The organism is Ruegeria sp. HKCCA4008 (genome assembly GCF_013033125.1).
Lineage (GTDB): Bacteria > Pseudomonadota > Alphaproteobacteria > Rhodobacterales > Rhodobacteraceae > Ruegeria.
Map to the genome: position 1 here is coordinate 229,187 of NZ_WQDM01000004.1, position 57,548 is coordinate 286,734.

Sequence of the window (57,548 nt, forward strand, 5' to 3'; positions counted from 1 at the left end):
TCGATGCACGGACGCGCGTGATGAGAATACTCTGCCCCTCTTCCGGACAGGTCTTGCCCGGAGAAGGGAGCCATGTGCCAGGCTGAATGCAGGGGTTACTCTACCACTTCCGCCGAGGGTTCGTGTTTTTTGAATTGCTGATCGAACAGGTTGCGGAAGCTTCCGTTCTTTTTCATCAACTCGTCCAGATTGCCCTGTTCCACGATCGAGCCATCCTGAACCACGATAATCTTATCCGCTTCCAGAACAGTCGAAAGTCGGTGCGCAATGACGACGACGGTCACGTCCTTTGTCAGGGTGTCCAGAGCCTTTTTGACAAGCGATTCCGATTCAGCGTCTAGCGCGCTTGTGGCCTCGTCCAAAAGCAGGATCTCGGAATTTCTCAGTATTGCGCGTGCAATCGCAATTCGCTGTTTCTGACCACCTGACAGGAAGGTTCCGTTTTCACCGACTTGCGTTTCGTACCCTTCCGGCAGGTCCATGATGAACTCGTGCGCATGTGCGGCTTTGGCCGCGGCAATGACCTCTTCCTCGGTTGCGTCAGGGGCCGAGCAGCGCAGGTTGTCCATGATCGAGGTCGAAAACAGGAACGTATCCTGACCGACATAAGAGATTTTTTTTCGCAGGGACGCAAAGCTGACCTCGCGCAGATCCTGGCCATCAATCTCGACGCTGCCCTGATCGGGATCGTAGAACCGCATGATCAGCCCGAATATCGTAGACTTGCCACCGCCCGACTGACCGACGAGCGCGGTGGTCTTGCCGGCCTCGAACGTGATATTCATGTCTTCAATTACAGGTACGGCACCTTGATAGCCGAAAGTCACATCACGCAACGTGACCTGGCCGGGGCCTTCGATCAGGTCATGGGCTTCGGGACTTTCCACCATCGTGTCGTCCTGATCCAGCAGGCCGAACAACATGCTGATACCAACCATGCAGGTTTCGATCTGAACGCGCATTTTCGACAGCCGCTTGGCAGGTTCATAGGCCATCAGCAATGCCGTGATAAAGGACATCAACTGGCCCGCGCTGGGTTGTTCCGTGCCCGCGATTCCCATCGTGCTGACCAAAAGCACACCCGCCACGGCGAGGCCGGCCAGAAACTCCATAAGAGGGCTGGCAATGGACTGCAACTTGGCGATGTCATTCGACCGCTCTTCAACTTTGCGGATGGCGGTGTCCATGCGGTTGATCATCCGGTCTTCGAGTGAGAAGACCTTGATGACCTTGATCCCTGCCGAGGTCTCTTGCAGCACCCGAATAATTTCTGCAAGCGACTTGAATTCGGCCTGCATGATCGTACGTACGCTCTTCAGCAGATAGCGAACACCCAACAGGGCAATCGGACCCACGACGAAGAACAAGACGGATAGAACGGGCTGCTGATACACCATGACCACAATCAGCCCGACCAGAGTCAGGGTGTCGCGGACAAACCCGGTGACTAGCAAATCGATCAGGTTTCTGGCCGCCTGTGCACCATGGGTGGTGCGCATCAAAAGGTCCGACGATTCATTGGTCGAAAAGAACGAGACCCCATGTCTGAGCAGTTTACGGTAAACCTTGTCCTGCTGTTCCGCCACGATCCGATTGCCTGCGCGGGCAAGGAAGATAGCCTGAATATAGGATGCGACCGCCTTGACCAGAAACAGGAGGACAACCCCCAGCGCAATCAAATGTACCCAACCCTGCAAGTCGGGGCTGGTCATGGCATCGACAATGAATTCCATCATATATGCGGAGCCGGCCGTGGTGACCGCCACGGCAATCATTGCCAGAACCGCTATGCCATAAAGCTTGCCTTGCGCGTAAAAGCTTTCACCTACAAGGCGGCCCATATAGCCTGATCGCCACTTGTTCCAGGCGCGCTTTATCATTGCGTTCTCCAAATCGTGAAACTGTGCGCACGCTCAGTTAACCTATATTTTGTCGGGACTAAAGGACAGATGCCAAGCTGCGGCAGAGCGGCCCACCCCGACCGTTTGAGCTGTACGCCCGCTAAATAATGGCTGGTTGACGATCGGACAAGAGTTGGAAAGCGCAAGGACAACCGCGATCTGCCCCTTTGTACGCGCGCAGACAGGGTTGGTGGCGCGACAGGATCCGCAAAAAAAACGCCCTACAACGCAGCCTGTTTTGCCACAAACGAGTCGTGTGTCCAGCATAGATCCGCTGACAGGAGGCTGTAATTCCTGACTTTGGACACGTGTTGATCCGAAACCAGACAGGGGACGAGCACGAGCATCGTATCCGATCCCTGGGGCCGGTTGCGTGAAATCGAAATTCAGCGCTGCAGCCAGGTCTCTCGGGTGTTGCCGTCACCCCTCTTCCTGCAAATACGCGAGAAGGTTAACAATTTCCTCGTCCTTTTTCAGACCGCGAAACTGCATTCGATTGCCCTGAAGATACCCTTTGGGATCCGACAGGAACGCGCTCAGGGTTTCATGGGTCCAGACGATGTCGGAACTTTCCAGCGCTGTCGAATACTTGAATCCCTCTGCCTGACCGGCCTTTGTGCCGAGAATGCCGTGCAGGGATGGGCCAACACCATGGCTGCCTTCTTTCAATTTGTGGCAGGCACTGCATTTGCGAAACACCTTTTTGCCGGCCGTCACGTCCCCCTGAACAGCTGCGGCAGCAACAACCTCTGTGGCTTTCGATGCCGTCGCGGCCTGTTCTTCATCCGCGTAAAAGATTAGCCGGGCGGTAATCGGTACCGTTCGGGTGATGCCGGGCAGGCTTGCCAATTCCATAAGCTTGTCCACGCCGGCGTTGACCCCGGCGTCTTCCGTGCTGAGAAACACCATGTCGTTTGTTGAAACAAGCACTGAGGTCTCGGACAAGCGTGCGACGAACAATTCCGCGTCAAATTCAACTTCCGTGCCGGCCAGCGAAAGCACGGAAGCAGCTTCCAGAGTGGTGGTTTCACCCACGGCCAGCCCTGAAACCTTCGCCATGTCGAATTCGGCCGTCAGGCGCGCAGTGGGTTCTTGGCGGAATACAAATTCGATCATCCGTTCGTTGCGAATATCTATGTTGGTCTCGACCGAGGACAGGTCGATCTCTATTTCGGCCATGCCCTCCTGCGTCACGTGTCCGCTCAGGCTGGTGAAACTGTTGACCTCGCCCACCGCGTTTTTCTTGATCGATCCATAGGCCAGATGCGAGCGATCGGACTCCAGTGTCCAACCCGCTGCCCAAATGGGTGTTGCAACAATTGCCGACGCAAACGTGACTGCCTTCAACAGAAGTTTCATTTCTTTCCTCCGCGGTTTATGTCAGTTTTGGCCCTGCGGGCCGGGTCCGTTTCTGACAAACACACACAGGTCGCGTTTTATTCGATGAGTGCCGAGATGACTTCCGAACAGGCCGTTCGTGACGCCGTACAGATGCACTCAAGACGCGTCTGGCGGTTTGCTCTGGCGTTGTCGGGGGCATCAGATGTGGCGGACGATCTGGTGCAGGCCACATGCCTGCGTGCGCTCGAGCGGCATCATCAGGTAACGTCGCATGATCGTCTGGACAGTTGGCTGATGACGATCTGCCGGTCAATCTGGTTGAACGAAGTGCGGTCTCGTTCCGTCCGGCGGGCACAGGCGCTGTCCGTGACCCCGGAATCGGAACTGGTCGCAACTTTGCCGGATTCAGAAACGAATATTTTTGCGGCTGAAGTGTTTACTCAAGTGATGCAGCTGCCAGAAGCGCAGCGGGAAACGGTCATGCTTGTGTTCGTCGAAGGGTACAGCTACCGCGAAACCGCTGCATTGCTGGACGTTCCCATCGGCACAATCATGAGCCGGCTATCGAATGCCCGGCGGAAACTGAAAACCGTGATGCAGTTTGAGGCGGCAGACGCCGCGCGACGGAGTGGCAAATGACGTTTTCCGACGAGACGCTGTTGGCGTATCTGGAAGGCACGCTGGATGAGGCTCAGAGCCGCGCCATCGAGGCCGCGGTTGAGGATGATGTCGAGCTTGAACGCCGCCTGATGGCGCTGGATCCGTTCGCGCCTGTCGTTCGGCAGGTCTTTGAGACACTGCCCACCGCGGCGCCGAAGGTCGATTTGCCGGAACCCGTGGCCCAAAACACCAATGGCGGGTTTCTGCGCCTTCTGGCCGTGGCCTCGGGCGTCGGGATTGCAGCCGTTGCCCTGACATTCTGGGCAACGCGTCCGGCGGAACTGGGCTGGGCGCAGCAAGCGGCGATCTATCAGTCACTTTATGTGCCCGAGACGATTGTCTCGCTGGACAGTTCCGAGGCATCGCTGGACAAGCAGTTCGCGATGGCCGAGGCAGCACTTGGCAGGTCTCTGAACCGTGAAACGCTGGACTCCCTGCCAGGGCTGGAGTTGAAGCGAGCACAGGTTCTTTCGTTCAAGGGAAAGCCCTTGGTTCAGGTCGTTTTCGCCGATGAGCAGGGTCAACCCTTTGCCTTCTGTGTTATCCGTCAGGGGCCGAACGCCCCGAAGGCAGAGGTCAAACAGGCCGTTCTGAGCGGTTTGGCAACAGCGACCTGGGCGCAGGATGGCTATGGTTACATGCTGTTGGGCAGCTCTCCGCAGACCGATTTGAGTAGCGAACTGGATGTTCTGACCCGAACCTTTGCGGGCTGACGGAATACCCCTTGTGAACCAACGGGAATGCCCGAAGAATGCGGGGTATGACGTCGAAGAAACCCTTGCCCCTTCCTGAAGACGAGGCCGAAAATCTTGGCCCCGCCAGCATCTATGACGGCGATCCGTCCGAAGAGGACGACCTGTGGTTCTTGCCACCGGATGAAGTCGAGGAAGACGAGGGTTTCTTCCTGCCCGGGCCGCGACGCGAACAGCGCCTGCTGTTCGATCCGCGTGATTGGCGGGCTGCGCAGTCCGACCTTTCTGCGGAACTTGCAGATCTGGCCCTGACTTTTGGCGCGCTGGATGAAAGGTTGCGAGCGGGCCCCGAAGGCTGGACGCATCGCTTGGCATTGATGGAGACGTCCGATCTGGGGTGGTGGACCGGAGACCGGATCAGCGTGGATCGATTGGCTTTGTGGACTGGTTTGCGGATCGGCGCGACTCATGATGACGTGCAGGCCCTGTTCCGGGCCGGATGGGCCGTGCGACGCCTGAGTTCGGGCGCGCCGCCTGCTGCCGGCGGTTGGGAACGGGGGCTGACCGCGTTTCTTGACCGACTGGCTCAGGGGGCCGACGCGACCCCGGAATCCATCATTGATCTGGCCGAGGTCATGCAAAATGCCGAAGGGTTGCATCCTGTGACGCAGTCGGCAATTGCGTTTCACGCGTGGCGGGCGTTGTCACAAGGCATCGGACAGGACACGGAAGCAGCCGTCATAGCTGCGCGGCATGCGGCCTCCATGGGGCGCGGCGGTGCGCAGTTCATGCCCTTGGCCTTGTCCGGGCCGCGCGCGCTGCGCGGCTCGGGGGATCCGTCGGAAAAACTGAGCGCATGGATCGGCGGCGCAGGTCAGGCTGCCCTTGCAGCGTTATTGCACCTGGACCGGATCAGCGCGTGGGAGGCGAAAGCCAAAGAGGTCACGCAGGATCTAAGCGGCCGCACCCCACCGCGCCTGATCAATGCATTGACGGCCTGGCCCATGGTATCCGCGCCTTTGGCCGAAGACCTGACCAAGGCTTCCCGCGCCGCGGTACAGCGCAATTTCGACCTGTTCGCGCAGCGGGGTCTGGTTCGCGAGGTCACCGGGCAGGGGCGTTACCGCGTCTGGACGGCGGCGCTGTAATCCATCAGCCAATCGCGAAACATACGCGCTGCCGGGCGCAGCGCCGTGCGGGAGGGATAGACCAGATGATAGGCTTCCTGCCCCGGGCAGGAGAAGTCCGGCAGGCAGGGGACCAAACCGGAAAGCTTCATAATGCGATCTGACGCGGGCGCGCGCGCCAAGGCAATGCCGCATCCTCTGGCGCAGAGCTCGGCCGCCATCACCGAATTGTCGGAAAAAAAATACCGTGCCTGGCCTGCTGGCAGCCGCTGGTGTTCGAACCAATGCGGCCAGCTTGCCCGATGGGTCGAAACTTCGATCAAGGTGAAGTCGAACAAGTCCCTTGCCGTCTCGATCCGGGCAGCAACCTCGGGTGGGGCGATGGGATAGAGATGTTCGCGCATCAACTCGTCACTTTCCGAGCCGAACAGCGCGGGGTTTCCGAACACGATCTGAAGGTCAGTGAACCGATTGGCAAAATCCGACATGACATTGCCGGTCGAAAGCGAAAGGTTGATCTGAGGATGCGCCGCCTGAAAATCGGGAACACCCCCGGCCAGAATGCCATGTGCAAACAGCAGCACCGACTGCACGTAAAGCCTTTGCTCGCGGGTTTCGCCGAACAGACCGGCGGTTGCCGTTTCCAGCATGAGCAAGGATTGCTGTACCGACGGCAGATAGGCGCGCCCGGTCTCGGTCAAAGTGACCGCATGCGCGTGACGGTGAAACAAGGGTGTGCCCAGTCTTGTCTCCAGCGCCTTGACCTGCTGGCTGACGGCGGCAGGCGTCATGTTCAACTGGGTCGCGGCGCGGGCAAAGCTTTCGGTTCGGGCCGCAGCCTCGAATACGCGCAGCCAGTTGAGGGAAGGGACGCGGGTGTTCATTCCGACAGGCTAAGCAGAACTTAGCCTCTCCGGCAAGACAATTAGGTCTGAGCTTTTGATCCCACGCCTTAGGCTTGTGATCAGTGAACAGATGAAATGAGCCTTCTATGTCAGACCCCGCCCTGCCGCCACGAGCCAAGCGCAAGATCTGGAATTACACGCCTCAGCTGCCGATTCAGACCGCGCCCTATTGGGATTGGCCGATGAAACCCCTGGCCGCATTGAAATACCTGCTGCAAAGCTGGAATCCGCTTGCATTGCGAGCGCTGTTGCTGGTCTTTGCGGTCATCACCTGGACCTATCTGACGCCTTCTTTGAGCAGGATCGAGACCTTCGGCTGGGATTGGGTTGCGGAAATCTGGTTCCGCAATTTCTGTATCCTTATGGTGGTTGCAGGCGGCTTGCACCTGGCTCTTTGGAGGTTCCGCACGCAGCAGGACGAATACCGTTATGACATGCGCCCGATGATGAAGGGCGCCAAGGTGTTCACATTCAAAAATCAGGTCTGGGACAACATGTTCTGGACCTTGGGCCCGGCGTTGACGTTCTGGACGTTCTGGGAATGTCTGATCCTGTATTCCTATGCCAATGGCTGGATCACGATGATCACGTTAGACGGCAACCCGATCTGGTTCATCGCCATGACCGTCTTTGTGCCGATCTGGGCCGGGTTCCATTTCTACTGGCTGCACAGGCTGCTGCATGTGGGTGTGCTTTATAAAAAAGTCCACGCTTGGCATCACCGCAACATCAATACCGGTCCTTGGTCGGGGCTTGCGATGCATCCGGTCGAAAGTTTCTTTCTGATGTTCGATACGATGATCTTCTTCCTGCTGCCGTCCCATCCGATCCACGCCATTTTCCTGCTGTTCCATCACGGCATCGGCGCTCCGACCTCTCATGCCGGGTTCGAGCATGTGAAGTTCGGCGACAAGGCCAAGTTTCAGGTCGGGGATTTCTTTCACCAGCTGCATCATCGGTTTTTTGACTGCAACTACGGCACTTGGGAAACGCCTTGGGATGAATGGTTCAAGACGTTCCACGACGGCACCGATGAAGGCAATGACATGGTCAAGGAACGCCGCCGCAAGATCTGGGCCACCGAATAGCCCGTGAAGGCAGATCCCTGCCGGACCCAAGCGGGTCCGGTGGGCGCGTTTGATCCAACAGGTGGTGTGCGTTCAGCGTCCAACGCCGACATAGGTTTCAAAGCCGGATTTCAGCGCCTGTGACTTTGAATAGATATTGCGCAGATCCACCATTCGGGCAGAGTTCATGGAACCGGCCAGCTCGGTCAGGTTCAACGCGCGGAACTCGTTCCACTCTGTCAGCAACACCACAACGTCAGCCCCTTGAACCGCTGCATAGGGATCGTCAAACCATTCGACCCCGGGCAATAATGCATCGCCTTCCGCTTTGCCCTGCGGATCGACGACGCGCACTTTGGCCCCTCCGCCGATCAAAGCGGGAATGATGGACAGTGATGGCGCGTCGCGCATGTCGTCCGTGTTGGGTTTGAAAGTGACACCCAGAACCGCCACCGTCTTGCCGTTAAGGCGGTCGTCGCAGGCGTCGCGGATTTTCTCGATCATCCGCTTCTTGACCTCGTCATTCACCCGAATGACGGTTTCCGTGATCTGCATCGGATATGCATGATCCTGCCCGATCCGCGCCAGCGCGGCGGTATCCTTCGGAAAACAAGAGCCACCATAGCCCGGCCCCGCGTGCAGGAATTTGTTGCCAATTCGTCCGTCCAGACCGATGCCGCGTGAAACTTCCTTGACATCCGCACCGACCTTTTCACACAGGCCCGCGATTTCATTGATGAAGGTGATCTTGGTCGCCAGAAACGCGTTGGCGGCGTATTTGATCATCTCGGCGCTCTCCAGATCGGTGGTCAAGATCGGAAAGTCACGCAGATAAAGCGGACGGTAAATCTCGGCCATCACTTCGGCGGCGCGATCGTTTTCCACACCCACCACGACGCGATCGGGGCGCATGAAGTCATCGATTGCAGCGCCTTCGCGCAGAAATTCAGGGTTCGAGGCCACGTCGAATTCGGCTGCGGGGTTGGCGGCCGCAACGACCTCCTGAACTTTTCTGTTTGTTCCCACCGGCACGGTCGATTTGGTGACGATGACTGTGTAACCGGTAACCGCTTGGGCGATCTCTTCTGCCGCGGCCATCACATAGGTCAAATCCGCGTGGCCGTCCCCTCGTCGGGTCGGAGTTCCGACCGCGATGAAAACCGCATCGGCGCCATCAACTGCCGTCTTCAGATCGGTTGAAAAACTCAGGCGACCGGCAGCAACGTTTTTTGCCATCAGCACATCCAGGCCCGGTTCATAGATCGGCACTTCTCCGGCCTTGAGCATGTCGATCTTTTGCTCAGCCTTGTCGACGCAAATCACGTCATGACCAAAGTCCGAAAAGCATACACCGGACACTAAGCCAACATAACCGGTGCCGATCATTGCAATACGCATCCAAAAATCCTTTTTACCAATTACCACGGACGGCGTGGGCACAATCAAAGAAACTGACGCCGGTTTCAATGGCCGTCAGCACTTGCGTGACGCATCCCATAGATTCTTGCGGATATTGAGGCAATAGAAGCGCAGATGGTGCAAAGCCCTCCGAAATCGCGATCATGTCGGCTTTGTTCAGCGGAACCGACGATCAGGAAGAACTGGTTGGTGTCGAAACTCGGTTGCGCAGAGGGTGCTGTTGAGGGCTGGAATAGCCCCTGCCTTGGGTATTGATGACGCGCGGAAGTGATTGCGCGTTCTCGCCACCAACAAGCTGGCTGGCAAGGGAAAATAGGGGCCGCGTGACATGCCCCGGCAAATGACCGGTCGATCAGCTGTCCATTTCAGCGGCGGCTTGCAACAGCCAGTTCTGAAACAGCCGGACCGGTGGTGAAACGGGTTTTTCCTTGAGACGCATGAAATAGGTCCAGGGACTGTTCAGATCAAACCGGAAAGGCTCGATCAGCAGCCCCCGCTCGACATAGGACCGGGCCAGCGACCGGGGCAGGGCGACGCATCCCAGTGACTTGGCGGCCATTTCCATCGCCAAATTCGAGACATTCGTCCGCAACCCGCCCTTCTGGCTCAGATCGGACAACCCGAAATGCCGCGCCGCGTGCTCCCAATAGGAGGGGCGGCCCAGGATGTGGATCAGCGGTGCATTCTGCAATTGCTTGGGGTCGGTCAGCGGCGCGCCATCGACCAGAAAGCCGGGCGCACAGACCAAGGCCAGCTTTTCGACCCACAAACGTTGGGCGTCCGGCGACACATCGTCGACATGATTGATTGTCAGCGAGATGTCCGAAACATTTGGTTCGACATCAGTCCAGACAGTGCCATGAACCGTCAGATCAATATCGGGATGCACCGCGTTGAAACCACGGATCACATCCGGCAACCAGTTCTCGGCCAGACTGACCGGGCAAGAAACCACCACTTTGCGGGTATGCGACCGCACGATGACCGATTGCGTGGCCGCGTTGATTTCCTGGAGGGCATGGCGCACCGACGGCAGATAGGCCTCGCCCACATCTGTCAGCGACAGGGAACGGGGATGGCGCACGAACAGGGGGCGCTGCAAAAACTCTTCCAACGAGCGGACATGATTGCTGACGGCAGATTGGGTGCAGTTCAGCTCTTCGGCAGCAGCGGTAAAGCTCAGGTGCCTTGCCGCCGCTTCGAACGAGCGAAGAAAGGTCAGGTGTGGAAGATTCATCATGACGGACGTTTCTCAGGCAAGGCACATCGCAAAGAATTAATAAGCCCAGGGCTTGCTGTCTTGCCCATGAGCGACTCACACGTATGGTTCTGCCTCGAAATGTGATCTGGTCCTAGTCACAAATAATCCGGGGCCATTGCCCCATGATTGTTTTCGTGCCGCTATGCGCAAACTCACATAGGCTTTTTCTTGTAACCGGAACCCGAAAGAAAAACCTCGACTGGACACCGTGACAGATACCTTTCAGACCGTTGCAGATTTTGCGCTGAATCGTGCCGCGCAGGATTTTCCCGACACCGCACGCAAGGCAGCAGCGTTGATGCTGCTGGATACGCTGGGGATCACAATAGGATCGGGGCCGATGGAGGCCGGACAGATTGCACGCGAGAGTGCGGTAGCGCTGTTTGGCGCGGGCGATCCGGGGCTGAGCGCGCGCATGCTTTTCGACGGTCGTCGCGTCAGCGTCGCGGGTGCGGCCTATGCAGCGGCCACACAGACCGACAATCTGGACGGCCATGATGGATACAATCCGACCAAAGGCCACATCGGGGTTGTCGTCGTTCCCGCACTGGCGGCACTGGCTGAAACCATTCAAGATTTTTCAGGCCCCGAAGCGCTGGCGGCGGTGATCGTTGGATACGAGGTCGCGGGACGCGCGGGCATTTCGTTGCATGACACCGTCAGCGATTATCACACATCCGGAGCTTGGAACGCGCTTGGCGTGGTGGCCGTGGCGGCGCGCTTGCGCGGTTTGACGGCCGAACAGATGCGGCAGGCCATGGGGATTGCCGAATATCATGGCCCGCGCAGCCAGATGATGCGCGAGATCGCCAATCCCACCATGCTGCATGACGGTTCGGGCTGGGGTGCGTTGGTTGGCATTTCTTCAGCGGTATTGGCCGAGAAAGGCTTTACCGGGGCGCCGGCCATCACCATCGAAGCGGCAGACGTTGCCCCCCATTGGCAAGATCTGGGCGATTTCTGGCAAATGGAGCATCAATATGTCAAACCCTACCCGATCTGCCGTTGGGCCCACGCCGCAATTGATGCCACCCGTGCACTCATGCGTGAAAACGACCTGACTTACCGCGATATTGCCGCGATTCATGTAAACACGTTTCGGGAAAGCGCCTGCCTTTTCCAGGGTATGCCGGATGATACGTCCAAGGCGCAGTATTCGCTGCCATTTGCCGTCGCAACAATGGTTGCGCATGGCCGGATCGGAGTTGAGAACATCACCGGTGCGGGCCTGGCCGACCCGCTGGTCGCCTCGATCGTCGAGCGTATCTCGGTTTCAGAGGCCGCACGCCATTCCGACCGTTTCCCCGAAAGCCGGTTCGCCGATGTCAGCATCACTCTGACCGACGGGCGCATACTCGAATCGGGCGACGTACATGCACGCGGCGGACCCGAGGCACCAATGGATGAGGCAGAAGTGATCGACAAATTCATGGAATTTGCGACACCATCACTGGGTGCATCCCGTGCCGCCGCCATTCGTGATGCGGTTCTGGGGCTGGGCGCGCCAGGTTCGAAATTCTCAGACCTTGGCGCGTTGATCTACGCCCCCGCCGACCAGACGTAAAATCTGCCGAAGCTGCCGTTGAAACGCGTTCCGACCGGCACATCCGCACCCTTGATCCTGATGGCGGCGATGATGCAGGCCCTGCCGCCCGCTGCACAGGTTGAATTGGAGCTGGGAGCAAGTCTGGGTGATCCAAGACCCGCTCGAGGTGAGCTTGCTTTTTTACATTGTCGCCTTGCGCCCTGATCCGGTCAGAGCAGGTCGAACAATCGCCCTGGCAGCGCGTCATGACGCGGCAGGTTCAGCGCCCGCATAAGGCAGAACATCATCGCCTGATTTGAGGTGACGACCGGCTTGCCCAGCGTTGCTTCAATCCGGTCGACCGCCTCGACCGAACGCATGTCGGTGCAGCTGAGAATTATGGCCTGTGCCTGCGGGTGATCGGCCTGACAGGCCAGTTCATAGACCTCGTCCGGGGTCAGCTCTCCCTGACCGTAATTGCCCAGCTTTCGGCCCACATCGGCGCATCGAACGGTCTCGATTCCGTTTTGGGCCATGAAATCCATCGCCTGAGCGTTTATTTCGCCCAGATAGGGTGAGGAAAAGCCGACCTTCGTGGCCCCCAGTGCCTTGATTGCGGCGATCAATGATCCGGCCGCGGTCAGCGACAGCGCACCGGATTCCGATTTGATCTGTTGCGCCAGCTCAGCGTCGAAAGACGGCCCATGGGTCAGGGTGGCCGAGGTGCAGCCGTATAGCACCACATCGGGCCGCACCCCCGAGATCATCCGCAGATCGTGGCTGATATCCGAAGCGCCCAAACCTGCCATTTGATCCGAGCCGGGAATTTCATCCACGTCATAGCCGCCCATGCGCTGGAAATGGATGGTGGTGTTTGGTGGTCGCAGCATCTCCATATCCGGTTCCAGATTGGTGTTGGTGAAGGGCACCAGAACACCGATCTTGGCGGCTGTGCGGGTCTCGGTCATGTCAGCGCTCCTTTCAAGATGTCGCGGGCCTTGTCCATCACCTCGGGTGCACAGATCGTGGCGCGCAAACAGTCCGACAAACCATAGCCGTCCATGCCGCGCATCATCAGGCGCTCCGCCCGCAGGGCCGTGTCGGCGCGCTGTGCCTGCGCGGTCGAGGCAAAGCGGATCAGCACGAAATTGGTGTGGCTTTCCGGTACGCTCAGGCCCAGTTCGCGGCATTCCTGCGCAAACCGGTCCCGAATTTCGGCTGTCCGTGCGACCACGTTGCGCATATGGGCCTGATCGCGCATCGCCGCCGCCGCCGCTGCCTGCGAGGCAATCGCGATATTGTTGGGATTCAAAAGCTTGCGGACCTCGCCCGAGATTTCGCTTGGGAAACAGCCCCAGCCGGCCCGCGCCCCCGCCAGCCCGTAGGCCTTGGAACATGTACGCGTGATCACGGTGTCGCCCCGATCCACCAGCGCAAAGATCTGCGCAGGATCGTTCGTGGCATCGGCAAATTCCGCATAGGCCTGGTCCACCACCAGCAGTGTATCGCCAGGCAGATCCGATCGCAGGCGGAGAATTTCGTCATTCGGGATCAGCGTGCCGGTGGGGTTGCCCGGATTGCAGACGAACACGATGCGGGTGGCAGGTGTGACAGCGGCCAGAAGCGCGTCCACCGATACGGTCAAATCGACCTCGGGCGCTGCCACATATTCGGCCTGTGCCTGTGCTGTGGCCGAGGCGACAAAGGCATAGCCATATTGTGTGCCCAGCACCTGATCGCCCGGCCCGGCAAAGGCGCGGATCAGACAGCCAATCAGTTCCATCGAGCCCGCCCCACATAAAATGCGCGCGGGGTCGAGCCCGTGCACCTCGGCAATGGCTGCGCGCATTTCGGCCCATTCCGGATCGGGATAAAGGGCCAGATCCGCCAGCGCTGCCTGCCCGGCCGCAACGGCGGCGGGGCTTGCGGGAAAGGCGCTTTCGTTCTGCGCCAGTGAAATCGTGCCTGCGCCGTTCGGATCAGCCAGCGCATAAGCGGCCATGGCGCCAACGTAAGGAACCGGTCGGATCATGCGTCACCCCCGTAAATCCTGGCGCCTTGCGCAGTTACCAACCCGCGTTTGATGTCCAGCGCCAGCGCATCCGGGTCGCGTTCGGCGGGGTCGCCAAAGCCGCCGCCGCCCGGTGTATCGAAGATCAGGTAATCACCGTGCTCCACCCGCAATTCTCCTTTACCCGGAATATCGTTTGCACCGTCCCTGAAACGGATGCGACCGGGGGCACCGGGTCTGCCGCCCATACGGCCAAGCGCCGGGTATTTCAGCCGTTCGACCGACAGGAACACGATAAAGGGCGCCCCGTTGGACGAGGTCATCTCGATCCGTTGCCCCAGCCCGCCGCGATACTTGCCCGCGCCGCCGGAATCCGGGCGCAGTTCGCGCCGCCAGATCGTCACGGGTGCGACGCTTTCGGTGATCTCGACCTGACTGCCGTACACGCCGGACGGATAGGCTGTGGCCGATAGACCATCGGCATGAGGTCGCGCGCCGGTTCCGCCATTGTGCACGGGTTCCACCGCGAATTCGCGACCGCCGTCACGGGCCACTTCGGGTGCGTGGCGCATGGGCAGGTCGAACATGCAACTTGCGCCTTCGGCCGGGACCGCATCGGGCAGGGCCTGATGCAGGCAGCCCAGAACCAGATCGGGCGTGACCTGACCCAGGGTATGCCGCATCGCAACCGGCACCGGGCGCTGCGCGTTCAGGATGCAGCCCTTTGGCCCGTCAACGGTAAACGGCTCCAGCGATCCCGCATTGTTGGGAATGTCCGCGCCGACAATGCAGCGCAAGGCAAACGCCGTATAGGCGGTGGCATAGTTCAGCGGCACATTGATGCCCTTGCGCGAACAGCCCGAGGTGCCCGAGAAATCCACATGCATGCCGTCCTTCCTTACGGTCAGGGTGGCGTGCAGTTCCAGCTCATTCTCATAGCCGTCCATCTTCAGAACATTCTTGTAGACACCTTCGGGCACGTCGGCGATGGCCTCCAGCGTGCCGCGGCGCGACGTGTCGATGATGTACGAGCCGAGCGTCCCCAGATCGTCGAGGCCAAATTCCTCCATCATCGACAGCAGCCTTGCAACCCCGGCTTCGCAGCAGGCGATCAGTGCATAGATGTCGCCATCATTGGCGATGGGTTCGCGGCTGTTGGCGCGGATGATGTCCAGCAGCAAAACGTTGGGGGTGCCCTGTTCAACCAGCTTGCAGGGCGGGATCAGCAGGCCTTCGTCATAGATGTCGGAACCTTCGGGGCCCATGCCCAACCCACCCAGATCAACAAGATGCGAGGTGCAGGAGGTAAAGCCCACCACCTTGCCATCCTTGAATGCGGGCATCATCAGCAGAAAATCGTTCAGGTGCCCCGAGGCAAGCCATGGGTCGTTCGTCATGTAGATGTCGCCCGGCTTCATGGTCTGAACCGGGAAAGCCCGGCGCAGGTGCTGCACCGCCTCGGCCATGGTGTTGATGTGCCCCGGCGTGCCGGTCACGGCCTGCGCCAGCATCCGGCCATCGGCGTCAAATATCCCGGCAGAGATGTCGCCGCATTCGCGAACAATCGGGCTGAAGGCGGCGCGGATCAGGGTTTGGCCCTGTTCTTCGACCACGGCCAGCAGACGATTCCACATCACCTGCAATCGGGCAGGCGAAAGATCGTGTGAAAGATCGGACGACATCATGCGCCTCCTTTCTGGTCCTGTACAAGGACGAGGTTTCCCATGGCATCCACATGCGCCGAGAAGTCGGCGGACACGAGCGTGGTTGTCTGCGGCTCGGTGATCAATGCGGGGCCGTGAAGGTGGTCGCCGGGCTTCAGATCCGCTCGGGCAACGAAGGCCGCTGGTTTCGATACACCGTCCACGTCGCAGGTGATCGGACGGGTTTCCGGCGCCGAGATCGTCTTCAACCGGGGCGTTTCAGGAATCGCCGGCACGCCGCTGTCACAGGTCGCGACCCGCACCGCCCAATTGAGAATCTCGATCTGCATCCCCGGCACCGGGCGCGAGAATTGCTTGCGGTATTCCTGTTCGAATGCAGCGGTCAGCGGCTGGATATCTTCGGCGGTCAGGGGGCGGTCGGGAAGGGTGATCTCGATCTCGTGTCCTTGTCCGTGGTAGCGCATGAAAGCAGTGCGCAGCGTCTGGGTCGGGACATCGCCGGCCCCTTGGAAGACGACCTCTCTGGCCTCGGAAATCATGGCCTCGAACAGCGTGTTGATCCCGTTCAGGTCCATGCTGCCCAGCAACGTATAACGCGAGCGGACGATCTCGAAAGACACCGGAGCGAACAGGAAGCCGACAGCCGATCCGACACCGGGATCGGGCGGGATCACGATGCGGCTGACCCCGGCGGAACGCGCGACCCGGCTGGCGTGCAATGGCCCGTTGCCCCCAAACGCTATCATTGTTCGTGGGCCAAGGTCCTTGCCGGATTCCACCGCATGCATCCGACCCGCGCTGGCCATGCTTTCGTCGACGATACGGCTGACGCCATCGGCGGCGCCTACGGCATCCAGATCCAGCTTTGACCCGATCACCCGGTTCAGCGCCCGTTTCGAAGCTTCGGGATCAAGCTGAATATGCCCCTCGGCAAACGTGTCCGGTACGATATATCCCAGTGCAATATCACTGTCCGTCACCGTGGGTTCGGTTCCACCGCGCATGAAGGCGACGGGGCCGGGCTCGGATCCCGCTGATTTTGGCCCCACGGTCAGCCGCCCCAACCGGTCAACCCCGGCAATCGAACCGCCGCCGGCGCCGATCTCGATCATTTCGATGACCGGTATACGTACCGGCATTCCGGACCCTTTGATAAACCGTGCAGCGCGGGCAATCTCGAACTGGCGCGAGGTCTGGGGACGGGCGTTGTCGATCAGGCACAGTTTGGCGGTGGTGCCGCCCACGTCAAAGGACAGAACCTGATCCAGACCGGCGCGGGCGGCGACGCGGGCGGCCAGAATGGCACCACCCGCAGGGCCGGATTCCACCAGCCGGATCGGAAACCGCGCGGCGGTTCGCATGGTGCACATTCCACCACCCGCTGTCATCATCAGGATCGGACAGGTGACGCCCTGAGCCTCGAATTGCCGGACAAACCGGGCCAGATACGTTGCCATCAGTGGCTGGATATAGGCGTTGGCGACTGTCGTGCACAGCCGGTCGAATTCGCGCGCTTCGGGGCTGACATCCGACGAAATCGAGACGGTCAGATCGGGGCGCCTGTCCGCCAGCATATCGCGCAGCCTGCGCTCGTGCTCGGGGTTTGCATATGCGTGCATCAGGCAGATGGCGATGGCTTCCGCTCCGCTGGCGTCGATGTCCTTCAACAGCGCGTCGATGGCTGTGTCTTCCAGCGGTATCAATACCTTGCCATCCGCCGAAACGCGCTCGCGGACCGTCAGCGCTCGCTCACGCGGCACCAGCAGATCAGGTTTTTCCAGATTGATGTCATATTGCGAATAGCGCCGCTCGTAGGCGATTTCCAGAATGTCCCTGAACCCTTCGGTGGTCACGGTTGCCACGACCGCGCCGCGTTTTTCGATCAGCGCGTTGGTGGCCAGCGTGGTGCCGTGAATGAAACCGGTGACTTCGCTCAGACGGTGCCCTGTCTGTTGCATTACGCGCGCTGCGCCTTGTATGGCTCCGTCGGCGGGGTTGTGATGTGTGGTCAGGGTTTTGGTCGAGGCAAGTATCGTCTCTTCGCCAGAGACAAGAACCGTATCCGTGAACGTGCCGCCAATATCGATGGCCAGGCGCAGCGCTTGAGTTGTCATGAGGTTATCCGAAAAATCCGTAGTCACAGCGTGATGCATATGGGCCAGAGGCCCTGAGATCAGGCTGGGATCACAAGGTCACAGCCGGTGGCACGGCGGTCCATGGGACTTGGAAAACAACTCTTCATAAGCAGGTATTCTTGTTCACACCAGCTTGCCGCAACAAGCCGGAAAGCGACACAAAAGCCTGCAAACGACAAAAATCGTCACGCCTGGCCGATTGCGGCGCTTGCGGGTGAGGGTCTTGCCCCCGCGCACATCACCTGTGGTCGTCTGTTGTGTGCGACCCAGCCGATGCGGCGCCCGTGTTCGTGTTGGAAGATGCCCAGGCGGCGCAGATGCGTGGTTCACAAGGGCGATCCTCTGCAAGACCTGTGCGAACCAAATGCCCTGCCCGGAGATAGGCGAGAGAAAGATCAGCGAGCGACCGCAGGGCAAACTCTGCCTCTTGAACGGCCACGATTGAACGGGAAGGGATGGGTTTGGGGCAGCCATGCGACTGCCCCGTTGCCGATCAGGCCTGTTGAGCGGGTGAGTCGTCATCGATGAGGTCGGGCTCGTCCGGTACGATGATACGATGCTCAAGATCCTCTTTGGGGGCGAACACCGGGTAGACGTACAGGAACGCGCCGATGATCAGATAGCCGATGGTTATCCCGTCGAACTGAGGCATCTGTAGCGTGTAGGAATGGATGATGCCGATCGAAGACATCAGCCCACCTGCGACAGCAAACGTGCCGGCCATCCGGAAGCGCCCGTCAATCACATCGGCCACGATGGCACCCCAGACCAGACCGGTGATGATCGCCCCCTGGCTCAGGGCAAGGTGCCCCTCGTAATGGGCCCCTTCCATCAGAAGGGCCGAGGTCAGATCAGGATCTCCCAAGGATGGCAGCCCTTCGACACCGCTGCTGCGCAGCGCGTTCATCAACGATCCCCATTTGACCATCAGGAAGGCCGAGATATGGGGCAGGATCGCGAAGGATACCGCAGCCATGTGCATCGGTTTTACAGCCCAGGCTGTGTTGGTGATCAGGCTGACTGATACAAAGACCAGTACTGGTGCGGCTGCGGCGATCGGGATCAGCCCCGCAAGGAAGGACAGGAACCCCAGAAAGGCGGCGGCGGCAATTACAACGGCCACACCGACAATATACCCCGCATGGGCATCCAGCCGTTTATAGGCCGGATGGCCGATGTAAACGGTTGTCGGGAATGGCGAACCAAACAGAGCGCCCAGCATCGTGCCCGCGCCGTCTGTCACCTGGCAGAGCCCGACAGGGTAATGGTCGCCTGCCGCTTCGGCGGATTCCACGTTGTTCATCGTTTCGATGAAGTTGTAGATCTGCACGGGGATCAGCACCAGGAACAGCTCGGGGTTGGCGAACAGGTATTGCACACCGGCGATCAGATCACCGAAATACGGGATCGGCGGGTAGAACCCGATGCCGCTGACATCAATTTTGGACTCGCCAAGTAAAAGGGCGATCACGGTACCGGCAGCAATCGCGACAAGGCCGGCCGGAACATTGCCCGGCAGGCGGAAACGGCCGATCAACCCCCAGAGGATGAACAGCAGCGACGTGAACCCGATGATGGGGTTCTCGAACACTTCGGCCAGCGGCACAGAACCGATGAAGACCAGGGCAATGCCGCACAGCGTCCCCAGCATTCCCGCACGTGGCGTGATCCTCTTGAGATACGGTCCAACCACCGCTCCCAGAGCCGCGACGATGCCGCCCATGAACCCGGCGCCGATGCCCACTTGCCAGGCTAGCATTGGATCATTTGTCGCCCAATAGATGGGTCCGATCACCCCGAACAGGTAGACGAACATAACTGGCGTCGAGATGCCGTAGGGCAACGCGGTTACGTCTTTGCCCTGCGCGTTTGCCGCCCATTTGGCGAGGTAAGTGTAGACAGCGACACCGGCCAAAATCGCAATGGCGGCGCCGGGAACGATGCGGCCAAAGACGATGTCCGCAGGCATTTGAAACACGAACTGGCAGACCCCGGACAGGATCAGCAAGTTGACGAGGTTGTCGGTAAACAGCGCCCAGAAAGCGCTGAAATCGCTGCGGGTAAACAGCTTGTATTCATAGGTCCTCCCGTCCATGACGGTCTCCTCCTCTGATGTGACCGGTTTGGCCCGACTGGTGTCAGGCCGATCTCCCTTTCCGGTCGTGATGATGGCCCCGCAGGGGTGCCTGGTTTGCCCCGGTCAGGGCGGTCGCGGCAGTTTCAGAGGTCAATTCAGCCATCACTTCGGCCGCCACGAAGGCGGCGATGACGCTGGGCCGCTTGTCGCGGCTACCGCTAGCCCCCATGGGGCATTTCAAATGTTCGATGGACTGTCCGTCACAGTGTTTCTGCGCCCAGTTCCTGAGCTTTATCCGCTTTGTGGCGGAACCGATCATCCCCACATAAGCGGCGTCATTTCGTTCCAGCGCGGCGGTCGTCAGCAGAAAATCCAGCCCGTGATCATGGGTCAGAACGACAAAGGCGCTGCCTGCGGGCGCGCGCCAGATTTCGGCTTCGGGAATCGCGCTGACCCGGGTTTCGACATCTGCGGCGCAAAACGCGATCTCTTCGGGTCTGGTATCGACGAGGATGCAGCGCACCGGCAGATGCTGAAACTGATTGGCCAGGGCACGCCCCACGTGGCCCGCGCCCATGACATAGACATGAGGCAAAGCATCTTCGTTCCGGGCCGCGCGTTCCGTCGCGGCCCATTTGTCGGACGCACGCATGCGGGACAGGTTCAGTTCGACCCGTCCGCCGCAGCATTGCCCGATCTCGGGGCCAAGTGGAACGTCCAGATCCTGATGCAACGCACCGTCACGCAGCATGTCCCGCGCGGTGTTGATGGCGAGGAATTCCAATTGTCCACCGCCTATGGTTCCCCACAACGCCCCGGGCGCGACGAACATTTCTGTCCCCTCATTGCGCGGCGAAGACCCGCGGACTCGGGTCAACGCAACGCGGATCACGCTATGCTGCGCGGACAGAAATTCGTTCAGAGAACCCGGGGCAACCATGGCTCAGGACCCGGCTTGCAGCCGCGCGACGGCCATGAGCACACGTTCGGGCGTGGCCGGCGCGTCAAGGCGGGGGCATTCCCGGTAATCAGCGACCGAGGCAACGGCCATCGACAGGGCCTCGAACACCGAAATTCCCAGCATGAACGGCGGCTCACCGACGGCCTTGGAGCGTTTGATGGTCAGCTCGCGGTTTTCCGACCAATCGGTAAGGTTCACGTTGAAGATGCGCGGGCGGTCTGACGCGAGCGGGATCTTGTATGTCGACGGAGCATGGGTGCGCAGGCGGCCGGCATCGTCCCACCAAAGCTCTTCAGTGGTCAGCCATCCCATACCTTGAATGAATGCGCCTTCGACCTGACCTTTGTCCAGCATAGGGTTCAGCGAACGTCCGACGTCGTGCAGCAGATCCGTCCGATCCACGCGGTATTCACCGGTCAGTGTGTCAATCGCGACCTCTGAACAGGACGCACCATAGGCGAAGTAATAGAACGGGCGGCCTTGTCCTTTGGCCCGGTCCCAGTGGATTTTTGGCGTCTTGTAGAACCCGGCCGCCGACAGTTGCACGCGCGCCAGATAGGCCTGTTTGATGAATGCATCGAAGGCCAGAACGTCTTGGCCGATATGCACCTGATTGGCGTGGAAGACCACTTCCTCTGGCGAGACGTTCCAGGTCTCGGATGCGAACTTCACCAGACGTTCCTTGACCTGTTCGACTGCGTTCAACGCTGCCATGCCATTCAGGTCGGTCCCGCTGGACGCCGCAGTGGCCGAGGTGTTGGGAACTTTTTCAGTCGTCGTCTTGGTGATTTTGATCCGGTTGAAATCGACCTGAAAGGCCTCGGCCACGACCTGAGCAACCTTGGTGTTCAGACCCTGGCCCATTTCGGTGCCACCGTGGTTCAGGTGGATAGACCCGTCGTTGTAGACATGCACCAGCGCACCGGCCTGATTGTACCAGGTCGCGGTAAAGGAAATGCCGAACTTGACCGGTGTCAGCGCGATGCCTTTTTTCAGAACCGGCGATGTCTTGTTGAACGCGATGATGTCCTGACGGCGCTGGCGGTATTCCGAGGTCTCTTCCAGCTCTCCGACCAGCCGGTCGAGAATGCAGTCTTCGACCTCTTGGTGATACGGTGTCACGTTGCGGTCCGTGGTGCCATAGAAATTGGCCTTGCGCACATCCAACGGATCCTGCCCCGTGGCATAGGCGATTTCTTCGATCATCCGTTCCGCCGCGATCACGCCCTGCGGGCCGCCAAACCCACGAAACGCGGTATTCGACACGGTGTTGGTTTTCATCGGGTGACTGTTCAGGCGCACATTCGGATAGAAATAGGCGTTGTCCGCGTGGAAAAGCGCCCGGTCGGTCACAGGGCCGGACAGGTCTGCCGAAAAGCCACAGCGCGCGGCAAAGCTGCCTTCGACCGCCTGAATGCGGCCTTCATCGTCAAAGGCGACATCATAGTCGATCACGAAGTCGTGGCGTTTGCCGGTTGCGGTCATGTCCTGATCCCGGTCGGGGCGGATTTTGACGGCGCGGTTCCACTTTTTGGCAGCCATGGCCGCCACTGCGCAGAACAGGTTCATCTGGCTTTCCTTGCCGCCAAACCCCCCACCCATGCGACGGACGTTGACCACGACCGCATTGGACGGCACCCCAAGGACATGCGCCACCATGTGCTGCGCCTCGGACGGGTGCTGGGTCGAGCAATGCACCACCACGTCGTCGTCTTCGCCGGGAATCGCAAAGGCGATGTGACCTTCAAGGTACATGTGATCCTGACCGCCAACGCTCATGCGGCCTTTGATCCGGTTGGGCGCGGCCGCCTGAGCCGGTGCCACGTCTCCCCGCTCCAGCTTGAGGGGCGCTGTGACATGCGGGTATCCTGCTTTCTGCGCGGTGATCGGGTCCAACGCGTGGGGCAGGGTTTCGTATTCGATATTTGCCCGTTCCGCAGCGCGGCGCGCGATGTCGCGGGTCTCGGCAATCACGGCAAACAACGGCTGGCCGTGGAATTGTATGGCGTCGGTCGGGAAAACCGGTTCGTCGTTCAGGTGGGTCGGGCTGATATCATTGGCCCCCGGCACGTCATCAGCGGTCAGCACACCGACCACGCCGGGCGTTGCCAGAACGTCGCTGAAATCGATACCCAGAAGCTTGGCGTGCGCGACGTCTGAAACGCCGAGATACGCGTGCAGCGCGCCTTGTGGCAGCGCAATGTCGTCCGTGTAGTCGGCCTGCCCTGTGACGTGCTTGACCGCGCTGTCATGGTTTACACTGGTGTGAGCCGATCCAATGATGGAAACGTTGTCTTTCATGGTTTCGTCTCCTGATCAGGCACAAGCCAGTTGAACGGGTGTTTCGGTTTCGCCGTCGTTTTCAAGGAAGAACCGGCGCAGCAGGTTTTGGGCGGTCAGCATCCGATAGTCCGACGATGCGCGCCAATCTGTGAGAGGCGCGAAATCCTCGGCCAGCGCTTCAGCGGCGGCTTCGAAACTTTCGCGTGCCCAGGGTTGGCCGTTCAGCGCCGCCTCAGCTGTCGATGCGCGTTTGGGCGTGGCGGCCATGCCCCCGAATGCGATGCGCACATTGCTGATGATCCCATCTGTGACGCTCATGTGCAGTCCGGCGGCCACGGAAGAAATATCCTCGTCTCGGCGCTTGGAAATCTTGTAAGCCGCGTCCAGATCATTGGGTCGGGGCAGGGGCACGCGGATGCTTTCGACGAATTCGTCGGGCCGGCGGTCCTGCTTGCCATAGTCGATGAAGAAGTCAGCCAGAGGCAGGGTCCGGCGTTCGGAACCGCGCCGCAGAGTGATTTCCGCGCCAAGCGCGATGAGAACCGGGGGCGTGTCCCCGATGGGTGAGCCGTTGGCGATGTTTCCACCGACGGTTCCCATATTCCGCACCTGCCACCCTGCGATGCGATCCCAGTAGGAGGACAGGTGTGGCAGGTGTTCAGACAGAAGGTCCTGGCAATCGGTGTAGCTGGCGCCGGCACCGATCAGGAGGAGGGACCCCTGTCTTTCGACTGTTTTCAGGTCTTCGAGATGACCGGTAAAGATGGCGGGGCCTATGTCGCGCAGGAACTTGGTCACCCACAGGCCCACATCGGTGGCTCCGGCCACGATCATGGCGTTTGGATAAGCTTGCAGGCATTCGGCAAGATCATCGACGCTGGATGGCAGAATGCTCAGGTTGTTTTCGGGTCCGGAGACCACGCGCCGCCCGTCCTTCAGGGCCGCCAGACGCGCGGTCATGGTTTCGCGTTCGGTGTTCAGATGATCAGAGGCCGGGGTGCCGTAGCGGCTGACGGCAATGGCCGCTCGGATGATCGGCTCATAACCGGTGCAGCGGCACAGGTTGCCCTGCAATGCGGTTTCAACCTGCACTTCGGTCGGTTCCGGAGTTTGCATCCAAAGCGCATAGAGGGCCATGACGAAGCCCGGTGTGCAGAACCCGCACTGGCTGCCGTGATGATCGACCATGGCTTGTTGAACCGGGTGCAGCCGACCTTGAGGCCCGGACAAATGTTCAACCGTCACGATATGACAGCCGTCGACAGAGGCAAGAAACCGGATACAGGCATTGACCGGAGCATAGCGCAGGCCCGTGCGCCCAAGCCGTCCGACAAGCACGGTGCACGCGCCGCAGTCGCCTTCGGCGCAGCCTTCCTTCGTTCCTGTCAGTCGGCGTTCCAGGCGCAGGAAATCAAGAAGTGTCTGGCCTGCCGACACGTCTGGGACGGAGACATCCTTGCCATTGAGGACAAATTGGATGTGGGTGCGATGCGTCATGGAATTCTCCCTCTGCCCCTGCCTTCCGGAGGGTGGTCAGAGGAACCATAGGAGCAAAGATTGAGGTGGAAAATCGCCGCAAACGGCAAATACTTTCAACAGATCGTTGAAAAAGATGAGGCCATGCCGCATCCTTTCGCTGCTGGGAGGTTCCAATGTCTTACATCGAAAGTCTGCGTGTTTTTGTCCGAGTGATGGAGCTGGGCAGCATCACCTCTGGCGGGCGTGATCTTCGGCTGACCCCGGCGGTGGCCAGCAAACGGTTGAAAGAGCTTGAAAACCATCTGGGTGTGCGGCTGTTCAACCGAACCACCCGGTCGATGACACCAACCGAAGTGGGGACGGTTTTCTACGATGAAGCCAAGGCGGTCCTGCTGGCGCTTGATCACGCCGAAGCGCGTGTCGCCAGCTTTTCCGACGCGCCTCGGGGGGCGATCCGCATCACCGCGCCTTTGGGTGTCGGGCGCAGAATCGTTGCGCCTCTGGTGCCGGAATTCTCTGACCGCTACCCGGAAACAGAGATTCGCATGCGTCTGTCCGACCGCAAGGTGGACATTCTGGCCGACGGTCTGGATATCGCCTTTTTCATTGGTGAACCCGGCGATTCAACCATGAAACTGCGGAAGTTCGCGGATTGTGATCGTGTTCTGTGCGCTTCGCCCGATTACCTGTCGCAGTTTGGGACGCCCAAAACACCGGATGATTTGCTGCACATGCCCCATAACTGCCTGTTGCTGCGTTATCCAAGGTCTCCGGAATACTATTGGACCCTTCGCACTGACATGGGACCGCGAAAGCTTGAAGTTGGCGGTAAATATGACGCGGATGATGGTGATGTCCTGACCGACTGGGCCTTGGCCGGTCGTGGGATCGTCAACAAGCCGCGCTTTGACGTGCGGGAGTTTCTCGAGGATGGGCGGTTGGTCGAGGTCCTGCCCGAGACGCCCCCCTTGCCAACGATTTTCGGGTGTCTTTATCCGCACAAAAAGCTGCAAGATCCCAAGGTGCGCCTGTTTGTCGAACATATCGCGCAACACAGCAAACGCTTTTTCGCGTAAAGAAAACCGGGCATCACGGCCCGGTTCGCTGTCATGGTTTTGCACGCAGGCGACTATTGGTTTCTGACTTCACGCACCCATGCGATGATGGTTTGGCGTGCCTCTTCATCCATTTGCACTGCCGATGGCGGTGGCATTGCGTGGCTGATCCCGGCTTGCAAATAGATTTGATCGGCGTTGCGGGCGACATCGCCGGGTGTTTCAAGGTAAACTTTCTTCGGGGCCCATTTCATGGTGCCGTACACCGGCTCGCGGGCGTGGCACATCGAGCAATTGCCCAAGACCGTGTCATAGGCATCTTCGAAGCCCGCGGCGGACGCATATTTCTGCTCGTATGGTGTCAGCTCGCGCGCTTCGGCGTCTTCCCATGTCTCGGTGTTTCTCACCGAAGACAGCCAGGCGATCACGACCATTAGCAGAACCGTCACGCCCCAGGTCCAGTGCGGGCCTTTCCCAGTTGCGTGCATCGTGTTGAAATAGTGACGGATGGTGACGCCCGTCAGAAAGATCAGACTGGCGATTATCCAGGAATACTCGGTGCCGAAAGCAAGCGGATAGTGGTTCGACAACATCAGGAACACGACCGGCAAAGTCAGATAGTTGTTGTGCGTGGATCGTACCTTGGCGATCTTGCCGTATTTGGCATCAGGTGTCCGACCGGCCTTGAGGTCTTCGACCACGATCCGTTGGTTCGGCATGATCTGAAAGAACACGTTGGCCGTCATGATCGTCGCAGTGAAGGCGCCAAGATGCAAAAGCGCGGCACGACCGGTGAAGATCTGGTTGTAACCCCAGGACATGATCACCAGGATCACGAACAAAAGCAGCATCAGAACGGTCGGGTGATCGCTCAGCTTGGATTTGCACATCTGGTCGTAGAGCAGCCAACCAATGGTCAGTGATCCGCCGGAAATCAGAATCCCCTGCCACAGCGCCAGGTCCACTTTGGTCGGATCAAGCAGGAACAGCTCGCCACCAACCCAGTATATGATCATGAGCAACGCCGCACCTGACAGCCAGGTCGTGTAACTCTGCCATTTGTGCCAGGTCAGGTGCTCGGGCATGCGCGAGGGCGCAACCAGGTATTTGACGGTGTGGTAGAAGCCGCCGCCATGTACTTCCCATTCTTCGCCGTAGGCCCCGTCCGGCAGGGCTGGGTTCGGCTTGAGCATGAGGTCCAGCGCGATAAAGTAGAATGACGCCCCAATCCACGCCATCGCGGTGATCACATGCAGCCAGCGGACGGAAAAGGCGATCCACTCCCACATCACGGCCAAGTCATACATGGCTTTGCTCCTAAGATTCTTTGCTTCCGGTTACTCTATGCGAGTGTGTTTTGTTCTGGTATTGCTGGTAAAGACCAAGCAGTATCAAAAAATGCAAAAAAATGTCCTACCTTGATAACATCAGAACCTTTGTCCGGGTCTATGAATTGGGCAGCATGTCCGCCGCGGGCCGTGATCTGAGGGTTTCGCCAGCCGTCACGTCGGCGCGTATATCGCAATTGGAAGAGCATCTTGGCGTGCGTTTGTTCCAACGCACGACACGCAGCCTGACCCCCACCGAGCAGGGAAAATCTTTCTATCGTGGCGCGGCAGAGATCCTAGAAGCAGTCGAAAGTGCCGAAGCCCAGATCGTCAATCTTACCGAAAACCTGAAAGGGTCACTCTATGTCGCGGCGCCTTTGGGGGTCGGGCGTCGGTTGATTGCGCCGCAGGTCCCGAAGTTTCTTGCCGAGTACCCCGAGGTGAACGTCCGGCTAAGGCTTACCGACCGAAAGGTTGATCTGACAACCGAAGGTCTGGACCTGGCATTTTTTCTTGGTCAGCCAGAGGACAGCAACCTGCGTATTCGCAAGATCGCGGATGTCGAAAGAGTGCTTTGTGCATCCCCGAAATACATCAAAAAGCGCGGGATGCCCGAAAGCGGGGACGCGTTGATCGCAGATGAGCACGAATGTCTCAATTTGCGGTTCCCGGGCGCGACCGAGTTTCAATGGCTTTTGAGGACCGATGCGGGGCCCAAACGGTTCCGGGTTTCCGGGCGCTACGAGTCAGACGATGGCGATGTGCTGACAGACTGGGCGCTTGGCGGACATGGTATCGCGTTGAAGCCGATTTTTGAGATCGCTCAACATCTCAAGGCCGGGACACTGGTTCCGGTGGCGGAAAAGACGCCGCCAGAACCGATTCAGATGGCATGTCTGTTTACGCACCGCCGTATGCAGGACCCCAAAACGCGGCTTTTCATGGAATTCATAATCGAACGCATCGGATCGTCGATCGCGGCGGCAAATACGGCCCGGTAGGTCGCTCAGCTGCCGCGATAGGTCGAGTACCCGAAGGGCGAAAGCAGCAGAGGCACGTGGTAATGCGAATGTTCGGACATTCCAAACCGGATCGGGATGACGTTCAGAAAGCGCGGGTTTTCAGGTGGTGTGCCGCGGGCATCAAGGTAATCCCCGGCATGGAAGACAAGTTCGTAGTCACCTGTTGAAAACTCTGCTTCGGGCAGAATTTGTTCGTCGGTCCGGCCGTCGTCATTGGTGACCAGAGTTTTCAGCAACTGCCGGTCTGCACCTTCAATGCGGAACAGTTCGATTTTCAATCCTTCGGCGGGGCACCCCCGTGCCGTATCCAGAACATGTGTTGTAAGGTAACCGGTCATTTGCGCTACTCCTCAAGTTATACAGTTACTAGTCTGTTTTCGCATCCAGGAGCAAAGGCAGTCTGTGGGAAGCTGCTTTCTGCATTTTTTGAAAAACATCTTTGATTATCTGGGGTATTGATCAATTCGAGAAGAAGGAAACCGATGTGAAGCCTTATCCACGAGACATGACCGGTTACGGTGGGCAAGTTCCCAAAGCAAACTGGCCGAACGACGCCAAAATCGCCATTCAGATCGTGCTGAATTACGAAGAGGGCGGTGAAAACAACGTTCTGCACGGCGATGCCGCATCCGAAGCGTTTCTGTCCGAGATCACCGGAGCCGCCCCTTGGCCGGGGCAACGGCACTGGAACATGGAATCGATCTATGAATACGGCAGCCGCGCGGGGTTCTGGCGCGTGCATCGCCTTTTGCAGGATCTGCCTGTTACCGTCTACGGCGTTGCAACCGCTTTGGCGCGTGCACCTGCACAGGTTGCGGCGATGAAGCATGCCGGGTGGGAGATCGCCAGCCACGGTTTGAAGTGGATTGAACACAAGGACATGGGCGCAGAAGAAGAACGTTCCCAGATCCGCGAAGCAATCCGCCTGCACACAGAGGTTACAGGTCAGCCGCCCCGTGGTTGGTATACGGGCCGCTGTTCGATGAATACGGTCGAACTGGCCGCCAGGGAAGGCGACTTTGCCTATATCGCCGACAGCTACGCCGACGATCTGCCATATTGGATCAAGGCAGGGGGCAAGGATCAACTGATCATGCCTTATACACTGGACTGCAACGATATGCGCTTTGCAATCCAGGCTGGGTTCACCAATGGGGAACAATTCGAAAGCTATCTGAAAGACAGCTTTGATATACTCTATGCCGAGGGTGAGGCGGGCGCGCCCAAGATGCTCTCGATTGGGTTGCACTGCCGTCTGATCGGTCGCCCGGGTCGTGCCATGGCGCTGAAACGCGCACTTGATTATTTCAGAAACCACGACGGTGTCTGGTTCGCAACGCGCGAGCAGATTGCCGACCACTGGGCCAGGAAACACCCACCGGTGCAACGGCTGACCCCGTCCGAAATGGATCGACCAACCTTCGTGTCGGAATTCGGCGGCGTGTTCGAGCATAGCCCGTGGATTGCCGAAGGTGCGTATGAACTGGAACTGGGCCCGACGCATGACAATGCCGCTGGTGTCCACAACGCGCTGGCGCGTGTGTTCCGTTCCGCCTCGCCCGAGCAGCGCCTTGGCGTTCTGACAGCCCACCCGGACCTGGCGGGCAAGCTGGCCGCCGCCGGCCGCCTGACCAAGGAAAGCACCGCGGAACAGGCCGGTGCGGGTCTGGACATGCTGACCGATGAAGAACGCGCAACGTTCACGGCGTTGAACGAAGCCTACACGACCAAGTTCGGCTTTCCTTTCATCATTGCCGTCAAAGACAACACCAAAGCCAGCATTCTGGAAGCCTTTCGCCGTCGCATCGACAATGACCGCGACAGCGAATTTGCCGAAGCCTGCCGTCAGGTCGAGCGCATTGCCGAATTGCGCCTGATCGAGAAGTTCGCGCAATGACGGCTGCCTTGAAACTCCGCCCCTTGACGTCAGAGGCATTTGCACCTTTCGGCGATGTCATCGAAGCGGCTGGCCAGGTGGACAAGCTTATTAATCAGGGTAAATGCGCCCGCTATCACGACCGGGCCGTGTTGGATTTCCACGATGGGCGCGCGGGTATCAGCGTGTTTCAGTCCGAAGCCTTCAGCCTGCCGATCAAGTTGGAAATGGTTGAACGCCATCCGGATGGCAGCCAAGCTTTTTTGCCTTTGTCGGTCAAGCCATTTGTCGTGGTTGTGGCCCCGGATGAAAACGGAACACCCGGGCGGCCCATCGCCTTCAAAACAGCGCCCGGACAGGGAGTGAATTATCATCGCAACACCTGGCATGGCGTTCTGACCCCGCTTCATGCGCCCGGACTTTTTGCGGTGGTCGACCGAATTGGAGCCGGGCCCAACCTCGAAGAGCATTGGTTCGAGGAGGCGTTTGAAATCACAGAATGAGGCGCGTTGCCGGAAGAGGAGCCGGCTGCGAACCTCAAGGGAGGAAAGACCAAATGTCAGATGCATCCATCGGAACGCCGGAACAACTCCGCGATCCGAATTATACTCCGCCGCTGTTGAAGGCGGTGCCGCTTGGAATTCAGCATGTGCTGGCGATGTTCGTGTCCAACGTCACGCCAGCCATTATCGTTTGCGGCGCGGCCGGTTTCGGCTTTGGCTCGAACAGCCCCGATTTTCCACAGATGATCTACATGATCCAGATGTCGATGTTCTTCGCGGGCGTCGCCACGTTGTTTCAGTCCATTGGTGTGGGTCCTGTTGGTGCCCGGTTGCCCATCGTGCAGGGGACTTCGTTTGCCTTCATCCCGATCATGATCCCGCTGGTGGTTGGAAAGGGCGTCGACGCCATTGCCGTTCTGATGGGCGGTATCGTTGTTGGTGGATTGTTCCACGCATTCCTCGGGTTGTTCATTGGACGTATTCGCTTTGCTCTTCCGCCGCTGGTTACGGGCCTTGTGGTGACCATGATCGGCCTGGCCCTTGTCAAAGTCGGCATCCAATATGCCGCCGGCGGTGTGCCCGCCATAGGTACCGAGGAATATGGCTCGGGTCTGAACTGGTTCATGGCCGGAACCGTAATCGTGGTCACGCTTGGCCTGAAATTCTTTGCCCGGGGCATGTTGTCGGTGTCGGCGGTTCTGATCGGACTGCTGGTCGGATACGCCGTGGCCTTCCTGCTTGGCCAGGTGAATCTGGGCAACGTCGGCAACGTGGCATCCTTTGCTCTGCCGAACCCCTTGCATTTTGGTCTTGAATTCTCGGTCGCGGCCATCATCGGTTTCTGTGCAATGTCCTTTGTTTCTGCCGTTGAAACCGTTGGGGACGTATCCGGTATCACCAAAGGGGGCGCTGGCCGCGAAGCCACCGACAGGGAAATACAGGGCGCGACCTATGCCGATGGTCTTGGTACTGCGATCTCTGGCCTGTTTGGGGCGCTGCCGAACACGTCTTTCAGCCAGAATGTCGGGTTGATTGCCATGACCGGAGTCATGAGCCGCATGGTCGTGACCATCGGCGCGGTTTTCCTGATCGTTTGTGGGCTTATCCCAAAGATCGGGGCGATAATCTCGTCCATTCCGATCGAGGTTCTTGGCGGCGGCGTGATCGTGATGTTTGGCATGGTTGTTGCCGCAGGGGTTTCGATGCTGTCGGACGTGAACTGGAACCGGCGCAACATGGTGATTTTTGCAATCGCCCTGAGCCTTGGGCTGGGTTTGCAGCTGGAACCCGACGCGTTGCAATACTTGCCCGGCACATTGAAGGTTCTGGCGACATCAGGAATCCTGCCCGCCGCCGTCATCGCCATTGTATTGAATCTGGTGCTTCCCGAAGAACTTTCCGACGAAGCGACGGAAGAGGTCTCGGGCGGTATGGCCGGACATGGTCTTGGGTCCATCGAGCAAGACGACCACGTCTGATGCGTTCGACCTGATACACTGATCGCCCTGGAAAAAACATGAAGCGGCGCGCCTTGGCGCGCCGCGTTTCATTTTTTGGTCACCATTTAATGGAGATCTGCTGTCAAAAGCTCTCCGCCCAAAAGGACCGCCGAGACAATGCCCAAGAAGGTGTCGCCGTCTTGCTTCAGAAATCGACCTCGATCGCGACCCCTTTCCGAACGGCAAGGTCAACCACGGACGCGGCGACCGCAAGATCTTGAAGGCCCACCCCCGTGCCATCGAACAGCGTGATCTGATTGTCCGATATCCGGCCCGGATCGGTGCCGTTGATGACCGCGCCAAGCTGCGCCACGTCGCTTTCCTGGATCAGGCCTTCGGCCACCGCGTGCTGCGCTTCGCCGATGCTGACGGATTGCGCGACTTCGTCCGTGAACACGCTTGCCCTGGCCAGAAGGGCGGCTTCGACTTCCTGTTTTCCTTTTGTGTCCGTGCCCATGCAGGCGACATGAGTTCCGGGGCTGACATGGTTCGCCATCAGCGAGGGCGCAAAGGCCGAAGTGATCGAAATGATCACATCCGCCTCAGTCATTTCGTCAAGCTCGACCGCCTGGAACGGAACACCGGCTTCATTCGCGACTTTCTCGATATTCGGCAGCATTTCAGGGTGGTAGTTCCAGCCAATGACTTTTTCAAAGGCGCGCTGCTCCAGTGCCGCGCGCAGCTGAAAGGCTGCCTGGTGGCCCGCGCCTATCATGCCTATGACCTTGGCGTCCCTGCGTGCGAGATGCTTGATCGATACCGATGATGCTGCCGCCGTTCGAAGGGCCGTCAGAAGGTTTCCGCCAACCATCGCAGATGGCTTGCCCGTGTCGGGGTCGAAAAGAAACACGGTGGACTGGTGGTTGATCAGCCCGCGTTTTTCCAGATTGTTCGGCCAATAGCCGCCCGCCTTCAGTCCCAACGTCAGGCCGGCGCGGTCAAACCCCCCTTTGAAGCCGTACAGTGCATCTTCGTGCCCGATGGCTTCACGCACGACAGGGAAGTTGTAGGCGTCGCCGGACGCCATTGCGGCAAAGACCTGTTCGACCGCGTCAAAAGCCGCTTGTCGGGTCATAAGGTCAGCGATCTCACGCTCGGGTACGATCAGCATTTCATTCTCCAATCAAACATTCGTGCGCCCGCGTGCCACCGCCGGAAGGAGAGCATACACGCGGGCGGTTGTCTGGCTGCTTCCGAGCCAGCCCTCCCAAACATAGCAAGTTCGGATCAATAAGCGCGTCCGCGGGCGGATACGGGCCAGACGGTCTCGACCTTGCCGTTGCGAACGCCGACATACCAATCATGTACATTTGCGGTTGGGTCGCAGTGCCCCGGAACCAGCCTGAGCTTGTCGTTGACCTTCAGCACGCCGTTCGGGTCCATGACGACGCCGTGTTCGTCTGAACATTTGATGTACTCGACATCATCTCGGCCGAAGATAACGGGCAGGCCGCTGTCCACCGATTGCGCCTTGAGGCCCGCATCGACGATCGCCTTGTCCGCCTTGGCGTGGCTCATGACGCTGGTCAGGATGAAGAATGCGTTTTCCCACTCGCCTTGATCGATCCGGTTGCCGTCCTTGTCCAGGATCCGGCCATAATCGGCGTCCATGAAGGCGTAGGACCCGCATTGCAGTTCGTTGTACACGCCCGAGTTGGATTCGAAGTAATATGAGCCGGTGCCGCCGCCCGAGACCAATTCGCATTCGATGCCTTCGGCTTTGAGGCCTTTAACCGCGTCTTTTACCATCGAAATTGCGGTGTCGAGCTTTTCCTTGCGCGCCTCATAGCTGTCGAGGTGCTGCATGGCCCCCTGATAGGCCTGAATGCCGGTGAATTTCAGGTTCTCGGCTGCTTCGACCGCTTTGGCGATTTCGATCACGTCGGATGTTGTCGTCACACCGCACCGGCCAGCGCCGCAGTCGATTTCGACGAAGACCTCCAACTGTGTTCCGTGATCCACCGCTGCGCCTGAAAGATCCGCGACATTGTCCAGATCATCGACACAGACGATGATGCGGCTGCCCAGCTTTGGCAGGCTGGCAAGACGGTCGATCTTGGCGGGGTCACGCACCTGGTTCGACACCAGAACGTCCTTGATGCCGCCGCGCACGAACACTTCGGCCTCTGAAACTTTCTGGCAGCAGACGCCCACGGCGCCTCCGATCTTCTCCTGCAACTTGGCCACGTCTACCGATTTGTGCATTTTTCCATGCACGCGGTGGCGCATGCCGTGCGCCTTGGCATAGTCGCCCATCTTCTTGATGTTGCGTTCAAGCGCGTCGAGATCGAGCACAAGAGAGGGGGTCTGGATATCTGCTTCATCCATTCCGGGCTTGGCCGGAATGTCAAAACCTACTTCGAAATTGTCGAGATTGGTCATATCTTTCATTTCCGTATTCCTATGTCGGGATTGATGTTACGCGTTCAGCCAGGGCAGCCTGTCCAGATCGACATTGCCCCCGGTTATGATCACGCCGACCCGCTTGCCTTTGAAAGCGTCCGGGTTTTTCAGGATCGTAGCCAGCGGGACGGCCGAAGATGGTTCCATCACGATCCGAAGGTGTTTCCACGTCAGTTTCATCGCTTCGATGATCTCTTGCTCTGAGGCCGTGTAGATTTCAGAGACATGGTTCGACACGAAATGCCAGGTCAGCTCCTTCAGCGGAACCAGCAGCCCGTCGGCAATCGTCTTGGGTGCGTCATCCGCTATGATGTGGCCGGCCTTGAAGCTGCGATAGGCATCGTCGGCCTGTTCCGGTTCCGCCGCGATGATCGCGGTTTCCGGGGCGAGCGTCGACAGGGTCAGACAGGTGCCGGACACCATGCCGCCGCCGCCGATAGGTGCGACCACCGCGTCCAGACCGTCGGTCTGCTCGATGAACTCGCGCGAGCAGGTGCCTTGCCCGGCAATCACGCGCGGATCATTGTAGGGGTGGACAAAATCCCCGCCCGTGGCGACCTGAACCTCGGCAAAGGTCGCTTCGCGCGACGAGGTGGAGGGCTCACATTCCGTGATCTTCCCACCATAGCGCCGCACCGTGTCTTTCTTGGCCTGCGGCGCTGTGCGTGGCATGACGACGTTGCACGGTATGCCCCGCTTCATCGCCGCATAGGACAGGCACGAGGCGTGGTTGCCCGAAGAATGGGTTGCAACGCCTCTCTTGGCCTGATCGTCATCAAGGCCAAACACGGCGTTTGCAGCGCCGCGAACCTTGAAGGCGCCCGGTTCCTGAAAGTTTTCACATTTGAAGAACAGCTGTGCACCGCTCAGCTCGTTCAGAAAGTCCGAAGTACGTATCGATGTGCGGCGGATGAAAGGTTCAATCCGATCATGTGCCGCCAGCACGTCCTCGTAGGTCGGGATATACATGTTGCAGTCCTTCATCATGCGGCGTCCTTTTGAACGGCGCCCGAATGACCGCGATAATATTCCTGCGCAGCCGCCACGCCCGAGCCCAACTGGATGTTCAGGCCCAGGTCGACCATGCACATTTCAGCGGTGGCAATCCCGGACAGGGCCATGACATCCGTCAGGCTTCCCAGATGCCCGATGCGGAATACCTTGCCCGCGACTTCGCCAAGGCCGACACCGAAGGCAACGCCGTATTTTTCGGCCGCGTGCGTTACAATATCGGTGGCGTTGAAACCGTTTGGCGTACGGATCGCGCTGACGGTGTCAGAATATACCGAAGGGTTCGCCGCGCACAGGTCCAGCCCCCAGGCGCCCACGGCGGCACGTACGCCTTCGGCAATACGGTGATGCCGGCCAAAGACGTTTTCCAAACCTTCACCCAGCAGCATGTCACAAGCCTGATTGAGGCCATTCATCAAGCCAACCGCAGGTGTGTAGGGGTATGCGCTGTTGGCATAGCCTTTCGCCATGTCGTGCACGTCAAAGAAGGTGCGGGGCAGGGTCCCTGTGCTGGTCGCGTCCATTGCCCGCTGGCTGAACCCGACGATGGCAAGGCCCGCAGGCAACATGAATCCTTTCTGCGAGCCCGTGACGGCCACATCAACGCCCCATTCGTCAAAACGGAAATCCATGGATCCGATGGATGAAACACCATCGACGAACAGCATTGCGGGGTGCCCGGCAACATTCAGAGCCTTGCGTACAGCGGCAATATCCGATTTCACACCGGTCGCCGTTTCGTTGTGCGTGGCAAGAACAGCCTTGATTTCGTGGCTTGTGTCGGCGGTCAGGATCTCTTCGTAACGATCGGCTGGCAGACCTTCGCCCCAAGGGGTTTCGACGATCTCGACGTTCAGACCGTGGCGCTGGCACATATCGATCCAGCGATGGCTGAACATGCCGTTGCGCGCCGCCAGAACCTTGTCACCGGCCGACAGGGTGTTGGTCAGCGCGGTCTCCCAGCCTCCTGTTCCGGTCGACGGGAAGATGAAGACTTCGGCGCTGTTGCTTTTCAGGACTTTCTGAACACCCGCGCGCGCTGGATGTAGGATTTGCCCGAACAGTGGCGAACGGTGGTCGATCGTAGGCATGTCGCAGGCCTTGCGCAGGCTTTCCGGGATGTTGGTCGGGCCCGGAATGAAAACGGGATTTTGAAAGCTCATGGGTGGTCTCCTTCCGTCGTTGACCACACAATAAGTTCTAGCCGCTCTGCCCGATATATTTTTGAAAAAGACTTTCAAAACACCACGTTTTGAATTTAATTTATAATTGTCAGTGTGTTATATTTTTCATATCATGAATTAGTCTTTCACGAATGATCAAAGGGTTTTTATGGATTCTCAAGACAATACTCGCGAAGTCCGCAGAAAAGCCCGTGGAAGACCACGGGGGTGGGACGACAAGACAGCGCAAAACACGATCAAATCTCTGGACCGTGCGATGGAAGTTTTGGAGTATTTGAGTGAAGCGCAGGGCAAGGCGTTGACCGCGCTGTCCGACGAAATGGGCCAGTCGCCCGCCACAGTTTACCGAATTCTCGTTACGCTTGAGGGCAGGGGACTTGTCGAGTTCGATCATGACGAGCAGGTCTGGCACATCGGTCCTCGTGCGTTCGTAATCGGCTCGCGCTTCCTGCGTCGCACCAGCCTTGTGGACCGGGCCCGACCCGTGATGCGAAAGCTGATGGAGGCCACTGGCGAGACCGCAAACCTGGGGGTCGAAAAAGAAGGAATGGTGCTGTTCCTGAGCCAAGTGGAAACCCATGCCAGCATCCGGGCGTTTTTCCCTCCGGGCACGCTGTCTCCGATGCATGCATCGGGCATCGGGAAAGCTCTGTTGGCATATATGGATGAAGATCGGCTGGATCGGCTGTTGGCCAAGACGGAACTGCGGGCCTTTACGGACCGGTCGATTACCAGCCCGGCCGCGCTGAAAGAAGATCTTGCCAAGGTCAGGGCACAGGGCTTCTCGATAGACAACGAAGAAAAAAACGCGGGTATGCGATGTATCGCTGCGCCGGTTTTCGACATCAACCGAGAGGCTGTAGCCGGGATCTCGGTATCCGGACCGACAAGCCGCGTCAGCGAAGCCGAAATCGCGCGCCTAAGCCGCCCGGTCATCAAGGCGGCGCGTCAGTTAACTCTGGCCATCGGCGGGACTATTTCTGCGCCGCTGTCCTGAGGCGCCGGTGCTGCGGATAAGCCGCTGGCCCCGGCCGCAATGCCATATGACGGTTCACGTCTTTGTACAGCAGGTAACGGAACTTACCCGGCCCGCCTGCATAGCAGGCCTGCGGGCAGAACGCTCGCAACCACATGTAATCGCCGGCCTCGACCTCTACCCAATCATTGTTCAGCCTGTAGACGGCCTTTCCCTCGAGAACATACAGACCATGTTCCATCACATGTGTTTCAAGGAAAGGAATGACGGCGCCGGGCTCGAAAGTCACAAGGGTCACGTGCATATCGTGCCGCAGGTCACTTGGATCGACAAAGCGCGTCGTGGCCCATTTGCCGTCGGTTCCGGGCATCGGCGTCGGCGTGATCTCATTTTCGTTGAGAACCAGAACGTCCGGGCGGTCAAGCCCTTCCACCGCTTCATAAGCCTTTCGAATCCAATGGAAGCGCAGGGTCTCACCACCTCGGTTTCGTAAGGTCCAGTTGCATTCAGCGGGCAGGTAGGCATAGCCGCCGGGAGTCAGCTCGTAGGTCGTGCCGTCGGCCGTCAAGGTCGCTGTGCCTTCGACCACGAACAAAACGCCTTCGGCTTCGGGATCGGTCTCGGGCCGGTCAGAGCCACCGCCGGGCTGAACCTCCATGATGTATTGCGAAAAGGTTTCAGCAAAGCCGCTTAGCGGGCGTGATATCACCCATAAGCGGGTGTCGTCCCAAAACGGCAGAAAACTGGTCACGATATCCCGCATCGTTCCCTTTGGGATCACTGCATACGCGTCAGTAAATACGGCGCGGTCAGTCAGCAATTGCTCCTGACCAGGATGCCCACCGTGTGGCGAATAATACTTGGCGGTCATGCATGCTCCTGAAAAATGTCATATGCCTGAAATATGCGCCGAAGGATCGGGGCGGACCACCCGCAAAAAGTTGACAGCTCTATTCGTGAAGATTTGAAAAATCAGTATTTGGCCGTCGGTAAGCGCGCGCAGCATTGGCATCATGCGCGCGCTGCGCAGCCGGTCGGATCAACGAGGATTGGGTCAGCGTTGCACCGGTCCGACCCCGGACAGATCCGGGGCAATCCGTATCATCTGCGACAGGTCAGGTTTCAGTCCTGCGCTTTTACCGGAAATCATCCCAAGCGGAACGCTTGTCGCTGCGGCGAGTGCATCCTGAACGGGGATCTCTGCTTGTTCCGTCAGAACCCGCACCGCTTTTGTCAGGCACAAGTCGGCCCCGGCCAGAGTGCCGTCCTCCAAAGTCAGCCTGCCGTTTTCCCGCCGGATGCGGCGTCCTTCCAACTGAAACTCGGTCAGTGACGTTCCGGCGACCGCCATTGCATCGCTGACAAGGAAAATCCGCCCTGGTCCGCGCTTGGCGGCCCAGGCAATCCGCATCGTATCGGGATGAACATGGATGCCATCCGCGATCAAGCCCGCCGATAACGATCCGCAGGATAGCGCCGCGCCGACCAGCCCCGGTTCACGACTGCCAAGCTGGCTCATCGCATTGAACAGATGCGTTGCGCACTGCGCCCCGGCCCTTGAAAACGCCTGGCAGGTTTCAAAAGGCGCGTCCGTATGCCCCAGAGAAACGATGACCCCCGCGCGCTTCAATGCTTCAACCTGTTGCAGAGTTGTGCTTTCGGGCGCCAGCGTGACCATCAATGCAGGCAGGTGTTTTGCAGCGTCGATCAGAATTTCCAGATCGGTTTGCTGCATCGGGCGGATCAGGGCGGCATCATGTGCACCCTTGCGTCGCACAGACAGGTGCGGACCTTCCAGATGCAGGCCCGCAATGCCGGGAACACCCGTCTGAACGGCCTGGATGGCGGCATCAATCGCGGCCCGGGTTTTCTCGGCCGTGTCCGTGATCAGGGTTGGCAGGATGCGAGTGGCACCCAGCGCGCGATGAGCGCTGGCGATTTGGGTCAGCGTGTGAACCGATGGATCGTCGTTGAACATCACGCCCCCGCCGCCGTTCACCTGCAAGTCCGCATAGCCGGGGCTGAGGATGTCGCCATGCAGATCCTCGATCTGGTCATCCTGTGCGATCTGGGCCGCAGGCAGCAACGCATCCAGCACACCGTTTCTGAACCGTGCGGCGTATCCTTCACGCAATTCAGTGCCATCGAAGATCGGGCCGCCCGCAAAGGTAACAGTAGAGCTGGTCATACCGTTTCCGTCACTTTTTTCAGATGGCGTGGTGTGTCCGGGTCGATCCCGCGTTGTGTGGCCACCTTTTCCACCATTCCGTAAAACGCAGCGATTGTCGGTATCGGGTCCGTCATCCAATGCGACGTCCGGACATGGGGCAGTTCCGTGGCGTGTTTCACGCGGCCGGTTGTGGCGAAAACCACAGCGCCTTTGGACGCTAGTGCGTCCGCAACTTCGGCCAGATTGTCCTCTGCTGCATCCCCGGACGACAGGGCAAGCACGGGAAAGCCCTGATCCACGATGGAAACCGGGCCGTGCAGAACCTCGGCCGCCGAATAGCTTTCTGCGTGGATCTGGCAAGTTTCCTTGAATTTCAACGCGGCTTCGTTGGAGATTGCCAAAGACAGGCCCCGGCCCAAGGTAAACAAAGAACGCCCATCCACCGCGTCCGCCACGGCGCTCCAGTCGCAGGCGATTGCCGTCGACAAACTGTCCGGCAGCCCATGGATTGCGCGTAACAGGTGATCATCGCGCTTCACCTGCGCAATCAGCCACAGCCCGGCGACCAGAGACGTCACGAATGTCTTTGTCGCCGCGACGCTCAGTTCGGGGCCCGCGTGAATGGGCAGCGTTGCCGCAGCCGCCTCGGCCAGGGCAGAGGCAGGGTTGTTCGTGATCGCAACCGAGTAAGCCCCGCCGGATGTGAGCGACTGCGTGAGCTGCACGATATCCGGGCTCTGACCGGATTGTGAGACTGAGATGCAGATTGCATCCTCGCAACGCATGTCGACCCCGTAGATGGATTTCACCGACGGTCCGACCGAAGCCATCGGCAAACCAAGCAACAGTTCCGAGGCATATTTCAGAAAGCTGCACGCATGATCCGAGGATCCGCGCGCCACCGAGATCAGGAATCGCGGGTCGCGGGCCCGGATCTCGTCGGCGGTTTGCGCGATCAAATCTGCACCTTCGGTCAGAAGGCGGTCTACGGCGTCGGGAATCTCATCGATCTCGCGCCGCATCTGAGTGGTTGTGTCAGGCATTTTCCCAGGCTTTCAGTTTGACAGGCGCAGCTCGGCCACAAAGTCATAGGCGTCACCGCGGTAGATCGAGCGGGTCAATTCAGCGACCCGCCCGCTTTGCAGATATGAGGTGCGTTGAATCCGAAGCCCGGCCGTACCTTCCGCAACATCCAGAAGCTCTGCTTCGGGCGGTTCAAGGTTGATGGCCGAGATTTTCTGGATCGCGCGCACTGGTCGCAGACCAGATTGTTCAAGAACAGAGTAAAGCGACCCCGTCACTTCGGTGGGGTTCGGCAGGATATCGAGCGGAAGGGCCGCTTTTTCCAACGCCATCGGGCGTCCTCCTGCCTCTCGCAGGCGGTAGATACGCGCGACCTGTTCATTTGTCGACAAGCCCAATGCCATCATTTCTTCCGGGGATGGCAGGAAAATCCCACGCTCCAGCCATGTCGAGGTCGTCTTGAGCCCGCGCCGCTCCATGTCTTCGGTAAACGATGTCAGATGGGACAGCGATTGTTCAACCTTCGCTACGGGTTCGCGAACAAAAGACCCAGACCCCTGCCGTTGCTCGATTGCACCTTTGCGCACCAGTTCATGAATGGCCTTGCGCACGGTCACACGGGACAGGTCGGTGATCTCGGCAATTTCTCTTTCAGGGGGCAGCGAACTGTTGGGGGGCAGGATGCCGTCCTTGATCCCTTGTTCAAGGCGTTGACGGAGCTGTACATAGCGCGGGCCCGAGCTGTGCCCCAACCATCCTTCGGGCCGCAGGAAATCAGCTATGTTCATGTTCGATTTCCTCCAGATACGCCTGTGCCAATGCAAGTGCGCCGGACAGTGGATCGCCCGCGGGCTGGACCAGAGCAGATTGCATGTCCGCAGGCAGGTACGGCGCGTAAAGGGGGCCGATTCCGCCGGTCAGACAAACGGGCAGGCCAACGTTCCAGCCCATTTTCTTCATCACGTCGATCAGATAGCCCGCACCGTCCCGCAGGATGGATACGGCCAAGTCGTCCCCGCGATTGGAAAGCTCGGTAACAAGCGGGGCGAGGGCGCCAAAGTCCGATGGCGTCATGTCAGCGGCGGCCCGTACAATTCCTGCGGCATCGCCAAATCGAGACAGCAGATCCTGCGCCAATGCCGAAGGGCCGGTCGTGCCGTCCGTTTGCTCCAGCGTCTTGGCCAGCGCCCGTTTGCCAACCCATTGCGCGGAAGCCTGATCGCCCAGAACAGGGCCCCACCCGCCGGCAAACTTCATCGTGCCACCCCTTTGCATGGCGACAAAAGAACCGGTACCGCAATGTGCAACAAACCCGTCCATCGCCCCCAATGCGCCACGCAAAGCTGCTGCGCGATCATCTTCGATCCGGACGTGCCGAAATGGCAATGCCGTCGCAAGTTTCCGGGCAATCGCGTCATCTGTTATCCCGGCCAGGCCCAGATAGGCGGCGGCTTGCGCAAGTTCCTCGGGCGAACGGCCCGTCTGAACGGCCAGAGCTTCCAGACCGCGCCGCAGCTCGATGCAGGCGGCCTCGAAATTCGTGGACACGTTTGCCGCGCCGACTTCGACCCTGTGTGTCTCGCCATCAACAAAAGCGGCGACGCGGCAGCGCGTTCCACCTCCGTCGGCGGCCAGGAGCATGGGTTTTGATGACTTTACCATATAAAGACCTTTATAATACCTTTTGCGTGTTTTGAAGTCCTAATTGTGACCAAAGCGGCGAATTTCATGCTATTTTGGCCAAAAATATAGAAAAAAATAAATGGTAGACTAATGGTATTTAAAAGGTATGATATCGAGAGTTCTTGGGGGAGAATCACTTGATTACGCCTGCAACAGAGCAATTGCATCAGGATGCGCATGGGCTTGATACCCGTCCGCTGGCCGAAGTGGCCGGCCTGCTGGCGCGGTCGCAGGTGTCAGCGGCGACGGCAGTGCTTGATGCGCTTGGCCCGATTTGCAGCGGGGCGACCGCCATGGCCCAGACGATCCGGTCGGGCGGCAAGCTTCGATATCTTGCGGCGGGGTCTTCCGGCCTCATGGCGGCCTCGGACGCGCTGGAGCTTGGCGGAACCTTCTCCATCCCGTTGCAGCAGATCCGCATTCATATGGCGGGTGGAATGCCGACCACGGCAGACATGCCGGGGGATGTAGAGGACGCTGTTGATGGGCTGGCGCAAGAGCTGTCGGATATGGTTGCCAATGATACGCTCATCGCGGTCTCGGCCAGCGGCACCACGCCTTATACCGTCGCCGCCGCAAAACTGGCGCGCGACCGGGGGACGCCCGTGATCGGGATTGCAAACAACGCGGGTTCGCAATTGTTGCAACTGGCGGACCATGCGGTTCTGCTTGCGACCCCTCCGGAATTGATCTCGGGCTCAACCCGGATGGGGGCCGGTACTGCGCAGAAAATAGCCCTCAACACGTTGTCGACGCTGATGGCCATCGAGCTTGGGCATATTCAGGATGGCATGATGATCAATCTGCGGGCGGACAATGACAAACTGCGCGCACGCGCCAACGGAATCGTGTGCCAGCTTACCGGCGTATCACCTGAACGTGCTGATGATGCCCTGAGGGCCGCGAATGGGAACCTGAAATGCGCGGCACTTGTCGCCGCAGGTGCCGTATCGGCAGAGGATGCACAAAAGCGACTGGCTGAAACGAATGGCCGTCTGCGTCATGCGATGAACCGGCTGAATGAAGATAACGAACATAGCAACCTGGGAGAAACCAAATGAAACGCAAAGTTCTGAGCCTGGCTCTGATGAGCACGGCGCTGGTCACAAGCGCCTATGCGCAAGACGCCACGCTGACGATCGAAAGCTGGCGCAACGATGACCTCGCTCTCTGGCAGGAAAAGATCATCCCTGCATTCGAGGCGGCCAATCCAGGTATCAAAGTTGTTTTCTCGCCTTCAGCCCCGGCGGAGTACAACGCGGTTCTGAACTCGAAGCTGGAAGCCGGATCCGCCGGTGATCTGATCACCTGCCGCCCGTTCGATGCTTCTCTGGCGCTGTACGAAGCGGGCCATCTGACCGACCTGTCCGATCTGGATGCGATGGACAATTTCTCGGACGTAGCCAAATCGGCGTGGCAGACAGACGATGGGTCGGCCAGCTTTTGTGTTCCGATGGCATCGGTGATCCACGGTTTCATCTACAACAAGGATGCGTTCAACGAACTGGGTCTGGAGGTTCCGACCACCGAGGCAGAATTCTTTGAAGTGTTGGACAAGATCAAGGAAGACGGCACCTATATTCCGATGGCAATGGGCACCAATGACCAGTGGGAAGCCGCAACGATGGGCTATAACAATATCGGCCCGAACTATTGGAAAGGTGAAGAAGGCCGTCTGGCATTGATCCGGGGCGAGCAGAAACTGACCGACCCTCAGTGGGTCGCGCCCTTTGCCACTTTGGCGAAATGGGCCGACTATCTGGGTGACGGATATGAGGCGCAGACCTATCCCGACAGCCAGAACCTGTTCACTTTGGGCCGCGCTGCAATTTACCCGGCGGGCAGCTGGGAGATTGCAGGTTTCAACACGCAGGCAGATTTTGAGATGGGCGCCTTCAAGCCGCCGGTCCAAAATGCCAGTGACACCTGCTATATCTCGGACCATACAGATATCGGCATCGGTCTGAACGCTGCCAGTGAAAACCAGGAGGCTGCCCGCACGTTCCTGGCTTGGGTCGCAAGCCCGGAATTCGCCAGCATTTTCGGCAATGCGGTTCCCGGTTTCTTCCCTTTGTCCAATACTCCGGTTGAACTGGAAGATCCCCTTGCCAAGGAAATCGTCGGATGGCGGGATGAGTGCGAGAGCACCATCCGTTCGACCTATCAGATCCTGTCACGTGGCACGCCCAACCTCGAAAACGAGACCTGGGGTGCATCCGTTGCAGCCATCAAGGGCACCGAAAGCCCCGAGGCTTTGGGCAAGAAACTGCAAGACGGGCTGGCCAGCTGGTACGCACCGCATCAGTAAGACCTGAACCACTCTCACCGGACGCGGCCCGTCGCGTCCGGCACCTTTTCCCCGGAGATCCCCATGCAGACCCGCCGCATACGCTGGCACATCGCCGTTTTTCTTGCACCTGCGGTGCTGGTTTACACGGCGGTGATGATCCTGCCCTTGTTCAACACGCTCCGCCTTGCGCTGTTTACCGAAGTCGATCAGGCGCGTGTGTATGTGGGGTTGGAGAATTTCCGAACCTTGTTCCTTGATCCGCTCTGGTCCGCGCAATTCTGGAATGCGCTGGGCAACAACTTCTGGTTCTTCCTGATCCACATGCTAGTGCAGAACCCCATCGGCATCGCTTTGGCCGCGATCCTGTCACACCCGAGGCTGCGCTTTGCCGCACTCTACCGGTCGGCCATTTTCATTCCGACGATCCTGAGCTTCGTGATCGTGGGTTTTGCCTGGAAACTGATCCTGTCTCCGCTTTGGGGGATTGCGCCCTCGATGTTGGACGCGGTTGGCTTGAAATCCCTGTTCGCGCCTTGGCTGGGCAAGGAAGAATACGCGCTGACAACTCTGGCGCTTGTCTCGGTCTGGCAATTTGTCGGCATCCCGATGATGCTGATCTATGCGGCCCTTCTGTCGATCCCCGAAGAAATTCTTGAAGCCGGAGAGATCGACGGGATCACAGGAGCTTCGGCTTTCTGGAAAATAAAACTGCCGCTGATCCTGCCCTCGATCGGGATCATCTCGATCCTCACATTCGTGGGCAATTTCAACGCGTTTGACCTGATCTATGTCTCTCAAGGCGCGCTGGCGGGGCCGGATTTTTCCACCGACATCCTGGGCACTTTCATGTACCGCACGTTCTTTGGCTTCCAGCTGCAACTGGGTGATCCGTATATGGGGTCCGCCATTGCCGGCGCCATGTTCGCCATCATCCTTGTGGGTGTCTGCGTTTACCTTTTCGGCATCCAGACCCGGATGCGCCGGTATCAGTTGTGAGGGCTCTGCAATGAACAAGGCACGCTCGAATCCACTGAATACCGCCGCAATGCATGGTGCGCTAATCCTTTACACTCTGATCGCCCTGTTCCCGGTTTTCGTGATCATCATCAACAGCTTCAAAACGCGCCGTGCCATCTTTCGCGAGCCGCTTGCCTTGCCTGATGCCGAAAGCTTTTCCTTGATCGGCTACCAGACGGTGATGAAGCAGGGGGATTTCTTTCTCTACTTTCAGAACTCGCTGATCGTCACCGTGGTTTCACTGGCCTTTATCCTTCTGTTCGGCGCCATGGCCGCCTTTGCCCTCAGCGAATACCGGTTCAAGGGCAACATGTTGATGGGGCTCTATCTGGCGCTTGGGATCATGATTCCGATCCGCATCGGCACCGTGGCAATCCTGGAGATGATGGTCGCCACAGGGCTTGTGAACACGCTCTGGGCCCTGATCTTCGTCTATACGGCACAGGGTTTGCCGCTGGCGGTGTTCATCCTGTCCGAGTTCATGCGCCAGGTCAGTGATGACCTGAAGAATGCAGGGCGCATCGATGGGCTTTCGGAATACACGATCTTTTTCCGGTTGGTGCTGCCTCTGGTCCGGCCTGCCATGGCAACCGTCGCCGTGTTCAACATGATCCCGATCTGGAACGATCTCTGGTTCCCCTTGATCCTGGCACCCGCTGAAGAGACCAAAACCCTGACGTTGGGCAGCCAGGTCTTCATTGGCCAGTTCGTGACCGACTGGAACGCGGTTCTGTCCGCGCTCAGCATGGCGATCCTGCCGGTTCTGGTGCTCTACGTCATCTTCTCGCGCCAGCTGATCCGCGGTATCACTTCAGGAGCTGTCAAATGACCCGGGTTCTGATCGCTGGTCTTGGCAACATGGGCCTGAGTCATGCCTTGGCCCATCATCGCCACCCCGACGCACGGATCGTGGGGCTGGTCAACCGCACAGGTCAAGTAGACCATCCAGACCTGTCAGGCTATCCGGCCTATTCGGATTTTCAGGCGGCACTGGCCGAGACAAACCCCGATCTGGTCGTCGTCGCAACCTATTCCGACAGCCACGCAGATTTTGCCTGCGCCGCAATGGAAGCAGGTGCGCATGTCTTTGTTGAAAAACCACTGGCCACGACGGTTGCGGACGCCAGACGCGTGGTCGCAAAAGCAGTGGAAACCGGCCGGAAACTGGTGATCGGATATATTCTGCGGCACCACCCGTCATGGATGCGACTGATCTCGGAGGCGCGCGATCTCGGCGGGCCCTATGTCTTCCGTCTGAACCTGAACCAACAAAGCAGCGGGGCCGAATGGGAAACCCACAAGGCCTTGATGCAGACGACATCGCCTATCGTCGATTGCGGCGTGCATTACGTCGATGTGATGTGCCAGATCACCGATTCCGATCCCGTCCGCGTGCATGGCATGGGCCTGCGCCTGAGTGATGAGATTGCCGAAGACATGTATAATTACGGCCAGTTTCAGGTGATTTTCGAAGACGGCTCGGTCGGGTGGTACGAGGCCGGCTGGGGCCCGATGATGTCCGAGACCGCCTTTTTCGTGAAAGATATCGTGTCACCCAATGGATCGGTTTCAATCACGGATGGCAACAAGGGCGCATCCGCGGATATCGACGGCCACACCAAGGTTGGCGGCCTTCTGGTCCACCGCCCTGACGGCGACCGGATAATCGAGATGCCGGATGAGCCCGGCCATCAGCAACTCTGCGATGCCGAGCAAGCCTATATGCTGCGCGCCATCGCCGAAGATATCGATCTGACCCGCCACATGAACGATGCCGTGCAATCGCTGGCCATCTGCCTGGCCGCTGATGAAAGCATCCGTACCGGCCAACCCATATCGCTGAAAGAGGCACGCACATGACCGCCCTGACGCTGCAAAACGTGAATAAATCCTTCGGCACCGTCGAGGTCTTAAAGGATATCAACATCGACGTTGACGAGGGTGAATTCGTCGTCTTCGTCGGCCCCTCGGGCTGTGGCAAATCCACCCTTCTTCGTGTCATCGCGGGGCTCGAGGATGTGACGTCGGGCGAAGTGCGCATCGGCGGAGAACTCATGAATCTCACCCCGCCTTCGAAACGCGGTATCGCGATGGTGTTCCAGAGTTACGCTCTCTATCCCCACTTGAACGTGCGCAAGAACATGTCATTGGCGCTGAAACAGGAGGGCCAGAGCAGGCAGGTCATTGACGAGCGTGTCGAAAGGGCAAGCAAGATGCTGAACCTTGAACCTTACCTTGACCGGTACCCTTCCGAACTGTCCGGTGGTCAGCGCCAGCGCGTCGCCATCGGTCGTGCCATCGTCCGGGAACCAAAGCTGTTTCTGTTCGACGAGCCTCTGTCCAATCTCGATGCGGCTCTGCGTATGAATACACGGTTGGAAATTGCGAACCTGCACCGTCAGCTTGACGCTTCGATGATCTACGTGACCCATGACCAGACCGAGGCAATGACTCTTGCCGATAAAATCGTCGTTCTGCGCGACGGGCGTGTGGAACAGGTCGGCAGCCCGATGGAGCTTTACAACAATCCTGCCAACCAGTTCGTGGCCGGTTTTCTTGGGGCGCCGTCGATGAATTTCTTTCCTGCCAGCATGATCGGCGAAAGCGCAGACATTACAACGGGTATCCGGCCGGAAGACCTGTTTTTGTCTGACGACGGTCCGGTGGTCGCAAACGTCACCCATGTCGAGCATTTGGGCGGTGACACCAACGTGATTGCCATGATGCAGGATCACCAGATCACCGCGCGCCTGTTCGGGCAGCATCAGGTTGAAGCCGGTCAGAGCATCCGATTTGGATATTCTCCGGGCAGGGTCTATCGCTTCGACGCACAGGGTGCGCGTCTCGCGTGACACTCACTGACGCAGGGCTCTGGGGGCCGAAGTCAGCCGAGTTTTCGATGCAGCGCCGCCTAAACACCACCGGCTATTCTGGTGTTTCGGGTGAACATGACAGGCCCAGATGATGCGACCGCGCGGAAATCGGCCGCGCGACCTGCCAAAGCGCGATAGAACTGGCGCAATCCGGGTTCGATATCTGCGGCAAGTTCTTCGCAATGCTGACACATGCGCAGGATGTCGCCCTGAGGCTTTCGGGTTCTCAATGCTGCGATCAACTTACCGTGCCGTGCAACGAGTTCCTGGAATGCGTCGGTCTTCCGCAAAACGGAATCTCCAACCAGAACAAAAACGGGCTCTGGGTTGGCTTTGCCTTTCAGGTCAACATGGCCTGCCTGCAAAAATGCCAGGTCATCTCGACCGGCTTGATACACCGCGTCTGAAACGACAATGTCATACTCGACCGTTCGACAGCATTGTTCGATCCGTGCCGAAACATTCACGACATCTCCGATAACCGTATAGTTGAACCGTTTTTGCGATCCGATGTTGCCGACGCAGGCCTGTCCCGTGGCGATTCCGGTTGCCAGCGCTATCGGCTTTCGGTTCCGCATGATCTCGGATGCATTGAACTGTGCCAGGGCACGCCGCATCCTGAGCGCGGCAAGCCCTGCGCGGCATGGATGGTCCGCGACGGGTAAAGGCGCGTTCCAGAAGGCCATGATGGCGTCACCGATGAACTTGTCGATCGTGCCACGCTCATGCAGGATCTGATCTCCAAGCTTGGAAAACAGCGCGTTCAGCAAGGATACAAGTTCCGTTGCCGACGCCGACTCGGACAGAGCGGTAAATCCCCGGATATCCGAAAACATCACGGTGATTTCCTGACTTTCTCCGCCCAATTGCAGCTGGTGGCCCGAATTCTCCATTTCATCAAGGATTTCCGGGGCCACGTAATGTGAAAAGACTTTTCGAATTTGGCGCTTTTCGCGCTCGGTCGAAACAAACAGATACCCCGCCAGCAGACCGAAATTTGCGATGCCTCCAATCAGGGGAAAAGTGGCATCGAACAGGATGGATTGGTTCTGAAAAACCAGCCAGCTGATGGCCAGAACGGCTGCGGCGGCTATGCCACCGGCGATGAAGGATGCGATGGCACCAAAACTGGACATGACGGCAATCACCACAAGCCCCAGAAACGCAAAGGCAAGCAGTTCCTGTGCTGCGGTCACGTCAGACCGGCTGAGCATATCACCGGTCAGAATCTGTTCGATCATCTGGGCATGAATAGAAACACCGGGGACGCTTTCGCCAAGTGCTGTCTGGTGAATATCGAACAAACCGGCAGCGGAGGTTCCGATCAGGATAATTCTTCCTTCGATTTCGGATCGCAGCCCGGGGTCTTCAGTACCTTCCAGGACATCCCTGGCTGAAATGTAAAGGTCGGGGCTGTCCCGCCGGTACTTCAGCCAAAGCTCGCCATTCTCGGTTGTCGGTAAACGGTATCCGGCGATTTCGACGGCCAGCATGATGCCAGCCTCGTCAGGCGCGCCTTCCACGAAAATGCTGGTCTCACCCAGGGCGACCCTGAGGGCTTCGACGGCAAGGCTTGGCAGCGGACCGTCCGGACCGTTCCAGAGAACCGGCGCCCGTCTTACGATGCCGGTTCCTCCGATGGGCGAGACATTGACCCCGCCGACACCCGCCGCCGCCCGATCCAATGGTGGCGCGATCGGCGTCCAATGCGGAACCGAGATCAGCCCCTCGGCGGGGCTTTCCCCGAATTCAATGATTCCGGCCTTGGCCGCAATGGGCTCACCTTTGGCCGACAATCGCGCGGCCACGCCCAGCACCACGGGCCAGTAGGCCATTTCCATCCCAAGCAAGACATCGTTGTCCAGCTTTTCGGCATGGCGTTCCACAGTCAGTACGCCCGCCAGCGATGGATCATTCAGAAGGCGGGACGGCGAATACCGGTCAGGTTCAGCAAACAGCATGTCGAACGCAATCGTCGCGGCGCCGTAGTCACCCAGATTTTGAACCAACTGCGCAACCAAAGTGCGGGGCCAGGGCCATTGTCCAAAGCTGGCGAGCGAGGCCTCATCGATATCCACGACGCGAACGGGGAGTTCGGGATTGAACTCCCGCGGCGACAGTCTTTGCAAAACGTCGAAATAGATCAGGCGCGTCATTCGAACCGGGTACGGATCCCACGCCCGGATGAAGCAACCCAAAAGGATCAGCCCCAGCCCCACGAGGCGGAAGGCCCATCGCCCGTTCCTGGATTTCCGCAGCTTGTCGCTCACACCATCCTCCAGACAAATGGAACTGGAACTGCGTATTCAACGGCAATTCCCGAGCAATTACGGATCAGTTTCTTCCCGCTCTGGGTCGTTCCGTTCGGGCTCGTCAGGTTCCGGTTCTTCCCGTTCGGGCTCGTCAGGTTCCGGTTCTTCCCGTTCGGGTTCCTCATGATCCGGTTCTTCCCGTTCAGGTTCTTCCTGCTCTGGTTCTTCGCGTTCGGGTTCCGCATGGTCCGGCTCTTCTCTTTCCGGTTCATTGTTCGCGGAAGGCGAAGGCCCAGGGCCCGTATTCTGCGCTTCACGTTGCTGAGGAGGGTCCCTACGGGCTTCCGACCGGTCTGTCTCGATGCGCCGTATGGGCGCTCCATCACCTGAACACCCTTCAACCCGTACCTGCAAAGGGGGCAGCAGCCCTTCCTGGGACTGAACGAATGGAAACCCGCTCTTCAGCGCTTGTTCGTATTGTGCCTGATCGGCAGGCCGTCCAACTCCTCCGTCTCCGCTTGTTGCGAACATGCTGCATTGACGTCCCGAAGACCTGCACGCGCCCTGACTGCCGCACATGCGGACCGTACCTTGCAGGACAAGCATCGCGCTTTGTTTTTCCGACACGATCCACATGTCGAAGGTGGTGCCGCGCACGGCCATTGTCGCCGACGGAGTCCTGATAGAGTAGGCTCTCTTTCGGCTTTTCCCGGAAATAAACCGAAAACTGCCACCCAAGGCCTGAACGGCAAAGCTCTTGGCTTTGCGGTTATTTCGCAGCATGGACACATCCAGCACCATGCGTGCATTGGGGCCGATGGCAATCTTGGTGTCATCCACAAAAACGATTTGGATTACGCCAGTCTGATCAGTGCTGAGCGCGTCGCCGGACGCAACCTCCATTCCTGAATAAACGGGTTGTGCTTTTCCCGCGCGAACGACTTGGGCGCCTTGTTTGACGCTGATGATTTTTCCAATGTTGGCGATCGTCTGCGACGGTATGGTCACGAAGACGCAAAGAACCAGTATAATCTTTAACAACGACAAACTCGAACCCCTTCCCCCAACGGGTTTTGACGCACGGAAACCGCGCTGCGCTCGACGCTTGCCCCTCAAAAAACACGTTATTATCATTCATATGCATTAAAAACATAGACAAATATGCATTGTTTTACGTGCTCTTAGCAAGAATTATGTGAAAACGACGTTCCAAATCCGCTTTGGGGGCGCTTCCGCAAAGCCTTGATCGGGCGCAGTTTCGAACCTTTTGTTGCGGGCCAAGCACCTGTTTGGAAAAAGGGTGATTTTTTGAATTTGACGCGACATCAGCTTGCTGGTTGTCCAGATGCGCGGAACAGCTTTGGGCACAGTTGAAATTCTGATTGCGCACCGTATGTCTTGCCGTGAAAATACGTATATCAACACGCGCTGACGACCCTTTTACTTTGCTACCCTTCGCGGCACTTTAATGTGACATGTCCCTCGGGTAGAAACGCAGATGGGCAAGCTGACGGTCGCTGCCCGATTGTTCCAGCGCTGCAACACGGAGTCTGCTCATGCTGTTTCGTCGCATTATCGTCGCGGCCATGTTTTCTGGCTGTTTGCTGTCCACAGCGTCTGCGCAATCCGATTCCGCTGCACGGCTTTTTGTGGAACTGAACTCGGCCGAGGATGTCGCCAGCGCGTGCAGGTTGACGTTTCTGGTCAAGAATGAAACCGGGCAGCCGATCGACGGTGCCGTGTTCGAAACCGTCATTTTCGACACCGAAGGTGGTGTGTTGAACCTTTCACTTTTCGATTTTCGCGATTTGCCCGCCGACCGGCCCCGGGTGCGCCAGTTCGACCTTCCCAACAGAACATGTGACACAGTTGGACAAGCCTTGATCAACGGCGCGAACTCCTGCGTCGTGGATGGATCCGAAAGTGACATATGCGACAGCACCCTTACGCTGAGCAGCAGGGTGGAAATGGAGTTGTTGGGATGAGTCCTGTAACCGCACTTCGTGAGATTTTTGACCTCGGTGGGCCGGTCGTTGCGATATTGATCGCCATGTCGGTTTTGACGCTGGCGGTCACCCTCTACAAACTCTGGCAATTTGCAGCCTGCGGTGTCGGGCGGCACAAGGTTCTGTCTGAAGCTCTGGCAGCCTGGGACGCAGGAGATCACAGTGCCGCGCGCGCAAGGCTGGCGGACAGCAGCAGCTATCTTGCCCCTATTGTGGGCGCGGCGATGAACGCATCTGGTGTTCCAGGGGCCGATGACCGGCTGGATGCCGAAGCGGGTCTGGCGCTTGCCGGGCTGGAACGTGGGTTTCGCTTGCTGGACACCGTGGCGCAGTTGGCGCCTTTGCTGGGTCTTTTTGGTACGGTTCTGGGTATGATCAGTGCTTTCCAAAGCTTGCAAACCGCTGGATCATCGGTTGATCCGTCACTTTTGGCAGGCGGGATCTGGGTGGCCCTGATCACCACGGCTGTGGGTCTGGCCGTTGCGATGCCGACGTCGATGGTTTTGTCCTGGCTTGAAAGCCGAACCGCACGCGAGCGTGTTTTTGCGGACAAGGCTTTGCGTACGGTTCTGGTTCCCGGTCATTCCATCCAAAGCACGGAAGCGGCGGCACAGGTCCTGGTCGCCCCAGAACATGCGTAACACTGCACCTTTTGTGCGGCGGCGCATGTCGATGACGCCCCTTATCGACGTGATCTTTCTGCTTTTGCTGTTTTTCATGCTGTCCTCAACGTTTTCGCGGTTCAGCGAGATCGAGTTGAGCAGCGCCGCCACAGGCGGGAATGCCGACGCTGCACCGCCCGAGCGCCTTTTCGTGCAACTTGGCCCCACACGTGTTGTCCTGAACGGTCAACCCCTGTCGCTCGAGGAATTGTTCGATCAGGTCCAAACCGGTCAGGTGCTGGTAAGCCTTGATCCCGGGACAACGGCGCAACGTCTTGTGGACCTGCTTGTCCCATTGCGCGGGCGCGAAGGTTTGACGGTCAGGGTGTTGGAGTGAGGCAATGATCCGTTACATCCGACCCGGTCGAAATCGTGATTCCACCATTCCGCTGATCAACGTCGTCTTTCTGATCCTGATCTTTTTTCTGATTACGGGTACGATTGCACCGCCATTGGATCCCGATCTGGATCTGGTGAATACTGCGGATCTTGACGGCCGCGAGCCGCCGGATGCGCTTGTTCTTCATCGGGACGGGACATTGAGTTTTCGGGGCAATCCGATCGAGGCTGAAGCTTTCATGGCCGCGCATGAATCGGGTCCCGTGCGGATCGTTCCGGACAGGAATGCGCCGGCCTCTCGATTGATGGAGATCACCAGCAGTTTGCGCCGGTTGGGTGCGCCAACGGTTTTTCTGGTGACCGAACAGGCCCTCGAATGATCAGGCGGTCCGTTTTTGTTGCAATCATTGCAATTTCAATTTCCGTACTGGTGCATCTGATCGGCCTGATTGTCACGGTGCCAGAGTTGTCAGAACCGGCTTCCGGGGAAAGTGGTACCGACACGATCGAACTCAGCAACGCGTTCGAAGAGCTGGCCGATACCAGGATCGAACCCGTACCGCCCGCGCCGGATGAACCGCCAACCCCTCCGGTGGAACCGCCAACCCAGCCGCAGGAGGCGGAAATTCCGACAAGTGATGCCCGCGTGGCCTCGCCGAATCCGCAAGAGACGTTCACGCCCGACACCGGGAAATCAACGATAATCCAGCCGAGGGCGCCGGATGAGGTTGTCGTGGACCCTGTAGACCAGAACCTGGAGGACGAAGGCGAAGCCGCTGAAGCTGAAGGCGCTGCGTCGGCAAGGCCCGAAGCGTTGGCCGAAACACCCGAGGTGCCGAAGGAAGAGGCGGTTGCTCCGGTTGAGCCTTCTTCTGCCGAAGAACCGGTGTCCGAGGAACAACAACAGATCGCCGCGTTACCGGTCGAGGTGGCTCCGGTTGTTCCGGAAAACACGTCCCCACTTGAACCTGTAATACCAGAAGAAGCGTCGGAACCTCTGGATGACGACGCCGAACTGACCGTACCCGATGCAAGCGTGGACGGATCCGAACAGGCCGTGGCCACGTCATTGCGGCCTCGCCTTCCAGACCGACGCCCGCAACCCACTCTGCGGGGTGCGTTGGATCCGTCAAGTAACTTTGACGCTTTGAGATTTCCGGAACAGACGATTGAATCACCTCTGGCGACGTATCAAAGAGAGGGTGTCGACGCCTTCCGACAAAACCGGGGCGGCACCCGTTCAGGCGGGCGGGGGCCGGGAAACTCGGACACCACGAACTATGCGGGTCAGGTTCTTGTTCATCTGAACAGGGCGCCAATCGTTTACGTTGCCGGTCGTGGCTATGCGCGGGTGTTTTTCCAGATTGACCCGGATGGTTCATTAGCTTGGGTTGATGTCGTCGAAAGCTCTGGCTCGCCGGAAATAGAGCGCGCAGCCAAAGAACAGGTTCGAACCGCCGCACCTTTCCCACGCCCGCCTGGGGGCGTCAGCCGGAAGCTTTCATTTTACTATCAGATAAGATGATCCGACGGGTCTTGTCAGGTGAACACGATTAGCGGTCTCCCTAAGGGCTTTCGCCGAATTCCCTGATTGCGCGGGTTTGCAGCTCTCAGATTAAAAAAACCCTTTGGCCAATAGAATGTGATATAAGAAAATGGGAATATAATAATGGCGCGATGAAATTCGCCCTCACAGCTGAGTATTCCTGAACTGGGAGGTCACTTTGTTTCGGAAATCTGCTTGCATAATCTCACTCGTATTGGTCCCTGCTGTTGTTGGTGCCGACGCCGTACCCAGCGAAGATGCTGCCGAGGGATTGTTTTCTGATCAGCCCTATTCCCCTTACGCCCAACGCACATTTCCTGAACGCCCATTATGGGGGGACACTCACCTTCACACCGGGCTTTCGCTGGATGCGGGTGCTTTCGGGAACACCTTGCTGCCGGATGAGGCATGGCGTTTCGCCAAGGGTGAGCAGGTCATTTCTTCAACAGGTCAGCCTGTAAGACTGTCACGACCATTGGATTGGATGGTTCTCACGGATCACACGGACCTGATGGGGTTCGCGCCGGATTTGCAGGCTGGCAAGCCGGGCGTTCTTTCTGATCCGAAAGGACTGGAGTGGTACGAGGGGTACAAGGCCGGCGGGGAAGAAGCCGGTAAAGCGGCTTTCGACATCATCACCAATTTTTCGCAAATGACACTGCCGGAAATCCTGTTGGAATCCTACAGCCCCGGCGCCGATGCATTTGCCTTTACCTGGGAAAGCATCGTTCTGGCGGCAGAGCGGCACAATGACCCCGGCACCTTTACCGCTTTCATCGGTTTTGAATGGACCTCGGTACCGAAAGGGTTCAACTTGCACCGCAATGTCATGCTGCGCGATGGGCCAATCAGGGCGCTTCAAATGGTGCCGCCGGTCACGCAGCCGCCTTACGGTGATACGGATCCAAAGGCGCTTTACGCCTGGCTTGAAGAGTATCAGGAAAAAACGGGGGGGCGTGCAGTTGCCTTTGCCCATAACGGGAACCTGTCGAATGGGTGGATGTTCCCAACCGAAGACACGTATCACGGCGGCAAGGTTGACGAGGAATATGTCGCGGCCCGCGCAAAATGGGAGCCCCATTACGAAGTCACCCAGATAAAGGGCGACGGTGAAGCGCATCCTTTCCTGAGCCCGGATGACGAATTTGCCGATTACGAGAACTGGGACGTCGGCAATCTGGACATAACCGAGTTGAAAACCGATGACATGCTGGCCGGAGAATACGCCCGAGAGGCATTGAAACGCGGACTGATGCTGGAAGAAAAGTTTGGCGTGAACCCCTATAAATTCGGCATGGGGGGTGCGACGGACAGCCATACCTCTCTGGCCACGGCCGAAGAAGACAATTTCTTTGGAAAATCCGTCAGCGTCGAGCCCTCAGCCTCGCGTATCAAACATCCGTTCATAGCCAATGACCTTGGTGAAATTCCCGGCGATTTGCTTGTCGCCTCCGGATACACGGCCGTCTGGGCCACCGAGAATACGCGCGCGGCGATCTTTGACGCGTTCAAGCGCCGCGAAACCTATGCAACGACCGGGCCAAGGATCGGTCTACGGTTCTTTGGCGGATGGGATTTCAGTGAAGCAGACGTTGAAACTCGTTTCCTTGCCAATGTTGGCTATACCAAAGGCGTGCCAATGGGTTCGGACCTGCGCCCGCGCGAGGGCGAGGCTGCGCCAAGCTTCCTGATCGCCGCTTTGCGCGACCCGGTTGGTGCCAATCTGGACCGTGTTCAAGTGATAAAGGGATGGCTCGACTCCGAAGGTGCCTTGCAGGAAAAGGTCTACGACGTCGCATGGTCGGATAACCGCGAGGTCGATCAAAACGGCAAAGTCCCTGCGGTTGGAAACACTGTGGACGTGGAGACTGCCAGCTGGACCAACACAATCGGAACGGCCGAACTTGTCACCGTATGGTCAGACCCGGATTTCGATCCGAATGCACGCGCGTTTTACTACGTCCGCGCCATCGAAATTCCAACGCCGCGTTGGATCCTGTACGACAAGTTGAGATACGGTATCGAAATGCCCGAGGATGCAGTGCTTACGCATCAGGAACGCGCCTATTCGTCCCCGATCTGGTACACCCCGGCAGAGTGATCCGTTCTGCGATTGGAACACAAGCCGAGTTAATGACCTTACCTCGGTGCGTCCTCCGCGTTACTGTAACACGCGGAGGGCATCATCATGCAAAACCCGACCCGATGACGCCAACATCTGAACAAACAATCTGGCCACGTTTCACGCAGGAGGCTTGATGCGAGTACTTAAAGAACCTCTGCTCCATTTTTTTTTGATTGGAGCGGCAATTTTTGTTTGGT

At 58.6% G+C, this 57,548-nt stretch carries 50 protein-coding genes (1 of these 50 cut by a window edge); 24 read left to right on the top strand and 26 right to left on the bottom strand.

Features of this window, described 5'->3' with window-relative positions; genetic code table 11:
- Positions 1-95: 95 nt before the first annotated feature.
- Both GOW60_RS11565 and GOW60_RS21155 read right to left on the bottom strand, forming a co-directional pair.
- Positions 96-1,880, bottom strand: coding sequence for an ABC transporter ATP-binding protein (locus GOW60_RS11565; RefSeq protein ID WP_171229384.1), 1,785 nt, complete (start codon positions 1,878-1,880; stop codon positions 96-98).
- A 441-nt stretch (positions 1,881-2,321) separates the two neighbouring features.
- On the bottom strand, positions 2,322-3,260 hold the full coding sequence (locus GOW60_RS21155) for a cytochrome c family protein (RefSeq protein ID WP_254443916.1): 939 nt from the start codon (positions 3,258-3,260) through the stop codon (positions 2,322-2,324).
- 18 nt (positions 3,261-3,278) lie between these two features.
- Here GOW60_RS21155 and GOW60_RS11575 point away from each other — a divergent pair, with 18 nt between their 5' ends.
- Genes GOW60_RS11575 through GOW60_RS11585 form a run of 3 tightly spaced genes read left to right on the top strand, consistent with a single transcriptional unit; the run spans position 3,279 to position 5,742 of the window.
- Positions 3,279-3,881 carry an RNA polymerase sigma factor gene (locus GOW60_RS11575; protein ID WP_254441693.1) on the top strand — a complete coding sequence of 201 codons (603 nt, stop codon included), beginning with the start codon at positions 3,279-3,281 and terminating at the stop codon, positions 3,879-3,881.
- Complete coding sequence (locus GOW60_RS11580) at positions 3,878-4,615, top strand: hypothetical protein (protein WP_171229385.1); 738 nt, start codon at positions 3,878-3,880, stop codon at positions 4,613-4,615. The genes GOW60_RS11575 and GOW60_RS11580 overlap by 4 nt, the downstream gene beginning before the upstream one ends.
- A 38-nt stretch (positions 4,616-4,653) precedes the next feature.
- Positions 4,654-5,742, top strand: coding sequence for a helix-turn-helix domain-containing protein (locus GOW60_RS11585; protein ID WP_371813350.1), 1,089 nt, complete (start codon positions 4,654-4,656; stop codon positions 5,740-5,742).
- On the opposite strand, the gene GOW60_RS11590 is transcribed toward GOW60_RS11585, so the two are convergent.
- Positions 5,715-6,605 (bottom strand): LysR family transcriptional regulator, encoded by an 891-nt coding sequence (locus tag GOW60_RS11590; protein WP_171229387.1) that lies wholly within the window; start codon positions 6,603-6,605, stop codon positions 5,715-5,717. The genes GOW60_RS11585 and GOW60_RS11590 overlap by 28 nt on opposite strands.
- Before the next feature lie 107 nt (positions 6,606-6,712).
- Between GOW60_RS11590 and GOW60_RS11595 the strand changes: the two genes are divergently transcribed.
- Positions 6,713-7,714: a sterol desaturase family protein gene (locus tag GOW60_RS11595; protein ID WP_171229388.1), complete on the top strand. Its 1,002-nt coding sequence runs from the start codon at positions 6,713-6,715 to the stop codon at positions 7,712-7,714.
- A 72-nt stretch (positions 7,715-7,786) separates the two neighbouring features.
- Here GOW60_RS11595 and GOW60_RS11600 read toward each other — a convergent pair whose 3' ends face one another.
- Together GOW60_RS11600 and GOW60_RS11605 are read right to left on the bottom strand one after the other, a co-directional pair.
- A complete protein-coding gene (locus tag GOW60_RS11600) occupies positions 7,787-9,091 on the bottom strand; it encodes a UDP-glucose/GDP-mannose dehydrogenase family protein (protein WP_171229389.1) in 1,305 nt (434 codons plus the stop codon).
- A 373-nt stretch (positions 9,092-9,464) separates the two neighbouring features.
- Positions 9,465-10,352 carry a LysR substrate-binding domain-containing protein gene (locus tag GOW60_RS11605; protein ID WP_171229390.1) on the bottom strand — a complete coding sequence of 296 codons (888 nt, stop codon included), beginning with the start codon at positions 10,350-10,352 and terminating at the stop codon, positions 9,465-9,467.
- A 229-nt stretch (positions 10,353-10,581) separates the two neighbouring features.
- Between GOW60_RS11605 and GOW60_RS11610 the strand changes: the two genes are divergently transcribed.
- Complete coding sequence (locus GOW60_RS11610) at positions 10,582-11,937, top strand: MmgE/PrpD family protein (protein WP_171229391.1); 1,356 nt, start codon at positions 10,582-10,584, stop codon at positions 11,935-11,937.
- 191 nt (positions 11,938-12,128) lie between these two features.
- Here GOW60_RS11610 and GOW60_RS11615 read toward each other — a convergent pair whose 3' ends face one another.
- From GOW60_RS11615 to xdhA, 8 genes are all read right to left on the bottom strand, one after another.
- Positions 12,129-12,866: an Asp/Glu racemase gene (locus GOW60_RS11615; protein ID WP_171229392.1), complete on the bottom strand. Its 738-nt coding sequence runs from the start codon at positions 12,864-12,866 to the stop codon at positions 12,129-12,131.
- Complete coding sequence (locus GOW60_RS11620; RefSeq protein WP_171229393.1) at positions 12,863-13,930, bottom strand: histidinol-phosphate transaminase; 1,068 nt, start codon at positions 13,928-13,930, stop codon at positions 12,863-12,865. Before GOW60_RS11620 ends, GOW60_RS11615 begins: the two co-directional genes overlap by 4 nt.
- A complete protein-coding gene (locus GOW60_RS11625) occupies positions 13,927-15,591 on the bottom strand; it encodes a hydantoinase B/oxoprolinase family protein (RefSeq protein ID WP_171229394.1) in 1,665 nt (554 codons plus the stop codon). The genes GOW60_RS11620 and GOW60_RS11625 overlap by 4 nt, the downstream gene beginning before the upstream one ends.
- Positions 15,591-17,687 carry a hydantoinase/oxoprolinase family protein gene (locus GOW60_RS11630; protein WP_171229395.1) on the bottom strand — a complete coding sequence of 699 codons (2,097 nt, stop codon included), beginning with the start codon at positions 17,685-17,687 and terminating at the stop codon, positions 15,591-15,593. The genes GOW60_RS11625 and GOW60_RS11630 overlap by 1 nt, the downstream gene beginning before the upstream one ends.
- Positions 17,688-18,201: 514 nt before the next feature.
- The gene (locus GOW60_RS11635; RefSeq protein WP_171229396.1) at positions 18,202-19,803 is read right to left on the bottom strand and encodes a xanthine/uracil/vitamin C permease; all 1,602 of its coding nucleotides are present in this window, start codon (positions 19,801-19,803) and stop codon (positions 18,202-18,204) included.
- Between the two features lie 43 nt (positions 19,804-19,846).
- Positions 19,847-20,725 (bottom strand): xanthine dehydrogenase accessory protein XdhC, encoded by an 879-nt coding sequence (xdhC, locus tag GOW60_RS11640; RefSeq protein ID WP_171229397.1) that lies wholly within the window; start codon positions 20,723-20,725, stop codon positions 19,847-19,849.
- 3 nt (positions 20,726-20,728) lie between these two features.
- Positions 20,729-23,047: a xanthine dehydrogenase molybdopterin binding subunit gene (gene xdhB / locus GOW60_RS11645; protein ID WP_171229398.1), complete on the bottom strand. Its 2,319-nt coding sequence runs from the start codon at positions 23,045-23,047 to the stop codon at positions 20,729-20,731.
- Between the two features lie 15 nt (positions 23,048-23,062).
- Positions 23,063-24,526: a xanthine dehydrogenase small subunit gene (xdhA, locus tag GOW60_RS11650; protein WP_171229399.1), complete on the bottom strand. Its 1,464-nt coding sequence runs from the start codon at positions 24,524-24,526 to the stop codon at positions 23,063-23,065.
- Between the two features lie 155 nt (positions 24,527-24,681).
- Between xdhA and GOW60_RS11655 the strand changes: the two genes are divergently transcribed.
- Entirely contained in the window at positions 24,682-25,584 is a 903-nt protein-coding gene (locus GOW60_RS11655; protein WP_171229400.1) for a LysR family transcriptional regulator, read from the top strand.
- A gap of 53 nt (positions 25,585-25,637) precedes the next feature.
- Here GOW60_RS11655 and GOW60_RS11660 read toward each other — a convergent pair whose 3' ends face one another.
- On the bottom strand, positions 25,638-26,870 hold the full coding sequence (locus GOW60_RS11660) for a urate hydroxylase PuuD (protein WP_171229401.1): 1,233 nt from the start codon (positions 26,868-26,870) through the stop codon (positions 25,638-25,640).
- 101 nt (positions 26,871-26,971) lie between these two features.
- Between GOW60_RS11660 and GOW60_RS11665 the strand changes: the two genes are divergently transcribed.
- Positions 26,972-27,892: a LysR family transcriptional regulator gene (locus GOW60_RS11665; protein WP_171229402.1), complete on the top strand. Its 921-nt coding sequence runs from the start codon at positions 26,972-26,974 to the stop codon at positions 27,890-27,892.
- Between the two features lie 5 nt (positions 27,893-27,897).
- Here GOW60_RS11665 and uraH read toward each other — a convergent pair whose 3' ends face one another.
- Positions 27,898-28,251: a hydroxyisourate hydrolase gene (uraH, locus tag GOW60_RS11670; RefSeq protein ID WP_171229403.1), complete on the bottom strand. Its 354-nt coding sequence runs from the start codon at positions 28,249-28,251 to the stop codon at positions 27,898-27,900.
- 146 nt (positions 28,252-28,397) lie between these two features.
- Between uraH and puuE the strand changes: the two genes are divergently transcribed.
- The 3 genes from puuE to GOW60_RS11685 are packed head-to-tail and all read left to right on the top strand — an operon-like array spanning position 28,398 to position 31,770.
- Positions 28,398-29,810, top strand: a complete 1,413-nt coding sequence (gene puuE / locus GOW60_RS11675) for an allantoinase PuuE (protein WP_371813354.1) — start codon at positions 28,398-28,400, stop codon at positions 29,808-29,810.
- Positions 29,807-30,292 carry an ureidoglycolate lyase gene (locus GOW60_RS11680; RefSeq protein ID WP_171229404.1) on the top strand — a complete coding sequence of 162 codons (486 nt, stop codon included), beginning with the start codon at positions 29,807-29,809 and terminating at the stop codon, positions 30,290-30,292. Before puuE ends, GOW60_RS11680 begins: the two co-directional genes overlap by 4 nt.
- Positions 30,293-30,345: 53 nt before the next feature.
- The gene (locus tag GOW60_RS11685) at positions 30,346-31,770 is read left to right on the top strand and encodes a uracil-xanthine permease family protein (RefSeq protein ID WP_171229405.1); all 1,425 of its coding nucleotides are present in this window, start codon (positions 30,346-30,348) and stop codon (positions 31,768-31,770) included.
- 166 nt (positions 31,771-31,936) lie between these two features.
- Here GOW60_RS11685 and bhcD read toward each other — a convergent pair whose 3' ends face one another.
- The 4 genes from bhcD to bhcA form a co-directional block, all read right to left on the bottom strand.
- On the bottom strand, positions 31,937-32,902 hold the full coding sequence (gene bhcD / locus GOW60_RS11690; RefSeq protein WP_171229406.1) for an iminosuccinate reductase BhcD: 966 nt from the start codon (positions 32,900-32,902) through the stop codon (positions 31,937-31,939).
- A gap of 116 nt (positions 32,903-33,018) precedes the next feature.
- The gene (gene bhcC, locus GOW60_RS11695; protein ID WP_171229407.1) at positions 33,019-34,182 is read right to left on the bottom strand and encodes a 3-hydroxy-D-aspartate aldolase BhcC; all 1,164 of its coding nucleotides are present in this window, start codon (positions 34,180-34,182) and stop codon (positions 33,019-33,021) included.
- Positions 34,183-34,209: 27 nt separating this feature from the next.
- A complete protein-coding gene (gene bhcB, locus GOW60_RS11700) occupies positions 34,210-35,178 on the bottom strand; it encodes a beta-hydroxyaspartate dehydratase BhcB (RefSeq protein ID WP_171229408.1) in 969 nt (322 codons plus the stop codon).
- Positions 35,178-36,368: an L-aspartate--glyoxylate aminotransferase BhcA gene (gene bhcA / locus GOW60_RS11705; protein ID WP_171229409.1), complete on the bottom strand. Its 1,191-nt coding sequence runs from the start codon at positions 36,366-36,368 to the stop codon at positions 35,178-35,180. The genes bhcB and bhcA overlap by 1 nt, the downstream gene beginning before the upstream one ends.
- A gap of 169 nt (positions 36,369-36,537) precedes the next feature.
- Between bhcA and bhcR the strand changes: the two genes are divergently transcribed.
- On the top strand, positions 36,538-37,386 hold the full coding sequence (bhcR, locus tag GOW60_RS11710) for an HTH-type transcriptional regulator BhcR (protein ID WP_171229410.1): 849 nt from the start codon (positions 36,538-36,540) through the stop codon (positions 37,384-37,386).
- Here the strand turns inward: bhcR and GOW60_RS11715 are convergent.
- The 5 genes from GOW60_RS11715 to GOW60_RS11735 all read right to left on the bottom strand — a co-directional run bounded on the left by GOW60_RS11715 (position 37,364) and on the right by GOW60_RS11735 (position 42,220).
- A complete protein-coding gene (locus GOW60_RS11715; RefSeq protein WP_171229411.1) occupies positions 37,364-38,236 on the bottom strand; it encodes a bifunctional allantoicase/(S)-ureidoglycine aminohydrolase in 873 nt (290 codons plus the stop codon). The two genes, bhcR and GOW60_RS11715, sit on opposite strands and share 23 nt — an antisense overlap.
- Positions 38,237-38,419: 183 nt before the next feature.
- Entirely contained in the window at positions 38,420-39,553 is a 1,134-nt protein-coding gene (nagA, locus tag GOW60_RS11720; RefSeq protein WP_171229412.1) for an N-acetylglucosamine-6-phosphate deacetylase, read from the bottom strand.
- The gene (locus GOW60_RS11725; RefSeq protein WP_171118054.1) at positions 39,550-40,578 is read right to left on the bottom strand and encodes an SIS domain-containing protein; all 1,029 of its coding nucleotides are present in this window, start codon (positions 40,576-40,578) and stop codon (positions 39,550-39,552) included. The genes nagA and GOW60_RS11725 overlap by 4 nt, the downstream gene beginning before the upstream one ends.
- A 12-nt stretch (positions 40,579-40,590) precedes the next feature.
- Positions 40,591-41,346, bottom strand: a complete 756-nt coding sequence (locus tag GOW60_RS11730) for a GntR family transcriptional regulator (RefSeq protein WP_171229413.1) — start codon at positions 41,344-41,346, stop codon at positions 40,591-40,593.
- A complete protein-coding gene (locus tag GOW60_RS11735) occupies positions 41,333-42,220 on the bottom strand; it encodes a BadF/BadG/BcrA/BcrD ATPase family protein (protein WP_171229414.1) in 888 nt (295 codons plus the stop codon). The genes GOW60_RS11730 and GOW60_RS11735 overlap by 14 nt, the downstream gene beginning before the upstream one ends.
- A 158-nt stretch (positions 42,221-42,378) precedes the next feature.
- Here GOW60_RS11735 and GOW60_RS11740 point away from each other — a divergent pair, with 158 nt between their 5' ends.
- The 6 genes from GOW60_RS11740 (at position 42,379) to GOW60_RS11765 (ending at position 48,400) form a co-directional block, all read left to right on the top strand.
- Positions 42,379-43,302 carry an N-acetylmuramic acid 6-phosphate etherase gene (locus GOW60_RS11740; RefSeq protein WP_171229415.1) on the top strand — a complete coding sequence of 308 codons (924 nt, stop codon included), beginning with the start codon at positions 42,379-42,381 and terminating at the stop codon, positions 43,300-43,302.
- Positions 43,299-44,549, top strand: coding sequence for an ABC transporter substrate-binding protein (locus GOW60_RS11745; RefSeq protein ID WP_171169951.1), 1,251 nt, complete (start codon positions 43,299-43,301; stop codon positions 44,547-44,549). Before GOW60_RS11740 ends, GOW60_RS11745 begins: the two co-directional genes overlap by 4 nt.
- Before the next feature lie 63 nt (positions 44,550-44,612).
- Complete coding sequence (locus GOW60_RS11750) at positions 44,613-45,527, top strand: carbohydrate ABC transporter permease (RefSeq protein ID WP_171229416.1); 915 nt, start codon at positions 44,613-44,615, stop codon at positions 45,525-45,527.
- A 10-nt stretch (positions 45,528-45,537) separates the two neighbouring features.
- Positions 45,538-46,377, top strand: coding sequence for a carbohydrate ABC transporter permease (locus GOW60_RS11755; protein WP_171229417.1), 840 nt, complete (start codon positions 45,538-45,540; stop codon positions 46,375-46,377).
- A complete protein-coding gene (locus GOW60_RS11760; RefSeq protein ID WP_171229418.1) occupies positions 46,374-47,408 on the top strand; it encodes a Gfo/Idh/MocA family protein in 1,035 nt (344 codons plus the stop codon). The genes GOW60_RS11755 and GOW60_RS11760 overlap by 4 nt, the downstream gene beginning before the upstream one ends.
- Entirely contained in the window at positions 47,405-48,400 is a 996-nt protein-coding gene (locus tag GOW60_RS11765; RefSeq protein WP_171169942.1) for an ABC transporter ATP-binding protein, read from the top strand. The genes GOW60_RS11760 and GOW60_RS11765 overlap by 4 nt, the downstream gene beginning before the upstream one ends.
- A 59-nt stretch (positions 48,401-48,459) precedes the next feature.
- On the opposite strand, the gene GOW60_RS11770 is transcribed toward GOW60_RS11765, so the two are convergent.
- Positions 48,460-50,691 (bottom strand): CHASE2 domain-containing protein, encoded by a 2,232-nt coding sequence (locus tag GOW60_RS11770; protein WP_371813351.1) that lies wholly within the window; start codon positions 50,689-50,691, stop codon positions 48,460-48,462.
- 57 nt (positions 50,692-50,748) lie between these two features.
- Positions 50,749-51,576, bottom strand: coding sequence for a FecR domain-containing protein (locus GOW60_RS11775; RefSeq protein WP_254443917.1), 828 nt, complete (start codon positions 51,574-51,576; stop codon positions 50,749-50,751).
- Positions 51,577-52,229: 653 nt separating this feature from the next.
- On the opposite strand from GOW60_RS11775, the gene GOW60_RS11780 reads away from it, so the two are divergent.
- The 7 genes from GOW60_RS11780 to GOW60_RS11810 form a co-directional block, all read left to right on the top strand.
- Positions 52,230-52,658 (top strand): hypothetical protein, encoded by a 429-nt coding sequence (locus tag GOW60_RS11780; RefSeq protein ID WP_171229420.1) that lies wholly within the window; start codon positions 52,230-52,232, stop codon positions 52,656-52,658.
- The gene (locus GOW60_RS11785; protein WP_171229421.1) at positions 52,655-53,320 is read left to right on the top strand and encodes a MotA/TolQ/ExbB proton channel family protein; all 666 of its coding nucleotides are present in this window, start codon (positions 52,655-52,657) and stop codon (positions 53,318-53,320) included. Before GOW60_RS11780 ends, GOW60_RS11785 begins: the two co-directional genes overlap by 4 nt.
- Positions 53,313-53,678, top strand: a complete 366-nt coding sequence (locus GOW60_RS11790; protein ID WP_254443919.1) for a biopolymer transporter ExbD — start codon at positions 53,313-53,315, stop codon at positions 53,676-53,678. The genes GOW60_RS11785 and GOW60_RS11790 overlap by 8 nt, the downstream gene beginning before the upstream one ends.
- A gap of 4 nt (positions 53,679-53,682) precedes the next feature.
- Positions 53,683-54,060 (top strand): biopolymer transporter ExbD, encoded by a 378-nt coding sequence (locus GOW60_RS11795; RefSeq protein WP_171229422.1) that lies wholly within the window; start codon positions 53,683-53,685, stop codon positions 54,058-54,060.
- Positions 54,057-55,205, top strand: coding sequence for an energy transducer TonB (locus GOW60_RS11800; RefSeq protein WP_171229423.1), 1,149 nt, complete (start codon positions 54,057-54,059; stop codon positions 55,203-55,205). Before GOW60_RS11795 ends, GOW60_RS11800 begins: the two co-directional genes overlap by 4 nt.
- Before the next feature lie 235 nt (positions 55,206-55,440).
- Positions 55,441-57,327, top strand: coding sequence for a DUF3604 domain-containing protein (locus GOW60_RS11805; protein WP_254443920.1), 1,887 nt, complete (start codon positions 55,441-55,443; stop codon positions 57,325-57,327).
- 193 nt (positions 57,328-57,520) lie between these two features.
- Positions 57,521-57,548, top strand: the start of a protein-coding gene (locus tag GOW60_RS11810) for a peptidyl-prolyl cis-trans isomerase (protein ID WP_171229425.1). It continues 767 nt past the right edge of the window; only the first 28 of its 795 coding nucleotides appear in the window; it begins with the start codon at positions 57,521-57,523; the stop codon falls past the right edge of the window.

Excerpts from the sequence above, each read along its gene's own strand:
- GOW60_RS11620 (WP_171229393.1), bottom strand. The coding sequence starts at position 13,930 with ATGATCCGACCGGTTCCTTACGTTGGCGCCATGGCCGCTTATGCGCTG.
- GOW60_RS11600 (WP_171229389.1), bottom strand. The coding sequence starts at position 9,091 with ATGCGTATTGCAATGATCGGCACCGGTTATGTTGGCTTAGTGTCCGGT.
- GOW60_RS11590 (WP_171229387.1), bottom strand. The coding sequence starts at position 6,605 with ATGAACACCCGCGTCCCTTCCCTCAACTGGCTGCGCGTATTCGAGGCT.
- GOW60_RS11660 (WP_171229401.1), bottom strand. The coding sequence starts at position 26,870 with ATGTATGACTTGGCCGTGATGTGGGAGTGGATCGCCTTTTCCGTCCGC.
- GOW60_RS11565 (WP_171229384.1), bottom strand. The coding sequence starts at position 1,880 with ATGATAAAGCGCGCCTGGAACAAGTGGCGATCAGGCTATATGGGCCGC.
- bhcB (WP_171229408.1), bottom strand. The coding sequence starts at position 35,178 with ATGAAGGACTGCAACATGTATATCCCGACCTACGAGGACGTGCTGGCG.
- GOW60_RS11785 (WP_171229421.1), top strand. The coding sequence starts at position 52,655 with ATGAGTCCTGTAACCGCACTTCGTGAGATTTTTGACCTCGGTGGGCCG.
- GOW60_RS11800 (WP_171229423.1), top strand. The coding sequence starts at position 54,057 with ATGATCAGGCGGTCCGTTTTTGTTGCAATCATTGCAATTTCAATTTCC.
- GOW60_RS21155 (WP_254443916.1), bottom strand. The coding sequence starts at position 3,260 with ATGAAACTTCTGTTGAAGGCAGTCACGTTTGCGTCGGCAATTGTTGCA.
- bhcA (WP_171229409.1), bottom strand. The coding sequence starts at position 36,368 with ATGAGCTTTCAAAATCCCGTTTTCATTCCGGGCCCGACCAACATCCCG.
- GOW60_RS11735 (WP_171229414.1), bottom strand. The coding sequence starts at position 42,220 with ATGGTAAAGTCATCAAAACCCATGCTCCTGGCCGCCGACGGAGGTGGA.
- GOW60_RS11775 (WP_254443917.1), bottom strand. The coding sequence starts at position 51,576 with ATGGAGGTTGCGTCCGGCGACGCGCTCAGCACTGATCAGACTGGCGTA.
- GOW60_RS11795 (WP_171229422.1), top strand. The coding sequence starts at position 53,683 with ATGATCCGTTACATCCGACCCGGTCGAAATCGTGATTCCACCATTCCG.
- GOW60_RS11765 (WP_171169942.1), top strand. The coding sequence starts at position 47,405 with ATGACCGCCCTGACGCTGCAAAACGTGAATAAATCCTTCGGCACCGTC.
- GOW60_RS11745 (WP_171169951.1), top strand. The coding sequence starts at position 43,299 with ATGAAACGCAAAGTTCTGAGCCTGGCTCTGATGAGCACGGCGCTGGTC.
- bhcR (WP_171229410.1), top strand. The coding sequence starts at position 36,538 with ATGGATTCTCAAGACAATACTCGCGAAGTCCGCAGAAAAGCCCGTGGA.
- uraH (WP_171229403.1), bottom strand. The coding sequence starts at position 28,251 with ATGACCGGTTACCTTACAACACATGTTCTGGATACGGCACGGGGGTGC.
- GOW60_RS11655 (WP_171229400.1), top strand. The coding sequence starts at position 24,682 with ATGTCTTACATCGAAAGTCTGCGTGTTTTTGTCCGAGTGATGGAGCTG.
- GOW60_RS11680 (WP_171229404.1), top strand. The coding sequence starts at position 29,807 with ATGACGGCTGCCTTGAAACTCCGCCCCTTGACGTCAGAGGCATTTGCA.
- GOW60_RS11605 (WP_171229390.1), bottom strand. The coding sequence starts at position 10,352 with ATGATGAATCTTCCACACCTGACCTTTCTTCGCTCGTTCGAAGCGGCG.
- GOW60_RS11615 (WP_171229392.1), bottom strand. The coding sequence starts at position 12,866 with ATGACCGAGACCCGCACAGCCGCCAAGATCGGTGTTCTGGTGCCCTTC.
- GOW60_RS11730 (WP_171229413.1), bottom strand. The coding sequence starts at position 41,346 with ATGAACATAGCTGATTTCCTGCGGCCCGAAGGATGGTTGGGGCACAGC.
- bhcD (WP_171229406.1), bottom strand. The coding sequence starts at position 32,902 with ATGCTGATCGTACCCGAGCGTGAGATCGCTGACCTTATGACCCGACAA.
- nagA (WP_171229412.1), bottom strand. The coding sequence starts at position 39,553 with ATGACCAGCTCTACTGTTACCTTTGCGGGCGGCCCGATCTTCGATGGC.
- xdhC (WP_171229397.1), bottom strand. The coding sequence starts at position 20,725 with ATGGTTGCCCCGGGTTCTCTGAACGAATTTCTGTCCGCGCAGCATAGC.
- GOW60_RS11780 (WP_171229420.1), top strand. The coding sequence starts at position 52,230 with ATGCTGTTTCGTCGCATTATCGTCGCGGCCATGTTTTCTGGCTGTTTG.
- GOW60_RS11750 (WP_171229416.1), top strand. The coding sequence starts at position 44,613 with ATGCAGACCCGCCGCATACGCTGGCACATCGCCGTTTTTCTTGCACCT.
- GOW60_RS11715 (WP_171229411.1), bottom strand. The coding sequence starts at position 38,236 with ATGACCGCCAAGTATTATTCGCCACACGGTGGGCATCCTGGTCAGGAG.
- GOW60_RS11595 (WP_171229388.1), top strand. The coding sequence starts at position 6,713 with ATGTCAGACCCCGCCCTGCCGCCACGAGCCAAGCGCAAGATCTGGAAT.
- GOW60_RS11630 (WP_171229395.1), bottom strand. The coding sequence starts at position 17,687 with ATGACAACTCAAGCGCTGCGCCTGGCCATCGATATTGGCGGCACGTTC.
- GOW60_RS11725 (WP_171118054.1), bottom strand. The coding sequence starts at position 40,578 with ATGCCTGACACAACCACTCAGATGCGGCGCGAGATCGATGAGATTCCC.
- xdhA (WP_171229399.1), bottom strand. The coding sequence starts at position 24,526 with ATGACGCATCGCACCCACATCCAATTTGTCCTCAATGGCAAGGATGTC.
- GOW60_RS11585 (WP_371813350.1), top strand. The coding sequence starts at position 4,654 with ATGCGGGGTATGACGTCGAAGAAACCCTTGCCCCTTCCTGAAGACGAG.
- xdhB (WP_171229398.1), bottom strand. The coding sequence starts at position 23,047 with ATGAAAGACAACGTTTCCATCATTGGATCGGCTCACACCAGTGTAAAC.
- GOW60_RS11685 (WP_171229405.1), top strand. The coding sequence starts at position 30,346 with ATGTCAGATGCATCCATCGGAACGCCGGAACAACTCCGCGATCCGAAT.
- GOW60_RS11755 (WP_171229417.1), top strand. The coding sequence starts at position 45,538 with ATGAACAAGGCACGCTCGAATCCACTGAATACCGCCGCAATGCATGGT.
- GOW60_RS11575 (WP_254441693.1), top strand. The coding sequence starts at position 3,279 with ATGTCAGTTTTGGCCCTGCGGGCCGGGTCCGTTTCTGACAAACACACA.
- GOW60_RS11760 (WP_171229418.1), top strand. The coding sequence starts at position 46,374 with ATGACCCGGGTTCTGATCGCTGGTCTTGGCAACATGGGCCTGAGTCAT.
- GOW60_RS11635 (WP_171229396.1), bottom strand. The coding sequence starts at position 19,803 with ATGGACGGGAGGACCTATGAATACAAGCTGTTTACCCGCAGCGATTTC.
- GOW60_RS11580 (WP_171229385.1), top strand. The coding sequence starts at position 3,878 with ATGACGTTTTCCGACGAGACGCTGTTGGCGTATCTGGAAGGCACGCTG.
- bhcC (WP_171229407.1), bottom strand. The coding sequence starts at position 34,182 with ATGAAAGATATGACCAATCTCGACAATTTCGAAGTAGGTTTTGACATT.
- GOW60_RS11790 (WP_254443919.1), top strand. The coding sequence starts at position 53,313 with ATGCGTAACACTGCACCTTTTGTGCGGCGGCGCATGTCGATGACGCCC.
- GOW60_RS11625 (WP_171229394.1), bottom strand. The coding sequence starts at position 15,591 with ATGTCGTCCGATCTTTCACACGATCTTTCGCCTGCCCGATTGCAGGTG.
- GOW60_RS11665 (WP_171229402.1), top strand. The coding sequence starts at position 26,972 with ATGTCCTACCTTGATAACATCAGAACCTTTGTCCGGGTCTATGAATTG.